This is a genomic window from Pseudomonas sp. NY15356 (assembly GCF_048068175.1).
Classification (GTDB): domain Bacteria; phylum Pseudomonadota; class Gammaproteobacteria; order Pseudomonadales; family Pseudomonadaceae; genus Aquipseudomonas; species Aquipseudomonas putida_K.
On sequence record NZ_JBLUPW010000001.1, the window covers coordinates 284,663 to 341,335 of the forward strand.

Annotated in this window: 49 protein-coding genes (1 of these 49 running past the window's edge); 27 read left to right on the forward strand and 22 right to left on the reverse strand. The window is 64.6% G+C overall.

What is annotated here, in order from left to right:
- Window positions 1–61 precede the first annotated feature (61 nt).
- The 9 genes from dtd to hutC all read right to left on the reverse strand — a co-directional run bounded on the left by dtd (window position 62) and on the right by hutC (window position 10,085).
- Complete coding sequence (dtd, locus tag ACNFCI_RS01295) at window positions 62–499, reverse strand: D-aminoacyl-tRNA deacylase (RefSeq protein WP_324816475.1); 438 nt, start codon at window positions 497–499, stop codon at window positions 62–64.
- Complete coding sequence (pip, locus tag ACNFCI_RS01300) at window positions 496–1,467, reverse strand: prolyl aminopeptidase (protein WP_084853967.1); 972 nt, start codon at window positions 1,465–1,467, stop codon at window positions 496–498. The genes dtd and pip overlap by 4 nt, the downstream gene beginning before the upstream one ends.
- A gap of 212 nt (window positions 1,468–1,679) precedes the next feature.
- Window positions 1,680–2,483: an N-formylglutamate deformylase gene (gene hutG / locus ACNFCI_RS01305; RefSeq protein ID WP_324816478.1), complete on the reverse strand. Its 804-nt coding sequence runs from the start codon at window positions 2,481–2,483 to the stop codon at window positions 1,680–1,682.
- A gap of 10 nt (window positions 2,484–2,493) precedes the next feature.
- Window positions 2,494–3,699, reverse strand: a complete 1,206-nt coding sequence (gene hutI, locus ACNFCI_RS01310) for an imidazolonepropionase (RefSeq protein ID WP_368828852.1) — start codon at window positions 3,697–3,699, stop codon at window positions 2,494–2,496.
- Window positions 3,700–3,714: 15 nt separating this feature from the next.
- Window positions 3,715–5,118: an amino acid permease gene (locus ACNFCI_RS01315; RefSeq protein WP_084853962.1), complete on the reverse strand. Its 1,404-nt coding sequence runs from the start codon at window positions 5,116–5,118 to the stop codon at window positions 3,715–3,717.
- 141 nt (window positions 5,119–5,259) lie between these two features.
- Window positions 5,260–6,792, reverse strand: a complete 1,533-nt coding sequence (gene hutH, locus ACNFCI_RS01320; protein WP_368828851.1) for a histidine ammonia-lyase — start codon at window positions 6,790–6,792, stop codon at window positions 5,260–5,262.
- Window positions 6,793–6,879: 87 nt separating this feature from the next.
- The gene (gene hutU / locus ACNFCI_RS01325; protein WP_084853959.1) at window positions 6,880–8,553 is read right to left on the reverse strand and encodes a urocanate hydratase; all 1,674 of its coding nucleotides are present in this window, start codon (window positions 8,551–8,553) and stop codon (window positions 6,880–6,882) included.
- Between the two features lie 252 nt (window positions 8,554–8,805).
- Window positions 8,806–9,378, reverse strand: coding sequence for a HutD family protein (locus ACNFCI_RS01330; RefSeq protein ID WP_084853957.1), 573 nt, complete (start codon window positions 9,376–9,378; stop codon window positions 8,806–8,808).
- Complete coding sequence (gene hutC / locus ACNFCI_RS01335) at window positions 9,375–10,085, reverse strand: histidine utilization repressor (RefSeq protein ID WP_368828864.1); 711 nt, start codon at window positions 10,083–10,085, stop codon at window positions 9,375–9,377. Before hutC ends, ACNFCI_RS01330 begins: the two co-directional genes overlap by 4 nt.
- 145 nt (window positions 10,086–10,230) lie before the next feature.
- Between hutC and ACNFCI_RS01340 the strand changes: the two genes are divergently transcribed.
- The gene (locus ACNFCI_RS01340) at window positions 10,231–11,595 is read left to right on the forward strand and encodes a formimidoylglutamate deiminase (protein ID WP_368828850.1); all 1,365 of its coding nucleotides are present in this window, start codon (window positions 10,231–10,233) and stop codon (window positions 11,593–11,595) included.
- 109 nt (window positions 11,596–11,704) lie between these two features.
- On the opposite strand, the gene ACNFCI_RS01345 is transcribed toward ACNFCI_RS01340, so the two are convergent.
- The 5 genes from ACNFCI_RS01345 to ACNFCI_RS01365 all read right to left on the reverse strand — a co-directional run bounded on the left by ACNFCI_RS01345 (window position 11,705) and on the right by ACNFCI_RS01365 (window position 17,057).
- Window positions 11,705–12,277 carry a lipocalin family protein gene (locus ACNFCI_RS01345; protein WP_084853952.1) on the reverse strand — a complete coding sequence of 191 codons (573 nt, stop codon included), beginning with the start codon at window positions 12,275–12,277 and terminating at the stop codon, window positions 11,705–11,707.
- The gene (bamE, locus tag ACNFCI_RS01350; RefSeq protein ID WP_084853950.1) at window positions 12,274–12,528 is read right to left on the reverse strand and encodes an outer membrane protein assembly factor BamE domain-containing protein; all 255 of its coding nucleotides are present in this window, start codon (window positions 12,526–12,528) and stop codon (window positions 12,274–12,276) included. The genes ACNFCI_RS01345 and bamE overlap by 4 nt, the downstream gene beginning before the upstream one ends.
- Window positions 12,529–12,751: 223 nt before the next feature.
- Window positions 12,752–13,348, reverse strand: a complete 597-nt coding sequence (locus ACNFCI_RS01355) for a DUF924 family protein (protein WP_368828849.1) — start codon at window positions 13,346–13,348, stop codon at window positions 12,752–12,754.
- Between the two features lie 3 nt (window positions 13,349–13,351).
- Complete coding sequence (locus tag ACNFCI_RS01360) at window positions 13,352–14,362, reverse strand: class 1 fructose-bisphosphatase (RefSeq protein ID WP_051099541.1); 1,011 nt, start codon at window positions 14,360–14,362, stop codon at window positions 13,352–13,354.
- Window positions 14,363–14,606: 244 nt separating this feature from the next.
- On the reverse strand, window positions 14,607–17,057 hold the full coding sequence (locus tag ACNFCI_RS01365; RefSeq protein ID WP_368828848.1) for a glycogen/starch/alpha-glucan phosphorylase: 2,451 nt from the start codon (window positions 17,055–17,057) through the stop codon (window positions 14,607–14,609).
- A gap of 181 nt (window positions 17,058–17,238) precedes the next feature.
- On the opposite strand from ACNFCI_RS01365, the gene ACNFCI_RS01370 reads away from it, so the two are divergent.
- Window positions 17,239–17,643: a YkgJ family cysteine cluster protein gene (locus tag ACNFCI_RS01370; protein ID WP_084853946.1), complete on the forward strand. Its 405-nt coding sequence runs from the start codon at window positions 17,239–17,241 to the stop codon at window positions 17,641–17,643.
- Window positions 17,644–17,849: 206 nt separating this feature from the next.
- Here ACNFCI_RS01370 and typA read toward each other — a convergent pair whose 3' ends face one another.
- The gene (gene typA, locus ACNFCI_RS01375) at window positions 17,850–19,670 is read right to left on the reverse strand and encodes a translational GTPase TypA (RefSeq protein WP_368828847.1); all 1,821 of its coding nucleotides are present in this window, start codon (window positions 19,668–19,670) and stop codon (window positions 17,850–17,852) included.
- Window positions 19,671–19,796: 126 nt separating this feature from the next.
- Window positions 19,797–21,251, reverse strand: a complete 1,455-nt coding sequence (gene thiI, locus ACNFCI_RS01380; RefSeq protein WP_324817549.1) for a tRNA uracil 4-sulfurtransferase ThiI — start codon at window positions 21,249–21,251, stop codon at window positions 19,797–19,799.
- Window positions 21,252–21,700: 449 nt separating this feature from the next.
- Between thiI and glnA the strand changes: the two genes are divergently transcribed.
- The 4 genes from glnA (at window position 21,701) to ntrC (ending at window position 26,692) form a co-directional block, all read left to right on the forward strand.
- Entirely contained in the window at window positions 21,701–23,107 is a 1,407-nt protein-coding gene (glnA, locus tag ACNFCI_RS01385) for a glutamate--ammonia ligase (protein WP_084853940.1), read from the forward strand.
- Between the two features lie 257 nt (window positions 23,108–23,364).
- Window positions 23,365–23,910 carry a chorismate mutase gene (locus tag ACNFCI_RS01390; protein ID WP_416767252.1) on the forward strand — a complete coding sequence of 182 codons (546 nt, stop codon included), beginning with the start codon at window positions 23,365–23,367 and terminating at the stop codon, window positions 23,908–23,910.
- 263 nt (window positions 23,911–24,173) lie between these two features.
- On the forward strand, window positions 24,174–25,259 hold the full coding sequence (gene glnL / locus ACNFCI_RS01395; protein WP_416767254.1) for a nitrogen regulation protein NR(II): 1,086 nt from the start codon (window positions 24,174–24,176) through the stop codon (window positions 25,257–25,259).
- The gene (gene ntrC, locus ACNFCI_RS01400; RefSeq protein ID WP_416767256.1) at window positions 25,256–26,692 is read left to right on the forward strand and encodes a nitrogen regulation protein NR(I); all 1,437 of its coding nucleotides are present in this window, start codon (window positions 25,256–25,258) and stop codon (window positions 26,690–26,692) included. The genes glnL and ntrC overlap by 4 nt, the downstream gene beginning before the upstream one ends.
- Before the next feature lie 298 nt (window positions 26,693–26,990).
- Here the strand turns inward: ntrC and ACNFCI_RS01405 are convergent, their stop codons facing one another.
- Window positions 26,991–27,428, reverse strand: coding sequence for a hypothetical protein (locus ACNFCI_RS01405; RefSeq protein ID WP_416767257.1), 438 nt, complete (start codon window positions 27,426–27,428; stop codon window positions 26,991–26,993).
- Between ACNFCI_RS01405 and trmL the strand changes: the two genes are divergently transcribed.
- The gene (trmL, locus tag ACNFCI_RS01410) at window positions 27,427–27,882 is read left to right on the forward strand and encodes a tRNA (uridine(34)/cytosine(34)/5-carboxymethylaminomethyluridine(34)-2'-O)-methyltransferase TrmL (protein ID WP_084853930.1); all 456 of its coding nucleotides are present in this window, start codon (window positions 27,427–27,429) and stop codon (window positions 27,880–27,882) included. The two genes, ACNFCI_RS01405 and trmL, sit on opposite strands and share 2 nt — an antisense overlap.
- A 104-nt stretch (window positions 27,883–27,986) precedes the next feature.
- Here the strand turns inward: trmL and secB are convergent, their stop codons facing one another.
- From secB to ACNFCI_RS01425, 3 genes are read right to left on the reverse strand one after another with little or no spacing between them, the layout of a single operon-like run.
- Window positions 27,987–28,469 (reverse strand): protein-export chaperone SecB, encoded by a 483-nt coding sequence (secB, locus tag ACNFCI_RS01415; RefSeq protein WP_084853928.1) that lies wholly within the window; start codon window positions 28,467–28,469, stop codon window positions 27,987–27,989.
- A gap of 39 nt (window positions 28,470–28,508) precedes the next feature.
- Window positions 28,509–28,763: a glutaredoxin 3 gene (gene grxC, locus ACNFCI_RS01420; RefSeq protein WP_043212544.1), complete on the reverse strand. Its 255-nt coding sequence runs from the start codon at window positions 28,761–28,763 to the stop codon at window positions 28,509–28,511.
- Window positions 28,764–28,765: 2 nt separating this feature from the next.
- Window positions 28,766–29,179 carry a rhodanese-like domain-containing protein gene (locus tag ACNFCI_RS01425; protein ID WP_224457204.1) on the reverse strand — a complete coding sequence of 138 codons (414 nt, stop codon included), beginning with the start codon at window positions 29,177–29,179 and terminating at the stop codon, window positions 28,766–28,768.
- A gap of 203 nt (window positions 29,180–29,382) precedes the next feature.
- Here ACNFCI_RS01425 and gpmI point away from each other — a divergent pair, with 203 nt between their 5' ends.
- The 4 genes from gpmI to ACNFCI_RS01445 all read left to right on the forward strand — a co-directional run bounded on the left by gpmI (window position 29,383) and on the right by ACNFCI_RS01445 (window position 34,536).
- Window positions 29,383–30,918: a 2,3-bisphosphoglycerate-independent phosphoglycerate mutase gene (gene gpmI / locus ACNFCI_RS01430; protein ID WP_084853924.1), complete on the forward strand. Its 1,536-nt coding sequence runs from the start codon at window positions 29,383–29,385 to the stop codon at window positions 30,916–30,918.
- A gap of 138 nt (window positions 30,919–31,056) precedes the next feature.
- A complete protein-coding gene (locus tag ACNFCI_RS01435; RefSeq protein ID WP_084853922.1) occupies window positions 31,057–32,343 on the forward strand; it encodes a murein hydrolase activator EnvC family protein in 1,287 nt (428 codons plus the stop codon).
- Window positions 32,344–32,431: 88 nt separating this feature from the next.
- The gene (locus tag ACNFCI_RS01440) at window positions 32,432–33,763 is read left to right on the forward strand and encodes a S41 family peptidase (protein WP_084853921.1); all 1,332 of its coding nucleotides are present in this window, start codon (window positions 32,432–32,434) and stop codon (window positions 33,761–33,763) included.
- Between the two features lie 8 nt (window positions 33,764–33,771).
- Window positions 33,772–34,536 (forward strand): divergent polysaccharide deacetylase family protein, encoded by a 765-nt coding sequence (locus ACNFCI_RS01445; RefSeq protein WP_416767260.1) that lies wholly within the window; start codon window positions 33,772–33,774, stop codon window positions 34,534–34,536.
- Between the two features lie 125 nt (window positions 34,537–34,661).
- Here the strand turns inward: ACNFCI_RS01445 and ACNFCI_RS01450 are convergent, their stop codons facing one another.
- Window positions 34,662–36,665 (reverse strand): BCCT family transporter, encoded by a 2,004-nt coding sequence (locus tag ACNFCI_RS01450; RefSeq protein ID WP_084853917.1) that lies wholly within the window; start codon window positions 36,663–36,665, stop codon window positions 34,662–34,664.
- A 419-nt stretch (window positions 36,666–37,084) separates the two neighbouring features.
- Here ACNFCI_RS01450 and betI point away from each other — a divergent pair, with 419 nt between their 5' ends.
- From betI to trxC, 7 genes are all read left to right on the forward strand, one after another.
- Complete coding sequence (betI, locus tag ACNFCI_RS01455) at window positions 37,085–37,741, forward strand: transcriptional regulator BetI (RefSeq protein WP_084853915.1); 657 nt, start codon at window positions 37,085–37,087, stop codon at window positions 37,739–37,741.
- Between the two features lie 38 nt (window positions 37,742–37,779).
- Entirely contained in the window at window positions 37,780–39,252 is a 1,473-nt protein-coding gene (betB, locus tag ACNFCI_RS01460) for a betaine-aldehyde dehydrogenase (RefSeq protein ID WP_416767262.1), read from the forward strand.
- 77 nt (window positions 39,253–39,329) lie between these two features.
- Window positions 39,330–41,027: a choline dehydrogenase gene (gene betA, locus ACNFCI_RS01465; protein WP_224457208.1), complete on the forward strand. Its 1,698-nt coding sequence runs from the start codon at window positions 39,330–39,332 to the stop codon at window positions 41,025–41,027.
- Window positions 41,028–41,262: 235 nt separating this feature from the next.
- Window positions 41,263–43,005 carry a potassium/proton antiporter gene (locus tag ACNFCI_RS01470; RefSeq protein WP_084853909.1) on the forward strand — a complete coding sequence of 581 codons (1,743 nt, stop codon included), beginning with the start codon at window positions 41,263–41,265 and terminating at the stop codon, window positions 43,003–43,005.
- Between the two features lie 35 nt (window positions 43,006–43,040).
- Entirely contained in the window at window positions 43,041–46,349 is a 3,309-nt protein-coding gene (gene mscK / locus ACNFCI_RS01475) for a mechanosensitive channel MscK (protein WP_324816972.1), read from the forward strand.
- Between the two features lie 165 nt (window positions 46,350–46,514).
- Window positions 46,515–47,975 carry a protein adenylyltransferase SelO gene (gene selO, locus ACNFCI_RS01480; RefSeq protein WP_084853907.1) on the forward strand — a complete coding sequence of 487 codons (1,461 nt, stop codon included), beginning with the start codon at window positions 46,515–46,517 and terminating at the stop codon, window positions 47,973–47,975.
- 160 nt (window positions 47,976–48,135) lie between these two features.
- Complete coding sequence (trxC, locus tag ACNFCI_RS01485; RefSeq protein WP_416767264.1) at window positions 48,136–48,570, forward strand: thioredoxin TrxC; 435 nt, start codon at window positions 48,136–48,138, stop codon at window positions 48,568–48,570.
- On the opposite strand, the gene ACNFCI_RS01490 is transcribed toward trxC, so the two are convergent.
- A complete protein-coding gene (locus ACNFCI_RS01490; RefSeq protein WP_084853905.1) occupies window positions 48,567–49,340 on the reverse strand; it encodes a ParA family protein in 774 nt (257 codons plus the stop codon). The two genes, trxC and ACNFCI_RS01490, sit on opposite strands and share 4 nt — an antisense overlap.
- A gap of 316 nt (window positions 49,341–49,656) precedes the next feature.
- On the opposite strand from ACNFCI_RS01490, the gene ACNFCI_RS01495 reads away from it, so the two are divergent.
- The 9 genes in view from ACNFCI_RS01495 to ACNFCI_RS01535 are tightly spaced (at most 9 nt apart) and all read left to right on the forward strand, a layout consistent with a single transcriptional unit that may run on beyond the window.
- Complete coding sequence (locus tag ACNFCI_RS01495; RefSeq protein ID WP_084853903.1) at window positions 49,657–50,373, forward strand: beta-ketoacyl synthase chain length factor; 717 nt, start codon at window positions 49,657–49,659, stop codon at window positions 50,371–50,373.
- Window positions 50,349–51,164: a lysophospholipid acyltransferase family protein gene (locus tag ACNFCI_RS01500; protein WP_084853901.1), complete on the forward strand. Its 816-nt coding sequence runs from the start codon at window positions 50,349–50,351 to the stop codon at window positions 51,162–51,164. The genes ACNFCI_RS01495 and ACNFCI_RS01500 overlap by 25 nt, the downstream gene beginning before the upstream one ends.
- On the forward strand, window positions 51,136–51,405 hold the full coding sequence (locus ACNFCI_RS01505) for a phosphopantetheine-binding protein (protein WP_084853900.1): 270 nt from the start codon (window positions 51,136–51,138) through the stop codon (window positions 51,403–51,405). Before ACNFCI_RS01500 ends, ACNFCI_RS01505 begins: the two co-directional genes overlap by 29 nt.
- 9 nt (window positions 51,406–51,414) lie before the next feature.
- Window positions 51,415–51,669 carry an acyl carrier protein gene (locus ACNFCI_RS01510; protein ID WP_084853898.1) on the forward strand — a complete coding sequence of 85 codons (255 nt, stop codon included), beginning with the start codon at window positions 51,415–51,417 and terminating at the stop codon, window positions 51,667–51,669.
- Entirely contained in the window at window positions 51,666–52,211 is a 546-nt protein-coding gene (locus ACNFCI_RS01515) for a hypothetical protein (RefSeq protein WP_084853896.1), read from the forward strand. The genes ACNFCI_RS01510 and ACNFCI_RS01515 overlap by 4 nt, the downstream gene beginning before the upstream one ends.
- Window positions 52,208–53,887 carry an AMP-binding protein gene (locus ACNFCI_RS01520; protein WP_416767267.1) on the forward strand — a complete coding sequence of 560 codons (1,680 nt, stop codon included), beginning with the start codon at window positions 52,208–52,210 and terminating at the stop codon, window positions 53,885–53,887. Before ACNFCI_RS01515 ends, ACNFCI_RS01520 begins: the two co-directional genes overlap by 4 nt.
- Window positions 53,880–54,614, forward strand: a complete 735-nt coding sequence (locus tag ACNFCI_RS01525) for a glycosyltransferase family 2 protein (protein ID WP_084853893.1) — start codon at window positions 53,880–53,882, stop codon at window positions 54,612–54,614. The genes ACNFCI_RS01520 and ACNFCI_RS01525 overlap by 8 nt, the downstream gene beginning before the upstream one ends.
- Window positions 54,611–55,549 carry a glycosyl transferase gene (locus ACNFCI_RS01530; RefSeq protein WP_416767269.1) on the forward strand — a complete coding sequence of 313 codons (939 nt, stop codon included), beginning with the start codon at window positions 54,611–54,613 and terminating at the stop codon, window positions 55,547–55,549. The genes ACNFCI_RS01525 and ACNFCI_RS01530 overlap by 4 nt, the downstream gene beginning before the upstream one ends.
- Window positions 55,530–56,673, forward strand: the 5' portion of a protein-coding gene (locus ACNFCI_RS01535; protein ID WP_416767270.1) for an HAL/PAL/TAL family ammonia-lyase. It continues 401 nt past the right edge of the window; 1,144 of the gene's 1,545 nt are visible here — the first part of the coding sequence; its start codon is at window positions 55,530–55,532; its stop codon lies off the right edge, out of view. The genes ACNFCI_RS01530 and ACNFCI_RS01535 overlap by 20 nt, the downstream gene beginning before the upstream one ends.

Here is a 56,673-nt window from a genome sequence, read left to right on the forward strand (position 1 = left end):
TGGAACAACTATTTATCGTACAAACCCTCTTGTTTTTCACGCAAACATAGGGTTTTTAAGCTCAAATTTGTAACATAAATGTCACAGGGCCATCATTGACTAAATGCACCTGCATATCGGCACCGAAACGGCCGCTGGCGACAGCGTCGTGCGCGGCGCGGGCTCGCTCGAGCAGGTAGTCGAACAATTCGGCGCCGAGGGCCGGCGGCGCCGCGGTGGAGAAGCTTGGGCGCATGCCGTTGCGAGTGTCGGCAGCCAAGGTGAACTGGGACACCAGCAGCAAGCCGCCGCCGATGTCCTTGAGCGACAGGTTCATCTTGCCCTGGGGGTCGCTGAACACACGGTAGTTGAGCAGCTTGTGCAAAAGCTTGTCGGCGTGCTCGCGGGTGTCCCCCGGCTCCACCGCCACCAGCACCAGCAGGCCTTGGTCGATAGCGCCGACGATTTCCCCCTCCACCTCTACCCGCGCGCCCCGCACGCGCTGCAGCAGGCCCTTCATGCTTCTTCCAGGGGCAGGTCGAGCAGGCGGCGGGCCATCTGGTCGGCGGCGCGCACCAGGGCATCGGTGATACCCGGCTCGGAGGCAGCATGGCCGGCGTCGCGGATCACCTTCAGCTCGCTGTTCGGCCAGGCCTGGTGCAGCGCCCAGGCGTTTTCCAGCGGGCAGATCACATCGTAGCGGCCGTGCACGATTACCGCGGGCAGATGGGCGATCTTCGGCAGGTCGCGGATCAGCTGGTCCGGCTCGAGGAAGGCATTGTTCATGAAGTAGTGGCATTCGATACGGGCGATCGACAGGGCGCGCTGCGGCTCGGAGAAGCGGTCGACCACCAGCGGGTTGGGACGCAGCGTCGCGGTGCGGCCCTCCCAGGTGGACCAGGCCTTGGCGGCGTGCATCTGGGCGATCTGGTCGTTGCCGGTCAGGCGCTTGTGGAAGGCCTTGACCAGGTCACCGCGCTCTTCCGGCGGAATCGGTGCGATGTAGTCCTGCCAGTAGTCTGGGAACAGACGGCTGGCCCCTTCCTGGTAGAACCATTGGATCTCCTGGGGGCGGCACAGGAAGATGCCACGCAGGATCAGGCCATGGACGCGTTCGGGGTGGGTCTGGGCATAGGCCAGGGCCAGAGTGGAACCCCAGGAGCCACCGAACAGCACCCATTTGTCGATCCCCAGGTGCTCGCGGATGCGCTCCAGGTCCTCGACCAGATGCCAGGTGGTGTTGTTCTCCAGGCTGGCATGGGGCGTGGAGCGCCCGCAACCGCGCTGGTCGAAGGTGATGATGCGGTACAGGTTGGGGTCGAAGTAGCAGCGGCTCTGGGCATCGCAGCCAGCGCCCGGGCCACCGTGGATGAACACCACCGGCAGACCTTCTGGCGATCCGCTTTCGTCTACATAGAGTACATGCGGTGCTTCCACGGCCAGATCGTGCCGGGCGTAGGGTTTGATCTGCGGGTACAGGGTCTGCATTGCGCACTCCGTGTGAGGATTTAATCTGCCGCCTGGCATCATAAACCTGAATTGCGCTTTGAGCATGTGTCGCGGTGAAACAGGTGGATGTCGATCGGGATACTGGGGCCGCTTTGCGGCCCTTTCGCGGCACAAGGCCGCTCCTACAAGAACCTCGCGCCCCCTGTAGGAACGGCCTTGTGCCGCGAAAGGGCTGCAAGGCAGCCCAAGTATCAACGCCCGTAGCGCGCCTTGCCCCAGGCCAAGACGGTTTCCAGCAACTGCTTCAACACCACCTGGGTCGGCTGGGCGAGGTCTTCGCGGTAGGCGAACGGCTCGACCTCTTCCATGTAGGTGCTCTGCGCCAGCTCCAGTTGCACAGCGTGAATATCGTTCGCCGGGTCGCCGTAATGACGGGTGATGTGCCCGCCCTTGAAGCGCCCATTGAGCACAGAGGTGTAGCCCTGGGCCTGGGCGCAGACACCCAACAGGCGCTCGGCCAGGACCGGGTCGCAGCTGGCGCCGTTGAAGGTGCCCAGGTTGAAGTCCGGCAGCTTGCCGTCGAACAGGTGCGGGATGACCGAGCGGATCGAGTGGGCATCCCACAACAGGGCATAGCCGTGAATCTCGCGCAGGCGCGCGAGTTCCTGTCGGATCGTATCGTGGTATGGCCGCCAGATCTGCTCCAGATAGCCCTTGCGCTCGTCCGCCGAGGGTTCCTGTCCCGCCTTGAACAACGGCTCGCCCTCGAACAGCGTCGCCGGGTACAGGCCCGTAGTGGCGCCGGCATACAACGGCTTGTCGTCATCCGGGCGGTTCAGGTCGATGACGAACCGCGAATACTCCGCGGCCACCACGCTGGCACCCAGGTCCCGGGCGAAATCGTACAGCCGTGGGATATGCCAGTCGGTGTCCGGCAGGCTGCGCGCCGGCTCGACCAAACCGTCACGCACGGTCTCGGTCAGGCCCAGGCCTGCATGAGGCATGCTGATCAGCAGCGGCAGCTGGCCCTGGTGAAAACTCAATACCTTGTCCATGTGCCCTCGCTCAGTTGGATATCTCATGGCCCAGGCGTACCACCCGCTTAGGCAGGTCGCCACCGAGCCAGTAGCTCAGATCCGCCGGGCGCTCGATTTGCCAGGCGACGAAGTCCGCCACCTTGCCCACCTCCAGCGAGCCGTGGCTTTCGCCCAGGCCCAACGCCGTGGCAGCGTGCTGGGTGACGCCGGCAAGCGCCTCCTCGGGGGTCATGCGGAACAGGGTACAGCCCATGTTCAGCATCAGGCGTAGCGACAACGCAGGCGAAGTGCCTGGGTTCAAGTCGCTGGCCAGGGCGATCTTCACGCCGTGGCGGCGCAGGGCCTCCATTGGCGGCAGCTGGGTTTCGCGCAGGAAGTAGAACGCCCCCGGCAGCAGCACGGCAACGGTGCCGGCCTCGGCCATGGCGATGGCGTCTTCCTCGGTCATGAACTCCAGGTGGTCGGCCGACAGTGCGTGGTAGCGCGCCGCCAGGCTCGAGCCGTGCAGCGATGACAGCTGCTCGGCGTGGAGCTTGACCGGCAGGCCCAGCTCACGCGCCTTGATGAACACCTTCTCGACCTGGGCTGGCGAGAATGCCAGGTGTTCGCAGAACGCATCCACCGCGTCCACCAGACCTTCCTCGGCCAGGGCGGGTAGCATCTGGTCGCAGATATGTGCGATGTAGTCGTCCGCCCGGCCGGCGTATTCCGGCGGCAAGGCATGGGCGGCAAGGCAGGTGCTACGCACGGTCAGCGGCAGCTCCTCGCCCAGGCGCCGGGCGACCCGCAGCATCTTGCGCTCGTTGGCCAGGTCCAGGCCGTAGCCGGACTTGATCTCCAGCGTGGTCATGCCATCGCGCATCAATGCCTGGACCCGCTGGCGTGCACTGGCGAACAGCTCGTCTTCGCTGGCCGCGCGGGTCGCCCGCACGGTGCTGGCGATACCGCCGCCCTGGGCGGCGATCTCGGCGTAGCTGACGCCCTGCAGGCGCTGCTCGAACTCGCCGCTGCGGTTACCACCGAACACCGCATGGGAGTGGCAATCGATCAGCCCCGGGGTGACCCAGGCGCCGCCCAGGTCCACCGTACGCTCGGCGTCGACCGCCGGCTGTTCGCCACGTGGGCCGATCCATTCGATCCGCCCCGCGTTGGTGACGATCGCTGCATCCTCGATGATCGAGTAGCGGCCTTGGGCCATGGTCGCCACGTGACAGTGCTGCCAGAGGGTTCTCATAAGCGGTCTCCGTTTCTAGCGGTGCAGTTCGGCCGGCTCCCGGACTGGCTGGCCCTGCCCTGCCCGCGGCTTGCACCACAACAGGTAGGAGGCCACCAGGAACACCACCCAGATGACGCCGACGATCAACGCAGCCTGGGTATCCGGGAAGTAACCAAGTACACCAAAGATGAACAACATGAAAGCGATGGCCATGGCCGGCCCGTAGGGCCAGAACGGCACGGGGAACTTCAGCTCGGCGACCTGCTCGGCGCTCAGGCGGCGACGCATGGCCACCTGGCTGACCAGGATCATCGTCCACACCCACACGGTAGCGAAGGTGGCGATCGAGGCGATCAGCAGGAACACGTTCTCCGGGATCAGGTAGTTCAGCAGCACGCCGACCAGCAGCGCAGCGCCCATCACCAGCACGGTCATCCATGGTACGCCGTGGCGGGACAGCTTGCCGAAGCTGCGCGGTGCATGGCCCTGCTGGGCCAGGCCATACATCATGCGGCCGGCGCCGAAGATGTCGCTGTTGATGGCCGAAACCGCGGCCGAGATCACCACCACGTTCAGCACGGCGGCGGCCGAACCGATGCCCAGGTTGCTGAAGATCTGCACGAACGGGCTGCCCTGGCTGCCGATCTGCGGCCATGGGTACAGGCACATCAGCACGAACAGGGTGAGCACGTAGAACAGCAGGATGCGCAGCGGCACGGCGTTGATCGCCTTGGGGATAACGCGTTGCGGGTCCTTGGCTTCACCGGCGGTGACACCGATGATCTCGATGCCACCGAAGGCGAACATCACCACGGCGAAGCAGGCGATCAGGCCGCCGATACCGTTGGGCATGAAGCCGCCATTGCTGACCAGGTTGCTCACACCGACGGTGGTTTCGGTGGTGGCGTGGCCCAGGCCGAAGATCATGATGCCGAAGCCGGCCAGGATCATGGCGACGATCGCCCCGACCTTGAGCAGCGACAGCCAGAACTCCATTTCGCCGAAGACCTTGACGTTGCACAGGTTCAGGCCGCCGATGATGAAGACGATGCCCAGCACCCAGATCCAGCGGGCCACCTCCGGGAACCAGAAGCCCATGTAGATCCCGAATGCGGTGACGTCGGCAATGGCGACGATGACCATCTCGAAAGCGTAGGTCCAGCCGAGGATGAAGCCCGCCATGGGGCCGAGGTAGGTACTGGCATAGTGACCGAAGGAGCCGGCCACCGGGTTGTGCACGGCCATCTCACCGAGGGCGCGCATGACCATGAACACCGCCGCGCCACCGATCAGGTAGGCCAGCAGGACGGCCGGGCCGGCCATCTGGATGGCTGAGGCGGAGCCGTAGAACAGCCCGGTGCCGATGGCGGAACCGAGGGCCATGAAACGAATGTGCCGGGCCGATAGCCCGCGCTTGAGACCTTGGGTTTGTTGCATGTCACGTCCTTCTTGAATTGTTCTTGTGGTGTTTATTTATAAGGGGGCTGCGGCGCCGCCAAGCGCGGGCACGGCGGCTCCCACGGGTTGGGTGGGGGCGCGGGCTTGCCGGCGATTGGCCGCAGGGCGGCCCCAAGGGCGTTACAGGCTTGGCAGGACGCCAGCCGGCAGCAGGCTGGTCAAGGTCCCTTTGGCCAGCAGCTCGGCGGCGATTTCGATGTCCGGCGCGAAGAAGCGGTCACGGTCGTAGTGCGGCACTTCGCGGCGCAATGCCTGGCGCGCCTGTTCCAGTTTGGCGGAGGTCTTCAGGCCCTTGCGCAGGTCCAGGCCCTGGCAGGCGCCCAGCCATTCGATGGCCAGCACACCACGGGTGTTCTCGGCCATTTCCCACAGGCGCTTGCCGGCGGCAGGGGCCATCGACACGTGGTCTTCCTGGTTGGCGGAGGTCGGCAGGCTGTCGACGCTGTGCGGATGCGACAGGGCCTTGTTCTCGCTGGCCAGGGCGGCAGCGGTGACCTGGGCGATCATGAAGCCGGAGTTCACCCCACCGTTCTCCACCAGGAACGGCGGCAGCTGGGACATGTGCTTGTCCATCATCAGCGAGATACGGCGCTCGCTCAGCGCCCCCATCTCGGCGATGGCCAGGGCGATGTTGTCGGCGGCCATGGCCACAGGCTCGGCGTGGAAGTTACCACCGGAGATCACGTCGCCTTCGGCCGCGAATACCAGCGGGTTGTCCGACACGGCGTTGGCTTCGATGCCCAGCACTTCGGCAGCCTGGCGGATCTGGGTCAGGCAGGCGCCCATGACTTGCGGCTGGCAACGCAGGGAGTACGGGTCCTGGACCTTGTCGCAGTTCTTGTGCGACAGCGAGACTTCGCTGGAGTCGCCCAGCAGGTCGCGGAAGCAGGCGGCGGTGTCGATCTGGCCACGTTGGCCACGCACTTCATGAATGCGCGCATCGAACGGCGAGCGCGAACCCAGCGCGGCTTCCACGCTCAGGCCGCCACAGGCGATGGCCGCGGCGTACAGGTCTTCGGCGGCGAACAGCCCGCGCAGGGCGTAGGCCGTGGATGCCTGGGTGCCGTTGAGCAGGGCCAGGCCCTCTTTCGCGGCCAGGGTCAGCGGCTCCAGGCCGGCGACGGCCAGGGCTTCGGTGGCCGGCAGCCACTGGCCCTTGTGGCGGGCCTTGCCTTCACCCAGCAGCACCAGCGACATGTGGGCCAGCGGTGCCAGGTCGCCCGAGGCGCCTACCGAGCCCTTGAGCGGGATGTGCGGGTAGACTTCGGCATTGACCAGGGCGATCAACGCGTCGATGACCTTGCGGCGGATGCCGGAGAAGCCACGGCTGAGGCTGTTGATCTTCAGCACCATGATCAGGCGCACCAGGGCGTCGTCCAGTGGTGCGCCGATACCGGCAGCGTGGGACAGCACCAGCGAGCGCTGCAGGTTTTCCAGGTCATGGCTGGCGATGCGGGTCGAGGCCAGCAGGCCGAAACCGGTGTTGATGCCGTAGGCGGTGCGGTCTTCGGCGATGATCTGCTCGACGCAGGCGACGCTGGCGTCGATCGCCGGGATTGCGCCGGCGTCCAGCTGCAGGCGTACAGGCGCTGCGTGGACAGCACGCAGTTGGGCCAGGGTCAGGGTGCCGGGCTTGAGAGTCAGGTCGGTCACTTCGCTACTCCAATTCGCATGGGGCCCGTAGGCCCCTTCTTGTTGTTCAGTATCAACGTTGTTCGGCGATAGCCAAAGGAACGTCGATCAGCCCGTGATCATCGGCAGGTCCAGGCCCTGCTCCTTGGCGCAGTCGATGGCGATCTGGTAGCCGGCATCGGCGTGGCGCATGACGCCGGTCCCTGGGTCGTTGGTCAGTACGCGAGCGATACGTGCCGCGGCTTCGTCGGTACCGTCGCAGACGATGACCATGCCCGAGTGCTGGGAGAAGCCCATGCCTACGCCACCACCGTGGTGCAGCGAAACCCAGGTGGCGCCGCCTGCGGTGTTGAGCAGGGCGTTGAGCAGCGGCCAGTCGGAGACAGCATCGGAGCCGTCACGCATGGCTTCGGTCTCGCGGTTCGGGCTGGACACAGAGCCGGAGTCCAGATGGTCGCGGCCGATGACGATCGGCGCGGACAGCTCGCCGCTACGGACCATTTCGTTGAACGCCAGGCCCAGCTTGGCGCGCAGGCCCAGGCCAACCCAGCAGATACGTGCCGGCAGGCCCTGGAAGCTGATGCGCTCGCGGGCCATGTCCAGCCAACGGTGCAGGTGGGCGTCGTCCGGGATCAGCTCCTTGACCTTGGCGTCGGTCTTGTAGATGTCCTCGGCATCGCCCGACAGCGCAGCCCAGCGGAACGGGCCGACACCGCGGCAGAACAGCGGGCGGATATAGGCCGGTACGAAGCCAGGGAAGTCGAAGGCATTGGCCACGCCCTCTTCCTTGGCCATCTGACGGATGTTGTTGCCGTAGTCGAAGGTCGGTACGCCCATTTTCTGAAAGTCGAGCATGGCCTGCACGTGCACGGCCATCGATTGCTTGGCAGCCTTGACCACGGCAGCGGCGTCGGTCTGGGCGCGGTCGCGGTACTCTTCCCAGGTCCAGCCGGCCGGCAGGTAGCCGTTGAGCGGGTCGTGGGCGCTGGTCTGGTCGGTGACCATGTCCGGGCGCACGCCACGCTTGACCAGCTCAGGCAGGATTTCGGCAGCGTTGCCGTGCAGGGCGATGGAGATGGCCTTGCCTTCGGCGGTGTACTTGGCGATGCGCGCCAGGGCGTCGTCCAGGTCCTTGGCCTGCTCGTCGACGTAGCGGGTCTGCAGGCGGAAATCGATGCGGCTCTGCTGGCATTCAATGTTCAGCGAGCAGGCACCGGCCAGGGTAGCGGCCAGTGGCTGGGCGCCGCCCATGCCCCCGAGGCCTGCGGTCAGGACCCACTTGCCGGTCAGGTTGCCGTTGTAGTGCTGGCGGCCGGCCTCGACGAAGGTTTCGTAGGTGCCCTGGACGATGCCCTGGCTGCCGATGTAGATCCAGCTGCCGGCGGTCATCTGGCCGTACATGGCCAGGCCTCTGGCGTCCAGTTCGTTGAAGTGCTCCCAGTTGGCCCAGTGCGGCACCAGGTTGGAGTTGGCGATCAGCACGCGCGGGGCGTTGGCGTGGGTCTTGAAGACACCGACCGGCTTGCCGGACTGCACCAGCAGGGTCTCGTCGTCCTCCAGGCGGGTCAGGGTCTCGACGATCTTGTCGTAGCACTCCCAGTTACGCGCGGCACGGCCGATACCGCCGTAGACCACCAGTTCCTTCGGGTTCTCGGCAACCTGTGGGTCGAGGTTGTTCATCAGCATGCGCAGCGGCGCTTCGGTCAGCCAGCTCTTGGCGGTCAGCTTGTTGCCACGCGGGGCGCGGATTTCTACGTCACGGTATTTGTTGTTGTCAGTCACGGGAGATGTCCTCTGCGGTCGGTGTCGACGGCGGTGTGTCGATGGCGATATACAAACACATCTTTACTTGTATGTACAAGCATGGACAACCATTTTTTTATACCGCTCCTCGGGAAGCCAGAAAGACAAAGGGGCCGCTGCGCGACCCGATCGCGGCACAAGGCCGCTCCTACAAGGATTTGCGATCAACTTGTAGGAGCGGCCTTGTGCTGCGATCGGGCTGCACAGCAGCCCCTTTTTCACGATGCCCGTTTAGCGCGGTATCAATTCGATCAGGCAGAACCGCCCTTGCACATCCAGCCCCAGCAGCTCTTCGTTGCCCTCCAGGCGCAGGCAGTCATACAAGCCCAGCCGCTGCACCCCATGCCCCGACACGCTCGCCTCGACATGCCCGCTGGCCGCGAACAACAGCACGGTCGAGGCCGAGCTGTACAACCGGTGCGTACCATCGAGCCACTGCAGCCGCGCCCGGTAGCGCTGCGGCGCGTAGATCAGGTTGAAGTCGCGGATCGGCCCGCCCAGCAGCTTGCAGCTGACCTGGCTTTCGCCCTTGAAGGCAAAGGCATCGAACGGCAGCAATGGCCGGCTGGCCTGGCCGTCGACCAGCAGGCGCATGCCGTCGCCCTGGAGCACGGTGATGATCCGCTGGTAGCCGGCAAAGGTGGAAAACCCGCCGGACTCCTCGATATCGGCGATCGACAGGCGCCAACCGAACCCCTCCAGGCCCTCGCCGGCGTCGCGGGTGATCTCTTCGGTGAAGCCTCCACCGTTCTTCCAGGGCATGCGCGGGTAGTCTTGGGCGCGCAACAGCTGCAATTGACTCATTTGCTGAATCGTCCTTCCAGGCGATGACGGGAACCAGGGTGGATCAGGCGTGCGGCGGTCACCGGCTGGCGGCCGGACCAGGTGCGCCGGCGGATCAGCAGGCACGGCTCGCCTCGCTCGATCTGCAGCAGGCGGCACTCCTCGGGCTCGGCCAGGATCGCCTCGACCACGTGCTCGCCCTCGGTCAATGGGGCGACCTGCGACAGATAGGCGTAGGGCGTCTGCCGGGTGAAATCCTGCTTGAGGTAGTCCGGGGCGATCTGTGCGTTGACGTAGCGGTCCTCGATCTGCACAGGCACGCCGTTTTCGTAGTGCACGATGAGCGAATGGAACACCCGCTGCCCTTCGCGCATGTCCAAGGCCAAGGCACGCTCGGAGCCGGCCGCTTCCTCGGCGAGACGGATCACCTGGCAGCTATGCTGGTGGCCACGGCCGGCGATCTCGTCGGCGATGTTGTTGACCTCGAACAGCGCCGAACGGGTCTTGGGTTCGGCCACGAAGGTGCCGACGCCCTGCATGCGCACCAGGAGCCCTTCGGCAGTGAGTTCGCGCAGCGCACGGTTGACGGTCATGCGGCTGAAGCCCAGCTGGCTGACCAGCTCGCTTTCCGAGGGGACCCGGTGGTGCGGCGGCCAGCTGCCGTTTTCGATCTGCTGGACGATCATCTGCTTGACCCGGGCATACAGCGGCGCCGGACCTTCGCCCATCTGGGCAACCAGCGCGGAGACGGGAGGTGTCGGCACGGCGTTGAATCCTTGTGCAATTGATTGAGCGGTAGCTTGCCGCAGTTTACCCGGCACGCAAACGCCTGTATATGTATATACAAGTTAAACAATAACAGGATTTTACCCAATGCCTGCCTTTTTCGCCGAACGCGCCCTGCTGCCCACCGGCTGGGCCAGCAATGTCCGCCTGGAAGTCGCCGAAGACGGTCGTCTGAGTCATGTCGAGGCCAATGCCTCGGCCGAGGGCGCCGAGCGCTTGGCCGGCCCGCTGCTGCCGGGCATGCCCAACCTGCATTCCCATGCCTTCCAGCGCGCCATGGCAGGCCTTGCGGAGGTGGCCGGCAACCCCAACGACAGCTTCTGGACCTGGCGCGACCTGATGTACCGCCTGGTTGGCCGGATCACGCCACAGCAACTGCAGATCATCGCCCGCCAGCTGTACATCGAAATGCTCAAGGCCGGCTATACCTCGGTGGCCGAGTTCCACTACGTGCACCACGACCACAATGGTCACGCCTATGCCGACGCCGCCGAGCTGTCGCTGCGCATCAGTGCCGCCGCCGCGGATACCGGCATCGGCCTGACCCTGCTGCCGGTGCTCTACAGCCATGCAGGCTTCGGCGGCCAGGCGCCGAGCGAAGGCCAGCGCCGTTTCATCAACTCCAGCGAACAGTACCTGCGCCTGCAACAACAGCTCGCCCCGCACCTGGCGGCGCAACCTGCCCAGCGCCTGGGCCTGTGCTTCCACTCCCTGCGCGCGGTCACCCCTGGGCAGATCGCCGAGGTGCTGGCTGCCAGCGACCCGCATTGCCCGGTGCACATTCATATCGCCGAGCAGCAGAAGGAAGTCGACGACTGCCTGGCCTGGAGCGGCCTGCGCCCCCTGCAATGGCTCTATGAAAACGTCGAGGTGGACGCGCGCTGGTGCCTGGTCCATGCGACCCACGCCGAGCCCGATGAGGTCAGCGCCATGGCCCGCAGCCGCGCCGTGGCCGGCCTGTGCCTGACCACCGAGGCCAACCTGGGCGACGGTATCTTCCCGGCCGTGGACTTCATGGCCCAGGGCGGTCGCATGGGCATCGGCTCGGACAGCCACGTATCGCTGAGCGTGGTGGAAGAGCTGCGCTGGCTGGAATATGGCCAACGCCTGCGCGACCAGCGACGCAACCGGCTGTATCGCGGCGACCAGCCGATGGTTGGCCGGACCTTGTACGACGCAGCCTTGGTCGGCGGCACCCAAGCGATGGGACAACCCATCGGCGAGCTGGCCGTAGGCAAGCGTGCCGACTGGCTGGTGCTCGATGGACGGGACCCTTACCTGGCGACCGCGAACGGGGATGCCATTCTCAACCGCTGGCTGTTCGCCGGCGGCGATCGCCAGGTGCGCGACGTGATGGTCAACGGGCAATGGGTGGTGCGCCAGGGGCGGCACGAACAGGAAGAGGCGAGTGCGCAGGCGTTCGTCGAGGTACTGCGCCAGCTGCTCGACTGACGACGGCAAGGGCTTCGCCCTTGATCGCGGGGCAAGCCCGCTCCCACAGTGATCACCGTCACCCTTGTGGGAGCGGGCTTGTCCCGCGATTGCGGTCTACCAGCAGAACTCAGTGCGAAGCGACGATCTGCTTGTCCGACGCACGCCAGATCAGCCGGGTGGTGTCATACCCCTGCTGGCGGGCCTTGGCCAGCAGGCTCTCGCGCTCCACCGCCGGCAGGCTCTGGGTCCGCGACAGGATCCACAGGTACTTGCGGTCCGGGCTGCCGACGATCGCCGTGCGGTAGCGCTCGTCCACGTACAGCACCCAGTACTCACCCTTGGCCACACCCGGCACCAGGTGTGTGAACCAGTTGTTGAACTCCACCCACAGCCGGTCGTTGTGCCCCTGCTCCTGTGGCCAGGCCGAACCCTCGGCGCGCAACCACTCGCCGTCGAACATGCGGCAGCGGTTCAGCACACCCATCGAGCCATCGGGCTTGAGGTTGTAGTGGGCCTCGGACTGGGCGCAATCGCGCTGGAAGGGCATCGGCAACCGCGCCAGCTCGAACCATTTGCCCTCATAGCGCTTCAGGTCGAGACCGCCTGCGGTCTTCGGCGCCAGCGGGTCGCTCGGGGACGTGGCGCAACCGCCCAGCAGCAACGCTGCACAAACCGCCAGCAGCAGGTGGATACGCTTCATTTGAGACCCTGCCCGGAATACATCAAGACCTTGTCGGCAGCGTACTGAACGCTGATGAAGCTCTTCTCGTCGCCCCACGTGCAGCTGCTCATGCCCAGCGCCCCCGAACATTCTGCCGGGGTGCCGAGCAGTTGCTCGACCTCGGCCTTGCTCATGCCGGCCTTGAGCTTGGAATAGTTTTCCTGGTTGATCTTGCTGCAGGCAGTCAGGACGACGCACAAGGACAACAGGGCGAGGGAACGCAACGACATGAAGGGACACTCCTGGAGATGAAGGCACAGGCATGGTGGCCTGCAGACAGCTTAGAAGGCAAAAAGCCGCCTCGGTTCCCTACTCCCCTGGGTTTGTGCCTACACCGTTGGTCGGCTGGCGTGAACCTTGCGAACCTGTTCACACCGCCAAAACGATTGCGGGGCAAACCCGCCCCCACGCATCACGCATGAGAGCGGCTTTGCCCCGCAAAGGCCTGCCGGCTTAGAAACGCGAGCCTGGCTCGAGCAGGAAGTCCATTTCTTCATCGGTGCTCGGCCGGCCCAGCACCAGGTTGCGGTGCGGGAAGCGGCCGAAGCGGGCGATCACCCGTTGGTGCTGCTCGGCGTAATCGAGGAACCCTTCGAACAGGCGGCGGTTGGCCTCGGGCTGTTCCTCCAGCAGGGCCTGGTAGCGCTCCACGCACAGGTTCTGCCAGTCGAGCACTTCGGCGTGCTCCAGCACCAGCAGCACGAACACCCGCTGGATCGGCAACAGCTGGTAGTCCCAGCCCTTCTGCAAACCTTGCATGGCCACCACCTGGGCACGCCGGTCGCCCTCGAAGGCGCGCGGCGTGTCCCGGTAGATCATGCGCGGCAGCTGATCGAGCAGCAGGAGCAGGCCAAGCCAACCCTGGGGGCTCTGCTGCCATTCGTCCAGGCCGCCGGCCAGGGCATGCTCGACCAGCTCGCCAAAGTACTCGCGGGCTTCATCGTCATGGTGCTTGCCGAACCACAGCGTGCTCTTCTCGTCAGCCACGGCCTGGGGGCTGGTGCCCCAACCGAACCACCATTCCAGTAAAGGCTGCCAAGGTGCGAGCATGACTTACTCCTTGTGATAGGCGGTGACGCGCTCGACCTCTTCCTTCGAGCCCAGGATCACCGACACACGCTGGTGCAGGCTCTCGGGCTGAATGTCGAGGATACGATCGTAACCGTTGGTGGATGCGCCGCCGGCCTGCTCGATGATGAACGACATCGGGTTGGCTTCGTACATCAGGCGCAGCTTGCCCGGCTTGCTGGGTTCGCGGGCGTCACGTGGGTACATGAACAGGCCGCCACGGGTGAGGATGCGGTGCACATCGGCCACCATCGAGGCAATCCAGCGCATGTTGTAGTTCTTCTTCAGCGGGCCGGTCTCGCCAGCCAGCAGTTCGCCCACGTAGCGCTGCACCGGGGCTTCCCAGTGACGCTGGTTGGACATGTTGATGGCGAATTCGGCGGTGCTTTCCGGCACGCGGATGTTCTCGTGGGTCAGGACGAAGCTGCCCAGCTCGCGGTCCAGGGTGAAGCCCTTGACGCCGTTGCCCAGGGTCAGGATCAGCATGGTCTGCGGGCCGTAGATGGCGTAGCCGGCGGCGACCTGCTGGGTGCCCGGCTGGAGGAACGCCTTCTCGTTCAGGGTTTCGTTCTGGCTCAGGTATTCGTTGGGGCAGCGCAGTACCGAGAAGATGGTACCGACCGAGACGTTGACATCGATGTTCGACGAGCCGTCCAGCGGGTCGAAGACCAGCAGGTAGGCGCCCTTGGGGTACTTGCCCGGGATCTGGTAGGCGTTGTCCATTTCCTCGGACGCCATGCCGGCCAGGTGGCCACCCCACTCGTTGGCCTCGAGCAGGATGTCGTTGGAAATCACATCGAGCTTCTTCTGCACTTCGCCCTGCACGTTTTCGGTGCCCATGCTGCCCAGTACGCCGCCCAGGGCCCCTTTGGACACGTGGTGGCTGATTTCCTTGCACGCACGCGCCACCACTTCGATCAGGAAGCGCAGATCGGCAGGGGTATTGTTGCTGCGGGTCTGCTCAATCAGATAGCGACTCAGGGTAACGCGGGACATGTATGGCTCCGAAATGGAAAGGGGGAGAAAAACCCCCGCAGTTTACAGGGAGAGTTGCAGGCTAGCGAGCGATGAGACTCGACTGGTCGTTCAGACGGCACAATAGGTCGGTAGTTCAGCGCCCGCCAGGCCGGCGGTCGGAGCACGCGGCCATTCGCGGGTAAACCCGCTCCCACAGGTTTATCGCAGGCTTCGGGAGCTGAGCGGGCCTGTGGGAGCGGGTTTACCCGCGAATGGCTTCACCTCAGTCCAGCGCCTTCCAGATCTCGCTGGCATACTCGCGAATGGTCCGGTCCGACGAGAACCAGCCCATCCGCGCAGTGTTGAGCACCGCCATGCGCCACCAGCTCTGGGGCTGGTGCCACAGCGCCTCGACCCGTCGCTGGGCCTCCCAGTAGGCATCGAAATCAGCACACACCAGGAACCGGTCATGGGCCACCAGCGCATCCACAAGGCCCGTGTAGCGCGCCGGGTCGTCGGGTGAAAAGACGCCGCTGCGGATCGCCTCGAGCACATCGCCCAGGCGGTTCGACGCTGCGATCGCAGCGCCGGCACCGAAGTCCCCAGCACGTTTGCGTGCCTCCACTTGCTGGGCCGTGAGGCCGAAGATGAACATGTTCTCGGTACCGACCTGCTCGCTCATCTCGACGTTGGCGCCATCGAGGGTGCCGATGGTCAGTGCGCCGTTGAGGCCGAACTTCATGTTGCTGGTGCCAGAGGCTTCGTAGCCGGCGGTGGAGATCTGCTCGGACAGGTCCGCCGCCGGGATGATGCTCTCGGCCAGGCTGACGTTGTAGTTGGGCAGGAACACCACCTTGAGCAGGCCGCGCACGGTCGGGTCGTTGTTGACCACCCGGGCGATGTCGTTGGCCAGCTTGATGATCAGCTTGGCCTGGTGATAGCTGGCCGCGGCCTTGCCGGCAAAGATCTTCACCCGTGGCACCCAGTCGATGCCCGGCTCGGCGCGCATGGCCTGGTACAGGGCCACGGTATGCAGCAGGTTGAGCAGTTGGCGCTTGTATTCGTGGATCCGCTTGACCTGCACGTCGAACAGCGCCTCGGGGTTGACCGTCACCCCGACCCGGTCCTGGATGATGCTGGCCAGGGCGCGCTTGCTGTGCAGGCGCTGTGCGGCGAACTGCTTGCGGAAGGTGGTCTTGTCGGCGAACGGTACCAGCGCCTTCAGCTGCCCCTCGGGGTCGTCCAGCACCTGCTCGCCCAATGCCTCCACCAGCATGGCGGTGAGCTGCGGGTTAGCCTGGTACAGCCAGCGGCGGAAGGTGATGCCGTTGGTCTTGTTGTTGATCCGTTGCGGGTAGAGCTTGTGCAGCTCGGCGAAGACCGTGCTGCGCATCAGCTTGCTGTGCAGGGCCGACACCCCGTTGACGCTGTGCGAACCGAGGAACGCCAGGTTGCCCATGCGTACCCGCCGGCCGTTGTCCTCCTCGATCAGCGACACCGCGCGCAGCACGTCGAAGTCATGTAGGCCTTTGGCCCGCAACGCATCGATGTGGTGGGCGTTGATCAGGTAGATGATCTGCATGTGACGCGGCAGCATGCGCTCCATCAGCGCCACCGGCCAGGTTTCCAGGGCCTCGGGCAGCAGGGTGTGGTTGGTGTAGGCCAAGGTCCCGACCGTCAGTTCCCAGGCGGTGTCCCAGGGGATTTCATGCTGGTCGACCAACAGCCGCATCAATTCGGCCACGGCGATCGAGGGGTGGGTGTCGTTGAGCTGGATGGCCGCCGCATCCGGCAGGTTGAGCAGGTTGTCATGCATGTTCAGGTGTCGGCGCAGCAGGTCCTGCAACGATGCCGAGACGAAGAAGTATTCCTGGCGCAGGCGCAGCTCCTGGCCGGCCTCGGTGCTGTCGGCCGGGTAGAGTACCCGCGAAATGCTCTCGGCCCGTGCCACCTCGGCGACCGCGCCGAGGTGATCGCCAGCGTTGAAGCGCTCCAGGTGCAGCTCTTCCATGGCCCGGGCACGCCACAGGCGCAGGGTGTTGACGCTCGCCCCGCGCCAGCCGACCACCGGGGTGTCATAGGCCACCGCCCGCACCGTCTCGCCCGGCCACCAGACCTGGCGCGGATGGCCATGGGTGTCGTACACGGTCTCGACGCTGCCGCCAAAGCTGATCGGGTAGATCACCTCGGCGCGCTCGAACTCCCACGGGTTACCGAAGTCCAGCCAGTTCTCGGTCTGCTCCTGTTGCCAGCCATCGACCATGGCCTGGCGGAACAGGCCGTGTTCGTAGCGGATGCCATAGCCATGGGCGGCGATGCCCAGGGTCGACATGCTCTCCATGAAGCACGCCGCCAGGCGACCGAGGCCGCCGTTGCCCAGCGCGGCGTCCGGCTCCAGCAGGCGGATGCGTTCCAGGTCCACGTCCAGCCCCACCAAGGCTTCGCGGGCGATCTCCAGCAGGCCCAGATTGCTGAGGCTGTCGTAGAGCAGGCGGCCGATGAGAAATTCCAGGGAGAGGTAGTAGACCCGCTTCTGGCTGCGCCGGTAGGCCTGACGGGTGTGGTCCATCCAATGGTCGACCATGTGATCGCGGGCAGCCAGGGCGATGGCTTCGAACCAGTCGTGGTCGAAGGCATGCTCCGGATCCTTGCCGACCGCGTAGGTCAGCTTGGCCAGTACAGCGGCGCGGAACTCGGCCACCTCTGCGTCACGAGCTTTGGGTTCCTGGGACATGCGGCATCCTCGGGCAAGTTGACGAAAGCACAGGTTGTTCAGCCTAGACGCTTCGACACAGAGCGTCAGCGAGGGTTCGAGGTTTTCATGTCCGCTCGGCGATTCGGGCAAAAGGTTGTTCACAAATTGAACAACTCCGGTATCATCGCGCGCCCCGCAAACCGTGATATACCCCAAGAAAATGAAACCGACCCTGATCGCCGCCGCCGAAGTCGACCGCCTGGAAACCTGGCAACGCTATGCCAGCCACATGTGCGGAGGCTGCCACTCGACCTGTTGCACACTGCCGGTGGAAGTGAAGATCAAGGACCTGATCCGCATCGGCGTGGTGGACGAGTTCGAAAAAGACGAGCCACCGAAGCACATCGCCAAGCGCCTGCAGAAAGACGGCATCATCGAGCGCTTCAACCAGAAGTCGGGGATCTTCACCCTGACGCGCATGAGCAACGACGATTGCCTGTATCTGGATCGCAAGAGCCGCTTGTGCACCATCTATGACAAGCGGCCCGACACCTGCCGCAACCACCCCAAGGTCGGGCCGCGACCGGGGTATTGTGCGTACAAGCCCAAGGTGGTCGGGCGCTGAGCCTGTTTCAGTCGAGAATTCGGGGCCGCTTCGCGCCCCTTTCGCGGCACAAGGCCGCTCCTACAGGAGATCATGCCCCCGTGTAGGAGCGGCCTTGCGCCGCGAAAGGGCCGCAAAGCGGCCCCCCCAACTTTCTTGAAGACAAACGAAAACGCCCCCGGCCTTTCGACCGGGGGCGTTTTTCGTTTCAGCTCAGGCTAAATGAATCAAGCCTTGGCTTTCTTGGCAGCGCGGGTACGCTCGCCTTCGTCGAGGATCTTCTTGCGCAGACGGATCGACTTCGGCGTGACTTCGCACAGCTCGTCGTCCTGGATGAATTCCAGGGCCTGTTCGAGGGTGTGGCGAACCGGCGGAACCAGGGCGATGACTTCGTCCTTGCCCGAAGCACGCATGTTGTCGAGCTTCTTGCCTTTGGTCGGGTTCACGCCCAGGTCGTTGTCACGGCTGTTCAGGCCGATGATCTGACCGTTGTAGATGTCCTGGCCATGCTCGATGAACAGCTTGCCGCGAGCCTGCAGGGTTTCCAGCGAGTAGGTCAGGGCCTTGCCGGTCTCGATCGACACCAGCACACCGTTCAGACGGCCCGACATGGTGCCTGGCTTCATGGTGTCGTAGCGATCGAAGATCGAGGTCAGGATGCCCGCACCGTTGGTCAGGGTCAGGAACTGGTTACGGAAACCGATCAGGCCACGGGCCGGAACGTTGTACTCCAGACGCACGCGGCCCTTGCCATCCGGCGCCATGTTGGTCAGGTCGCCCTTACGCAGGCCCATCTCTTCCATGACCTTGCCCTGGGATTCTTCAGGGATGTCGATGGTGACGTTCTCGAACGGCTCCTGCTTGACGCCGTCGACTTCGCGAATGATCACTTCAGGACGGCCTACGGCCATTTCGAAGCCTTCGCGACGCATGGTTTCGATCAGCACCGACAAGTGCAGCTCACCGCGGCCAGACACCTTGAACTTGTCAGCCGAGTCGCCTTCTTCGACGCGCAGGGCAACGTTGTACAGCAGCTCTTTGTCCAGACGCTCCTTGATGTTGCGGCTGGTGACGAACTTGCCTTCCTTGCCGCAGAACGGCGAGTCGTTGACCTGGAAGGTCATCGAAACGGTCGGCTCGTCGACGGTCAGCGGCTTCATCGCTTCGACGTGGTTCATATCGCACAGGGTGTCGGAAATGAACAGCTCGTCGAAGCCGCTGATGCAGACGATGTCGCCCGCGGTGGCTTCTTCGACGTCGACGCGGTGCAGGCCGTGGTGGCCCATCAGCTTGAGAATACGGCCGTTGCGCTTCTTGCCTTCGGTGTCGATGGCGACGACCGGAGTGTTCGGCTTGACGCGGCCACGGGCGATACGGCCAACACCGATGACGCCCAGGAAGCTGTTGTAGTCCAGCGCAGAGATCTGCATCTGGAACGGGCCGTCGACGTCAACGGTCGGAGCGGGCACGTGGTCGACGATGGCCTGGTACAGCGGGGTCATGTCTTCGGCCATGTTGGTGTGGTCCAGGCCGGCGATGCCGTTCAGGGCCGAGGCGTAGACGACCTGGAAGTCCAGTTGGTCGTCGGTGGCGCCGAGGTTGTCGAACAGGTCGAAGATCTGGTCCAGAACCCAGTCAGGACGTGCGCCCGGGCGGTCAACCTTGTTGATCACGACGATCGGCTTGAGGCCGGCTTCGAAGGCCTTCTTGGTCACGAAGCGGGTTTGCGGCATCGGGCCGTCCTGGGCGTCGACCAGCAGCAGCACGGAGTCGACCATGGACATCACGCGCTCTACTTCACCACCGAAGTCGGCGTGACCGGGGGTGTCGACGATGTTGATGCGGTAGTCGTTCCAGCGGATGGCGGTGTTCTTCGCCAGGATGGTAATGCCACGCTCCTTTTCCTGGTCGTTGGAGTCCATCACGCGCTCGTCGTTGAGCTCGTTACGCTCCAGGGTGCCGGACTGGCGCAAAAGTTTGTCGACCAGGGTGGTTTTGCCATGGTCAACGTGGGCGATGATGGCGATGTTACGCAGATTTTCGATCACAACTGTATCTCGATCAGAGGATTCGGTTGCCGCCAGTGTAGGCGGCGAATATGTAAGTTTGCGGCTCAGCGGGCCCGGTGGTCGGGAGGGCGATGGCGGATGCTGCCGCCATACAGCCCTGGGGTCTTATGTCGGACGATAAACACGCACATTGGCATGTCCCTCACTGAGCAGGTGGTGTGCGTGCAGGCGGCTCATCACACCCTTGTCGCAATACAGCAGGTACTGGCGGTTGGCATCCAGGTGCTTGAACTTGCTGTTAATGGCATAGAACGGCATGGCCTGGACTTCGACGCCTTCGATCACCAGGGGTTCGTCTTCCTGGGCATCGGGGTGACGGATGTCGAGAACGATCTGGCCCGGCAACGCCTCGGCCACTTCCTCGACCTCGACGTCCTTGCCCAGCTCGTCGATCACGTGGTCGATGGAGATGAACTTGGCGCGCTCCATGGCGCGCTCGAGGACCGCCATGTCGAACTGCTTCTCTTCGTGCTCCATGCGGTGGCGCTTGGCATGGGTGGTCGGGTTCACCGAAATCACGCCGCAGTATTCAGGCATGTGCTTGGCGAACTCGGCGGTACCGATCTGGTAGGCGGTGTCGATGATGTCCTGCTTGTGGCTGGCCAGCAGCGGGCGCAGCACCAGCTTGTCGGTGGCCGAGTCGATGATCGACAGGTTCGGCAGGGTCTGGCTGGACACCTGGGAAATCGCCTCGCCGGTGACCAGGGCCTCGATCTCCAGGCGATCGGCCATGCGCGCCGCGGCGCGCAGCATCATGCGCTTGAGGGTCACGCCCATGTAGCTGTTGTCGACCTTGTTGAGGATCTCACCCACCACTTCCTCGAAAGGCACGCTGATGAACAGCACGCGCTGGCTGCTGCCGAACTTCTTCCACAGGTAGTGGGCCACTTCCATCACGCCCAGTTCGTGGGCACGGCCACCGAGGTTGAAGAAGCAGAAGTGGGTCATCAGGCCGCGACGCATCATCTGGTAGGCAGCGACGGTGGAATCGAAGCCGCCGGACATCAACACCAGGGTCTGCTCCAGGGCGCCCAGCGGGTAACCGCCGATGCCCTGGTGCTGGTTGTGGATCACGTACAGGCGCTGGTCGCGGATCTCGATGCGCACCAGGACTTCCGGGGCCTTGAGGTCGATGCCGGTGGCGCCGCACTGCTGGCGCAGCTGGCTGCCGACGTAGCGATCGACATCCATCGAGGTGAAGTCATGGTGCCCGCCCCGCTTGCAACGCACAGCGAAGCGCTTGCCGGCCAGCAGGTGGCCAAAATGGTGCTTGCACTTCTCGACGATATCGTCGAAGTCACCCAGCGGGTATTCCTCGACCTGCAGGAAGTGGGTGATACCCGGGGTGCAGGTCAGGCGCTCGATCATTTCGCGCTGGATCTTCTCGTCCTCGACGCGGGTAACCACCTCGAGATTGTCCCAGACACCATCGACCACGAGCTCCGGATCCAGGTCCTTGAGCACGACGCGGATGTTCTTGCCGAGCTGGCGGATGAAACGCTTGCGCACCGGCCGGCTCTTGATGGTGATCTCTGGGAAGACTTTGACGATAAGTTTCATTGGTTTAACAGCGCGCGCAGGGCCTGCCGAAAATGAGGGGCGCGAATTATAGCGGAAATAGCTCAAGGTTTGAGCAACTTTTGATCAGGACATGGATTTATGTTGCCTGTGCGGGCCTCATCGCGGGACAAGCCCGCTCCCACCGAGAGCCCGTTGTGCGCAACTCCCTGTAGGAGCGGGCTTGTCCCGCGATGGGGCGCACATGATCACCATCGCACCACAATGGTGCGCTGCTTCAAAAAAACGCATCTTATGGGTGCATTTTCAAAGGTACCCTTTAGGCAAAATGCCCGCCAACGCCCCCTTTTATCCCATCCTCGCCATTTTCGAGCACTGGCATGCAAATTGCTCTCTTGTGAGGCAGGTAAGCTTGGCCGACTATCCGCGCCCGGCGACACCCTTTTTCCAGGGCAGCGGCCCACCGCGCCCTAGACCATCCGGAGGACAACATGTCGAAGTCGGTTCAACTCATCAAAGATCATGACGTCAAGTGGATTGATCTGCGTTTCACGGACACCAAAGGCAAACAGCACCACGTCACCATGCCCGCTCGCGATGCGCTGGAAGACGACTTCTTCGAAGCCGGCAAGATGTTCGACGGCTCGTCGATCGAAGGCTGGAAAGGTATCGAAGCCTCCGACATGATCCTGATGCCGGACGACGCGTCCGCCGTCCTGGACCCGTTCACCGAAGAACCGACCCTGATCCTGGTCTGCGACGTGGTCGAGCCGTCCACCATGCAAGGCTACGACCGTGACCCACGCGCCATCGCCAAGCGCGCCGAGGAATACCTCAAGACCACCGGCATCGGCGACACCGTGTTCGTCGGCCCGGAGCCTGAGTTCTTCATCTTCGACCAGGTCAAGTTCAAGTCCGACATCTCGGGCTCCATGTTCAAGATCTACTCCGAACAGGGCTCTTGGATGACCGACCAGGACGTCGAAGGCGGCAACAAGGGCCACCGCCCTGCTGTCAAAGGCGGCTACTTCCCGGTTCCGCCGTGCGACCACGACCACGAAATCCGTACTGCCATGTGCAACGCCATGGAAGAAATGGGCCTGGTCATCGAAGTTCACCACCACGAAGTGGCCACCGCCGGCCAGAACGAAATCGGTGTGAAGTTCAACACCCTGGTCACCAAGGCTGACGAAGTCCAGACCCTGAAATACTGCGTGCACAACGTGGCTGACGCCTACGGCAAGACCGCCACCTTCATGCCCAAGCCGCTGTACGGCGACAACGGCTCGGGCATGCACGTCCACATGTCGATCTCCAAGGACGGCAAGAACACCTTCTCCGGCGAAGGCTATGCCGGCCTGTCCGATACCGCCCTGTACTTCATCGGCGGCATCATCAAGCACGGCAAGGCCCTGAACGGCTTCACCAACCCGGCCACCAACTCCTACAAGCGTCTGGTGCCTGGCTTCGAAGCCCCGGTCATGCTGGCCTACTCGGCCCGTAACCGTTCGGCCTCGATCCGTATCCCGTACGTTTCCAGCCCGAAAGCCCGCCGTATCGAAGCGCGCTTCCCGGACCCGGCTGCCAACCCGTACCTGTGCTTCGCCGCCCTGCTGATGGCCGGCCTGGACGGTATCCAGAACAAGATCCACCCAGGCGATGCCGCCGACAAGAACCTGTACGACCTGCCGCCTGAAGAGGCCAAGGAAATCCCGCAGGTCTGCGGCAGCCTGAAGGAAGCCCTGGAAGAACTGGACAAGGGCCGTGCGTTCCTGACCAAGGGCGGCGTGTTCTCCGACGACTTCATCGATGCCTACATCGAGCTGAAGTCCGAAGAAGAGATCAAGGTCCGCACCTTCGTCCACCCGCTGGAATACGACCTGTACTACAGCGTCTGATTCCAGACCTGTACGATCCGGTGTAACGAAAGGCCTCCTCTGGAGGCCTTTTTCATTCCAGACAATGCCTACAGCATTCTCCGTCCAGCCATCGCAGGCTCAGAGCTTCGTCTTCCAGATGGAGCCTCTTCATGCCACGCACTGCCCGCCTTGCCCTCGCCGCCTCGATACTCCAGGGATTCCCGAGGCCACGCCTGCGCCGCTCTGTCCTGAGCAGATTTGAGCGTTTTCTTCGCGCCAACCTTGGAGAGGAACCGATGCCCATACGCATGCTCACCTTCCTGGTGCTCGCCACGACCCTGCTTGGCTGCGCCACACCCGACAACCGCAACATCGCGCTGGTTCGCCTCTTGGACAGCATGGAACAGCGCCTGGAGCTGGCCGAAGCCGTTGCCCTCCACAAGTGGGACCAGCGCCAGCCGGTACAGGCTCCGCAGCGCGAACGAGAGGTTCTGGCCAACGTGCGCCAGGCGGCACCTGACTATCGCCTGAGCCCAACGCGCGCCGAAGCGTTCTTCGCCGACCAGATCGAAGCCAACAAGCTGCTGCAATACCACTACCTCAACACATGGCACCAACAACGCCATGCGCCCGAGACCCCGCGCCGCGACCTTGCCAGCGAAATTCGCCCACAGCTCGACAACCTGCAGAACCAGCTGCTCCTGGACCTGGCGCGTTTCGACCAACAACGCACGCCATTGTGTGCCGGGCAACTGGCCGATGCCCTGGCCCAGCGCCCGACGAACAGTCCCCGCCACCTCGCCTTGGTCCGCGCCACCGCGCAGCTGTGCGAGCGCAGCTGAACGCCCTATGCTCTATATTGGTGCATCGCGATGCCCTGCGCCCCGCGATGCATCCCAATAAAGGTCACAAGAAACGATAAACCAGGGCTTTTTGTCCTGCTTTCGCACAATTCCAGGCCTTTATCCGGAAAATCCGCTTCTTTTCGGAGCCTTGGTTTGTTTCTTGCATTTTCCTTTGCACCGAGAGGATCACCCGCGCGCGCCCTAGCCCAGCCGGGCCCACCCACGAGCCAACCACGCGCCCAAACGAGGTCCAAGACGCCATGACCATCAGCGATGCACAGCACCGGCTGCTCCTGGACAACCTGACCACGGCCACGCTTCTGCTCAATGCCGAGTTGCGCCTGGAGTACATGAATCCGGCGGCGGAAATGCTGCTGGCGGTCAGCGGGCAGCGCAGCCATGGGCAATTCATCAGCGAGCTGTTCACCGAATCGACCGAGGCGCTCAACTCCCTGCGTCAAGCCGTGGAACAGGCGCACCCGTTCACCAAGCGCGAAGCCCAGCTCACTTCCCTGACCGGGCAGACCATCACCGTCGACTATGCCGTCACCCCCATCCTGCACCAGGGCCAGACCTTGCTGCTGCTGGAGGTCCACCCCCGCGACCGACTGCTGCGCATCACCAAGGAAGAAGCCCAGCTGAGCAAGCAGGAGACCACCAAGCTGTTGGTACGTGGCCTGGCCCACGAGATCAAGAATCCTCTGGGGGGGATCCGTGGCGCGGCGCAATTGCTGTCACGCGAGCTGCCCCATGACGACCTGCGCGACTACACCAACGTGATCATCGAGGAGGCCGACCGCCTGCGAAACCTGGTCGACCGCATGCTCGGCTCGAACAAGCTGCCGTCGCTGGGCATGACCAACGTGCATGAGGTGTTGGAGCGGGTCTGTAGCCTGGTGGAGGCCGAGAGCCAAGGCGGCATCACATTGGTGCGCGACTACGACCCGAGCCTGCCGGACGTGCTGATCGACCGCGAACAGATGATCCAGGCCGTGCTCAATATCGTGCGCAACGCCATGCAGGCGATCGCCGGGCAGAACGAACTGCGCCTGGGCCGCATTACCCTGCGCAGCCGCGCCGTGCGCCAGTTCACCATCGGCCACATTCGTCATCGCCTGGTCGCACGGATCGAAATCATCGACAACGGCCCGGGTATTCCCGCCGAACTGCAGGACACCCTCTTCTACCCGATGGTCAGCGGGCGCCCGGACGGCACCGGCCTGGGCCTGGCCATCACCCAGAACATCATCAGCCAGCACCAGGGCCTGATCGAATGTGACAGCCACCCTGGCCATACCACTTTCTCGATCTTCCTGCCCCTGGAACAAGGAGCCACCGCCTCATGAGCCGAAGTGAAACCGTCTGGATCGTCGACGATGACCGCTCCATCCGCTGGGTCCTGGAAAAAGCCCTGCAACAGGAAGGCATGACCACCCAGAGCTTCGACAGCGCCGACGGAGTCATGGGCCGCCTGGCCCGGCAGCAACCGGACGTGATCATTTCCGATATACGTATGCCCGGCACCAGCGGCCTGGACCTGCTCGCACAGATCCGCGAACAGCACCCGCGCCTGCCGGTCATCATCATGACTGCCCATTCCGACCTGGACAGCGCCGTGGCGTCCTACCAGGGCGGCGCCTTCGAATACCTGCCCAAGCCCTTCGATGTGGACGAAGCCGTCGCACTGGTCAAGCGCGCCAACCAGCATGCCCAGGAGCAACAGGCGCTCGACGTGCCGACAAGCCTGGCCCGCACGCCGGAGATCATCGGCGAGGCCCCGGCGATGCAGGAGGTGTTCCGCGCCATCGGCCGGCTCAGCCATTCCAATATCACCGTGCTGATCAATGGTGAGTCCGGCACCGGCAAGGAGCTGGTGGCCCATGCGCTGCACCGTCACAGCCCGCGCGCGGCCTCGCCGTTCATCGCGCTGAACATGGCGGCGATCCCCAAGGACCTGATGGAGTCCGAACTGTTCGGCCACGAGAAAGGCGCCTTCACCGGCGCGGCCAATCTGCGCCGCGGCCGCTTCGAACAGGCCGACGGGGGCACGCTGTTCCTCGACGAGATCGGCGACATGCCTGCCGACACCCAGACCCGCCTGCTGCGGGTGCTGGCCGATGGCGAGTTCTACCGGGTTGGCGGGCATGTGCCGGTCAAGGTGGACGTGCGCATCATCGCCGCGACACACCAGAATCTCGAATCGCTGGTGCAGGCCGGCAAGTTCCGCGAGGATCTGTTCCACCGCCTGAACGTGATCCGCATCCATATCCCGCGCCTGGCAGACCGGCGCGAGGACATTCCCGCCCTGGCGCGTCACTTCCTTGGCCGGGCGGCCAAGGAGCTGGCAGTGGAACCCAAGCTGCTCAAGCCGGAAACCGAGGAATTCATGCGCAACCTGCCCTGGCCGGGCAACGTGCGCCAGTTGGAGAACACCTGCCGCTGGATCACCGTCATGGCCTCCAGCCGCGAGGTGTTGATCGGCGACCTGCCACCGGAGCTGCTCAACCTACCGCACGATGCGGCGCCGGTGACCAACTGGGAACAAGCCCTGCGCCAATGGGCCGACCAGGCCCTGACACGCGGCCAGTCGAACCTGCTCGACAGCGCCGTGCCCAGCTTCGAACGCATCATGATCGAGACCGCCCTCAAGCACACCGCCGGGCGCCGGCGCGATGCGGCGCTGCTGCTAGGGTGGGGGCGCAATACCTTGACGCGCAAGATCAAGGAACTGGGCATGCGGGTCGATGGCGGGGATGAAGAAGACGGCGACGACCACTGACGCAATCGCGGGGCAAGCCCGCTCTCACAGGAGGCCGCCGCCCTCGACACCGCGCCCCCCTTGTAGGAGCGGGCTTGCCCCGCGATTGCGTCTGCAAGGGCAACACCTCAAGCCGCCTCTTGCACCGATCCGGTGCCCACCGCACTGCCCAAAGGCACAAAAACTACCGGAGGTCCCGCCAGAACCGTGCTAAACCCAGCATTCACGGGCTTTTGCAGAACTGGCACGGCACCTGCAATACACCAGGTACCTCCAGTTTTGGGGACCTCGGTACAGGCAGGCCGGGATATCCCCTCTTTTATTCGTGCAGTTTCACCTGCACCCGCCAGCGCCCAGCGTCCTCTGCACCGGCCCATTCGCCCTGTAGAGGACGCGCGGCAACCACGGTCAATAGCAGCCCCTCTTCGCTCTGGCGCAACCGCCAAGCCGCAGGCTTGCCCTGGACTTGCATCTGGCCGCGCTGCTCCCGCCCCTGGGCCTGGAAGACCAGCGCTACCGTGCCCTCCACGTTCTCACCATGCAGCCTGGGCTCGTCATCGAACCACAGCGCCAAGCCGTCCGGCACCACATCCACCTGTTCCAGTACCCGCTCCTCAGGCGCGGTCAAGCGACCAATCATCAGGCCCACCATCAAGCCGACGATGGCCAACGACAACAGTACACGTGGCCAGGCCTTCGAACGCAGGTCGGGTTCGAGGGTAGAATGCTCGTCATCATTACGCCTGGAGCCGTGCATGTTTCACGTCATCCTCTTTCAACCAGAGATTCCGCCGAATACCGGCAACATCATCCGCCTGTGCGCCAACAGCGGCTGCGACCTGCACCTGATCGAGCCGCTGGGCTTCGAGCTGGACGACAAGCGCCTGCGCCGGGCAGGGTTGGATTACCACGAGTATGCCACGCTCAAGCGCCACCAGAGCTTGGCCGATTGCCTGGAAAGCCTCGGCCAGCCGCGGTTGTTCGCCTTCACCACCAAGGGCTCGCACCCCTTCCATGAAGTGGCGTACCAACCGGGCGACGCCTTCCTGTTCGGCCCTGAGAGTCGCGGGCTGCCCGCCGAGGTGCTGGACAGCCTGCCCGCGCAGCAGCGCCTGCGCCTGCCGATGCGACCAGGGTGCCGTAGCCTGAACCTGTCCAATACCGTGGCGGTGACGGTGTACGAGGCATGGCGCCAGCAGGGGTTTGCCTGACAGGCGCTGAATCTTTCACGACGAACACCTGGCAGCCCTGACACATCCTCAAAACGCCCCCATAAAAAAGCGCCCCGAGGGGCGCTTTCTTCACACCGGCGGAATCACTGCACGGTCGGCGCTTCGCCAGCTTCCTGCATACGCTGCATCTCTTGCGCGTACAGGGCGTCGAAGTTGACCGGCGACAGCATCAGGGCCGGGAACGAACCACGGGTCACCAGACTGTCGAGGGTCTCGCGGGCGTACGGGAACAGGATGTTCGGGCAGAACGCGCCGAGGGTGTGGCTCATGGAAGCAGCGTCGAGGTTCTTGATCAGGAAGATACCAGCCTGCTGCACTTCGGCGATGAACGCCACTTCCTCACCGTTCTTGACGGTCACCGACAGGGTCAGCACCACTTCGTGGAAATCGCTTTCCAGGGCCTTCTGGCGGGTGTTCAGGTCCAGCGAGACGCTCGGCTCCCACTGCTGGCGGAAGATCTGTGGGCTCTTCGGCGCTTCGAACGACAGGTCGCGCACGTAGATACGCTGCAGGGAGAATTGCGGGGAGTTGTCTTCGGCGGCGCCGTTGTTCTGCTGGTCTGTCATGGCAGATCCTTTTCCTAATGGTTATGTAAGGGGAAGTGCTCAGGCCTCGAGCAGGGCGTCGAGCTTGCCTGCGCGCTCCAGGGCGTAGAGGTCATCGCAACCGCCAACGTGGGTGGTGCCGATCCAGATCTGCGGCACCGAAGTGCGGCCGGCCTTCTGGCTCATCTCGGCGCGCACCTGGGGCTTGCCGTCGACCTTGATTTCCTCGAAGGCCACCCCCTTGCTCTCGAGCAGGTACTTGGCGCGCATGCAATAGGGGCAATAGTCGCTGGAGTAGACGATGACAGGCTTCATGATCACTTCACCAGGGGCAGGTTATCGGCTTTCCAGCTGGAAACGCCACCGCTGAGCTTGGCGGCAGTGTAACCAGCCTTGAGCAGCTCGCGGCAGATGGTGCCGGACTGCTGGCCCATGCTGTCCACCACGATCAGGGTCTTGCCCTTGTGCTTGTCCAGCTCGGCCATACGGTTGACCAGTTTGTCCTGCGGGATGTTCAAGGCGCCTACGATGTGGCCCGCCCCGTATTCCTTGGCCGGACGGATGTCGATCACCACGCCCTTGTCGGCGTTGACCAGGGCGGTCAGCTGGCCATTGCTCAGGCTCTGGCCGCCACGGCGGATCTCGTTGATGAGCAGCAAGACCAGGAGTACAACGAAGATCGCGACCAGGATGTAGTGGTTTGTCGCAAATTGGATCAGGTTAGCAACCATCTGAGGGTGTTCCACGCGATTGAAAATGCCGGCCAGTATACACAGCCCCCAAAGCCGGCCAAAGCCCGCCGGGCCCGCTGGGAAAACACCTACATCGGCAGCCTGTCGGAGCGATGGCCGGCCATCCGGAGGAAATTGGCCGCGCTTGGCCGAATTGCCCTAGAATGCGTGTCTTTATCATCTTGCAACCGTGAGTAGGATTGATGACAAGCACGCCAAAACCCTTGGTCCTGATTATCCTGGATGGTTTCGGGCACAGCGAAAGCCCCGAGTACAACGCCATCTTCGCCGCCAACACCCCGGTCTACGATCGCCTGCGGGCCAGCCAGCCCCATGGCCTGATCTCCGGTTCCGGCATGGATGTCGGGCTGCCCGACGGCCAGATGGGCAACTCCGAAGTCGGCCACATGAACCTCGGCGCAGGGCGTGTGGTGTATCAGGACTTCACCCGGGTGACCAAGGCCATCCGTGATGGCGAGTTCTTCCACAACCCAGTCCTGACCGGCGCGGTGGACAAGGCCGTAGGTGCCGGCAAGGCCGTGCATATCCTCGGTCTGCTCTCCGATGGCGGCGTGCACAGCCACCAGGACCACCTCATCGCCATGGCCGAGCTGGCCGCACAACGTGGCGCCGAAAAAATCTACCTGCACGCCTTCCTCGACGGCCGTGACACCCCGCCACGCAGCGCGCAGTCATCCATCGAGTTGCTCGATGCCACCTTCGCCAAGCTGGGCAAAGGCCGTATCGCCAGCCTCATCGGCCGCTACTACGCGATGGACCGGGACAACCGCTGGGACCGCGTCGCCGCCGCCTACAACCTGATCGTCGACAGCGTCGCCGACTACACCGCCGACTCGGCCGTGGCAGGCCTGGAAGCCGCCTACGCCCGCGATGAAAGCGACGAGTTCGTGAAAGCCACGCGCATCGGCGAAGCGGTGAAGGTCGAGGACGGCGATGCCGTGGTCTTCATGAACTTCCGCGCCGACCGCGCCCGCGAACTGTCCCGCGTGTTCGTCGAGCCCGACTTCAACGAGTTCCCCCGCGCCCGCCTGCCGAAACTGGCCGCCTACATCGGCCTGACCCAGTATTCGGCCAAGATCCCGGCCCCGGCCGCATTCGCCCCGGCCAGCCTGGACAACGTGCTCGGCGAATACTTGGCCAAGCACGGCAAGACCCAGCTGCGCATCGCCGAGACCGAGAAATACGCCCACGTCACATTCTTCTTCTCCGGCGGGCGCGAAGAGCCGTTCGAAGGCGAAGAGCGCATCCTGATCCCGTCGCCGAAGGTGGCCACCTACGACCTGCAGCCTGAGATGAGCGCACCGGAGGTCACCGACCGCATCGTCGAGGCCATCGAGCAGCAGCGCTACGACGTGATCGTGGTCAACTACGCCAACGGCGACATGGTCGGCCACACCGGCGTGTTCGAGGCGGCGGTCAAGGCCGTCGAGGCCCTGGATGGCTGCGTCGGCCGCATCGTCGAGGCGCTGGACAAGGTCGGCGGCGAAGCGTTGATCACTGCCGACCACGGTAACGTCGAGCAGATGGAAGACGCGTGCACCGGCCAGGCGCACACCGCCCACACCACAGAGCCTGTGCCGTTCATCTATGTCGGCAAGCGCGACCTCAAGGTTCGCGAAGGCGGCGTGCTGGCCGATGTGGCGCCGACCATGCTCAAGCTGCTGGGGCTGGAAAAACCCGCGGAAATGACCGGCACCTCGATTCTGGTCGACGCCTGAGCCATTGCCAGGGGCTGCAAGGCAGCCCCGCTGCACGGTTTCCAGACAAACGCCTCGCCACAAATACCGCGAGGCGTTTTTTTTGCGGGCACGGGCGGGCATACTAGGCCAGTCTCCATCCCTGGTACGCCCAACCCCATGCTCCGCGCCCTGATCCTCATCGCCCTGTCCTGCCTGCTCAGCCCGGCCTTCGCCGACGAGCGTGCGCAGACCCAGCAACAACTGGAAGCCACCCGCCAGGACATCGCCGAGCTGAAAAAAATGCTGGGCAAGCTCCAGGAGGAGAAGTCCGGTGTGCAGAAAGACCTCAAGACCACCGAGACCGAAATCGGCGATCTCGAAAAACAGGTGGAGGCGCTGCAAGAAGAACTAAAAAAGACCGAGGGCGAGCTGGAGCGCCTTGATACCGAGAAAAAAAAACTCCAGAGCGCCCGCGTTGAACAACAGCGACTGATCGCCATCCAGGCCCGCTCCGCCTACCAGAGCGGCCGCGAGGAATACCTCAAGCTGCTGCTCAACCAGCAGAACCCCGAGAAGTTCGCCCGCACCCTCACCTACTACGACTACCTGAGCAAGGCGCGCCTGGAACAACTGCGCGCCTTCAACGAAACCCTGCGCCAGCTGGCCAACGTCGAGCAGGACATCAGCCGCCAGCAGGCGCAGTTGCTGGCCCAGCGCGGCAACCTCGACAGCCGCCGGCAGGCCCTCGAGGCCGTCCGCAACGAGCGCCGGCAGGTGCTGGCCAAGCTCAACGGCGACATGAAGGCTCGCGACCAGAAGCTGCAGGCTCGCCAGCAGGACCAGGCCGACCTCACCAAGGTGCTCAAGACCATCGAGGAAACCCTGGCCCGCCAGGCCCGCGAAGCCGAGGAAGCTCGCCAGAAGGCGCTGCTGGCCCAGCGCGAGGCGGAAAAACGCCGCCAGCAGGAAGCCCTCGCCGCCCGCTCGGCCACCGAAACGCCCACGAAAAAGGCCCGAACCACGCTGGGCCCGCTGGTTTCCAGCGACGGCGCGAACTATGGCGGCGCATTTTCTGCCGCGCGCGGAAAACTTCCATGGCCGGTCAATGGTCGATTGCTGGCACGCTTCGGCGATGCACGCGGTGGCGATGCCCGGGCCAAGTGGGACGGCGTGATGATCGGCGCCAGCCCCGGCACCCAGGTGCGCGCCGTGCATGGCGGGCGCGTGGTGTTCGCCGACTGGTTGCGCGGTGCTGGACTTCTGGTCATTCTCGACCATGGCAATGGTTACCTGAGCCTGTACGGCCACAACCAGAGCCTGCTCAAGAGCGCCGGCGATATCGTCAAGGCCGGCGAAGCCATCTCCACCGTCGGCGACAGCGGTGGGCAGGACAGTTCGGGCCTGTACTTCGCCATTCGCCAGCAGGGCCGGCCGACCGACCCTGCCCAATGGTGCCGGGGCTAGCCCCCCTCAAACGTCTACGGCGTAGCGCAACCCACCGCTGCGCCGATGCTCCCGCGGGAGCGCCAACAGGATCAGGAGTTCGTTCGACATGCTGCACTCGCCTCGCCTCACCCAGCTGGCCCTGACCATCGCATTGGTGGTCGGCGCGCCCTTGGCCTGCGCCGCCGAGCCGGCACCGGCAACGCCGGCCAGCCGCGCTGCGGTCCCGGCCACCGAGGTGACGGCCAACGCACCGCTGCCGCTGGATGAGCTGCGCACCTTCGCCGAAGTCATGGACCGCATCAAGGCGGCCTATGTCGAGCCGGTGGACGACAAGACCCTGCTGGAAAACGCCATCAAGGGCATGCTCAGCAACCTCGACCCGCACTCGGCCTACCTGGGCCCCGAAGACTTCCAGGAGCTGCAGGAAAGCACCAGCGGCGAATTCGGCGGTCTGGGCATCGAAGTGGGCATGGAGGACGGCTTCGTCAAGGTGGTGTCGCCGATCGACGACACCCCGGCCTCGCGCGCCGGCATCGAGGCGGGCGACCTGATCGTCAAGATCAACGGCGCCCCGACCCGTGGCCAGACCATGACCGAGGCCGTCGACAAGATGCGCGGCAAGGTCGGCGAGAAGATCACCCTGACCCTGGTGCGCGACGGCGGTACGCCGTTCGACGTGACCCTCGCCCGTGCGGTGATCCAGGTCAAGAGCGTGAAGAGCCAGCTGCTGGAAAATGACTATGGCTATATCCGCATCACCCAGTTCCAGGTCAAGACCGGCGATGAAGTGGGCAAGGCCCTGGCCAAGCTGCGCAAGGACAACGGCAAGAAGCTGCGCGGCGTGGTCCTGGACCTGCGCAACAACCCAGGCGGCGTCTTGCAGTCGGCGGTGGAAGTGGCCGACCACTTCCTGACCAAAGGGCTGATCGTCTACACCAAGGGCCGCATCGCCAACTCCGAGCTGCGCTTCTCGGCCGACCCGGCCGATGCCAGCGAAGGCGTGCCGCTGGTGGTACTGATCAACGGCGGCAGCGCCTCGGCCTCGGAGATCGTCGCCGGCGCCCTGCAAGACCAGAAACGCGCCGTGCTGATGGGCACCGACAGCTTCGGCAAGGGCTCGGTACAGACCGTGCTGCCGCTGAACAACGACCGCGCCCTGAAGCTGACCACTGCCCTGTACTTCACCCCCAACGGCCGCTCGATCCAGGCCCAGGGCATCGTCCCGGATATCGAAGTACGCCCGGCCAAGCTCACCGCCGAAGCGGACACCGACAACTTCAAGGAAGCCGACCTGCAAGGCCACCTGGGCAACGGTAATGGTGGCGCCGATCGTCCGACCGGCAGCGCCAAGCGCAAGGACCGCCCGCAGGATGGCGACTTCCAGCTCAGCCAGGCCCTGAGCCTGCTCAAGGGCCTGAACATCACCAAGGGTGACTGACCCTGCCCATGCGCTACCTGCTGTTCTCGCTGCTCTGCCTGCTGGCCGGCCCCGCCCACGCGGCGCCGGCCAAGGCCTACATGAGCATCATCATCGATGACCTGGGCCAGAACAGCGAGCGCGACAGTCGCACCCTCGCCCTGCCAGGCCCGGTCACCTTGGCGATCATGCCCGACACACCCCACGCCACCGATTTCGCCCGCCAGGCCCACAAGGCCGGGCGCACGGTGATCCTGCACATGCCCATGGACCCGGCTACTGGCCCCTATGCCTGGACGCCGGGCACGCCGGTCGAGGAGCTGGCCCGCCGCCTGGACGCCGCCTTGGCCAAGGTGCCTTTCGCCGCCGGCATCAACAACCACATGGGCAGCCGCATGACCGCCCAGCCTGGACCCATGGCCTGGCTGATGGGCGAACTGCAACGGCGCCACCTGTTCTTCGTCGACAGCCGCACCAGTGCCGCCACCGTGGCCGCGGCCAAGGCCCAGGAGCAGGGTCTGGCGCATGTTTCGCGGGATGTGTTCCTGGACGACGTGCGCACCACCGAAGCCATCACGGCCCAGTTGCAACAAGGCATCGCCCTGGCCCGCAAGCAAGGTTCGGCGGTGCTCATCGGGCATCCCTATCCGCAGACCCTGGACGTCCTGGCGCGGGAGATACCTCGGCTCAGAGGCCAGGGCATCGAGCTGATCGACATCCACCAGATGATCGCCCAGCGCGGCAACCAGGCGATGCCGGGCCATGGCCATAACGGGCGCTACAGCAACCGCTGAGAAGCAAATAGGCGGAGCGGCGCTCGATTCCCGCCCCACCACAACACTCAAGCCGAGCCCTCATCCACAAATGAAAAGAGCCCGACTCTCACGAACCGGGCTCTTCTTCATTGCATCAAGCTGTATCAGCTATACACACGCCCCAGCAGCTGGCGATGGCTCTCGAACTGATCCAGCACATCGCGCACGATCTGCTCAGGCGTGAAGCCCATCAGGTCGTATTCCTGGCTGCCATCGTGCAGGTACACCTCAGCACGGTAGAAGCGCTGGGGTACTTCCGGCGCCCCTTCGACCTGCGCCTCGCTCGGCGCGGCCTGGTAGCCGTCCAGGCTGACTTCATAAACGAACGGGTTGCCCTCTTCCATCATCACCCGCAGGCCCATCAGGTTACGCGAGTGACCGGCACGGGCCTCGACCTCAAAGCCTTGCAGACGCATCTGCGCGGCGGCGTCCTTGAGCGCCGGGCTTACGTACTTGTCCATGAAACGCTGGACCACGGCCTGGGTCGGCTGCAGGTCCATCTGGCTCAAGCGCTCGCTGAAGCCACGGCGGCCACGGGCAGCCAGCTCGGCGCGCTCCTGCTCGACGGCCACGTCCTGCTTCATGGCCTTGTACAGGCCGAACATGAACAGCACCAGCACCACCGAGAACGGCAGGCCAGCCAGCACCACCATGGTCTGCATGGCCTCGAAGTTACCGGCGAACAGCAGCCCGATGGTGACCAGCGTGATGATCACCGACCAGAACACCACCATCCAGTGCGGCGCATCTTCGTCCACCTTGCCGCCTTTGCACGACAGGTTGGCCATCATCACCGCGCCCGAGTCGGCCGGCGTGAGGAACAGCACGAAGCCGACGAATACCGCTACACCGATGACGATCTTGGCGGCCGGGAAGTATTCCAGCAGCTGGTAGATCGACATCGAAGGCTGCTCGAGCGCCGTCTTGCCCAGCTCCACGGCGCCCTGGTTGATCACCAGGTCCAGCGCGGTGTTGCCGAAGATCGACAGCCAGGCCAGCGTGAAGCCCAGTGGAATCAGCAGCACGCCGGTCACCAGCTGGCGCACGGTACGGCCCTTGGAGATACGGGCGATGAACATGCCGACGAACGGGCCCCAGGAAATCCACCAAGCCCAGTAGAACACGGTCCACAGGCCCAGCCAGCGCTCGGACTTGCCCGCCTCGCCTTCATAGACATAGAGGTCGAAGGTCTTGAGCACCAGGCCGTTGAGGTAGTCGCCGATGTTCTGCACGAAGGCGTTGAGCAGGTGCAGGGTCTGGCCGCCGAGCAACACGAAGATCAGCAGGCCGCTGAACAGGATGATGTTCAGGTTGGACAGGCGGCGGATGCCGTTCTCCACGCCCGATACCGCTGCTACGGTGGCAACACCGGCCATGACCAGGATGACCGCCAGCAGGTTGGTCTTGCTGTGGTCGATGCCGAACAGGTATTCCAGGCCCGAGGCCACCTGCATCGAGCCTATCCCTAAGTTGGTGACCAGGCCCAGCAGGGTGACGAACATGCCGAAGATGTCCACGGCATTGCCCGCGGCACCCTTGACCCAACGCTCGCCGACCAGCGGGTACAGCGCCGAGCGCAGTGCCAGCGGCTGGTTGTGGCGGTAGGCGAAGTACCCCACGGCCAGGCCGACCAGGGCGTAGATCGCCCAGCCGTGCAGGCCCCAGTGCAGGAAGGTCAGCTGCAGGCCCTGGCGCGCGGCCTCGAGGCTGGCCGAGGTACCCTCTGGCGGGTTGAAGTAGTGGTCCAGCGGCTCGGATGCGCCAAAGTACAGCAACGAGATACCGATACCGGAGGAGAACAGCATGCCGGCCCAGGCGCCGTAGCTGAAGTCAGGCTGGTCGTCCTTGCCGCCCAGCTTGAGCTTGCCGTAGTCGGAGAAGGCCAGGTAGACGACGAACAGCAGGTAACCGCAGATCACCAGCATGTAGTACCAGCCGAAGGTGCGGGTCAGCCATTTCTGGGCAATGCCCAGCACATGGCCAGCTGTTTCAGGAACCGCGATGAGCAAGGCAGTCAAGGCGAGGACCAGCAGGGCGGAGGTGTAGAACACCACGCGGTTGACCCGCACGCGTTCGGCGGGAGGCTTGGTTAGGGAGGCAGAACTCATTGCACGAATGCTCCGGGCAAGTGCGGGGTGAAGGCTAATCAGATGTTTCCCAAGCAAATGGTGGAATAGCCCCACTGCGTCAGGTGTTATAAATGCACCTAGGAAACCGTGATCCCGAATCGAATCGTTGCAAAAAAACAGTTCCAGCCCGCTCCAAAGGGCTTCCCGTTCGGCCTGTGACCGCCCGGCGGAATCTGTCATTCGCATCGCTCATGCCCGTCAACGCCTTGTATTCCGGGGGTTACGCGATTTCCTGGGGTGTCAATCCGTGCCTTCTCGACCGCCTGAAAAACTGTCAATGGCACAAATTGTCGCAGAGCTTATTCTTTATTGATTGAACGTTCAATCAAAACAAAATAGACTGGCCTTCGCCGAGGCAGCCGCTCGTCGTCTGATCGCAGGCCTGAGGAGATAGCAAGATGCCCAAGGTCGGTATGCAACCCATCCGCCGCCAGCAGTTGATCGAAGCCACGCTACAGGCTGTCGATCAGGTCGGCCTGGGAGATGCCAGCATTGCGCTGATTGCCCGTTTGGCCGGTGTGTCGAACGGCATCATCAGTCACTACTTTCGGGACAAGAATGGCCTGATCGCAGCGACGATGGGCTACGTCATGAGCATGCTCAACGAAGGGGTGGCGGCGCGTCGCCAGGCACTGACGGACGACAGCCCGCGTGCCCACCTGAAAGTGATCATCGAAGGCAACTTCGATGCGAGCCAGGTGAATGGCCCGGCAATGAAAACCTGGTTGGCCTTCTGGGCCTCCAGCATGCACCAGCCAGACCTGCACAGGTTGCAGCGGATCAACGACCACCGCTTGTATTCCAACCTGTGCTGCCAGTTCCGCCGCGTCCTGCCGCTCTACCATGCGCGCAAGGCTGCCCGCGGCCTGGCGGCCCTGATCGATGGCCTGTGGCTGCGTGGTGCGCTGTCGGGTGACGAATTCGACACCGACCAGGCGATACGGATTGCTTACGAATACATGGATCTACAACTGGCTAAACAACAGACCCTGGGCATTACCGACCAGGCCTCTGAACCTTCGCGCGCAGCGCTTGCCGAGCAGGCAGGAGCGTGACGCGGTAGCCAACCACACACTGCACTTGCGAGGACACTATGGCCCGTTTCGGAACGCAAAAACTCTATATTGATGGTGGTTATGTCGACGCTAGCTCCGACGCTACCTTCGAAGCCATCAACCCGGCCACCGGCGAAGTCCTCGCCCACGTGCAGCGCGCCACCCAGGCGGACGTCGAGAAGGCCGTCGAAAGCGCCGAGCGTGGTCAGAAAGTCTGGGCTGCCATGACCGCCATGCAGCGTTCGCGCATCCTGCGCCGCGCCGTCGATATCCTGCGCGAGCGCAACGACGAGCTGGCCATGCTGGAAACCCTGGATACCGGCAAGTCGTACTCTGAAACTCGCTACGTCGACATCGTCACCGGCGCCGACGTGCTGGAATACTACGCAGGCCTGGTACCGGCCATCGAAGGCGAGCAGATCCCGCTGCGCGAAAGCTCCTTCGTCTACACCCGCCGCGAGCCGCTGGGCGTGACCGCCGGTATCGGCGCCTGGAACTACCCGATCCAGATCGCCCTGTGGAAATCCGCCCCGGCCCTGGCCGCCGGCAATGCCATGATCTTCAAGCCTTCGGAAGTCACCTCGCTGACCACCCTGAAACTGGCCGAGATCTACACCGAAGCCGGCCTGCCTGACGGCGTGTTCAACGTCCTGACCGGCAGCGGCCGTGAAGTCGGCACCTGGCTGACCGAACACCCACGCATCGAGAAAGTCTCCTTCACCGGCGGCACCACCACCGGCAAGAAGGTCATGGCCAGCGCTTCGAGCTCCACGCTCAAGGAAGTCACCATGGAACTGGGCGGCAAGTCGCCGCTGATCATCTGCGACGACGCCGACCTGGACAAGGCCGCCGACATCGCCATGATGGCCAACTTCTACAGCTCCGGCCAGGTCTGCACCAACGGCACCCGCGTGTTCGTACCGGCGTCGATGAAGGCCGCCTTCGAAGCCAAGATCGCCGAGCGCGTTGCTCGCATCCGCATTGGCAACCCGGAAGACGAGAACACCAACTTCGGCCCGCTGGTCAGCTTCCCGCACATGGAAAGCGTCCTGGGCTACATCGCCAAGGGCAAGGAAGAAGGTGCACGCGTACTGTGCGGTGGCGAGCGTCTGATGGACGGTGATTTCGCCAAGGGTGCCTTCGTTGCGCCGACCGTCTTCACCGACTGCACCGACGACATGACCATCGTCAAGGAAGAAATCTTCGGCCCGGTCATGAGCATCCTGACCTACGAAACCGAAGAAGAAGCCATCCGTCGCGCCAACGACACCGAATACGGCCTGGCCGCAGGCGTGTGCACCAACGACATCAGCCGTGCCCACCGCATCATCCACAAGCTCGAAGCCGGTATCTGCTGGATCAACGCCTGGGGCGAGTCCCCGGCCGAAATGCCGGTCGGTGGCTACAAGCAGTCGGGCGTCGGCCGCGAAAACGGCGTCAGCTCGCTGGCCCAGTACACCCGCATCAAGTCGGTCCAGGTCGAGCTGGGCGGCTACAACTCGGTTTTCTAAACCCTGTCTAGCCACGCCCGTGCCGCCGTGCACGGGCGTTTCCGCTCCCTGATCACCGCTAACACGAGGGTACTTCAATGTCCCAAGAATTCGACTACATCATCGTCGGCGCCGGTTCCGCCGGTAACACCCTGGCGACCCGCCTGACCGAAGACGCTGGCGTCACCGTCCTGCTGCTCGAAGCCGGCGGCCCGGACTACCGCTTCGACTTCCGCACCCAGATGCCGGCCGCCCTGGCCTTCCCGCTGCAGGGCCGCCGCTACAACTGGGCCTACGAGACCGACCCGGAGCCGCACATGGGCGGCCGTCGCATGGAATGCGGCCGTGGCAAGGGTCTGGGTGGTTCTTCGCTGATCAACGGCATGTGCTACATCCGCGGTAACGCCATGGACTTCGACGGCTGGGCGAAACTGCCAGGCCTGGAAGACTGGACCTACCTGGACTGCCTGCCGTACTTCCGCAAGGCCGAAACCCGTGACATCGGCCCGAACGACTACCACGGCGGCGACGGCCCGGTCAGCGTGACCACGCCCAAGGCCGGCAACAACCCGCTGTTCCACGCCATGGTCGAAGCTGGCGTGCAGGCCGGTTACCCGCGCACCGAAGACCTCAACGGCTATCAGCAGGAAGGCTTCGGCCCGATGGACCGCACCGTGACGCCGAAAGGCCGTCGCGCCAGCACCGCCCGCGGCTACCTGGACCAGGCCAAGAAGCGCCCGAACCTGACCATCGTCACCCACGCCCTGACCGACCGCGTCCTGTTCGACGGCAAGCGCGCCATCGGCGTGACCTACCTGGTCGGCGACAGCGAAGAGCGCATGGAAGCCCGCGCCCGCAAGGAAGTCATCGTCAGCTCCGGCGCCATCGCCTCGCCACAGCTGCTGCAACGCTCCGGCGTCGGCCCGCGCGAACTGTTGGAAAGCCTGGATATCCCGGTCGTACACGACCTGCCGGGTGTCGGCGAGAACCTGCAGGACCACCTGGAGCTGTACATGCAGTACGCCTGCACCCAGCCGGTCTCGCTGTACCCCTCGCTGCTGTGGTGGAACCAGCCGGCCATCGGTGCCGAGTGGCTGTTCAACGGTACCGGTATCGGCGCCAGCAACCAGTTCGAGGCCGGTGGCTTCATCCGCACCCGCCCTGAGTTCGAGTGGCCGAACATCCAGTACCACTTCCTGCCGGTCGCCATCAACTACAACGGCTCCAACGGCGTGAAGGAGCACGGCTTCCAGGCTCACATGGGTTCCATGCGCTCGCCAAGCCGTGGCCGCATCAAGCTCAAGTCCAAGGACCCGCGCCAGCACCCAAGCATCCTGTTCAACTACATGGCCACCGAACAGGACTGGCAAGAGTTCCGCGACGGCATCCGCCTGACCCGCGAAATCATGGCCCAGCCGGCGCTGGACCCCTACCGCGGTCGCGAGATCAGCCCGGGCGCCCACGTGCAGACCGACGAGGAACTGGACAAGTTCATCCGCGAGCACGCCGAAACCGCCTTCCACCCGTCCTGCTCGTGCAAGATGGGCACCGATGACATGGCGGTGGTCGATGGCGAAGGCCGCGTGCACGGCATGCAGGGCCTGCGTGTGGTCGATGCCTCGATCATGCCGATCATCATCACCGGCAACCTCAACGCCACCACGATCATGATCGCCGAGAAGATCTCGGACAAGATCCGTGGCCGTAAGCCGCTGCCGCGCAGCACCGCCAAGTACTACGTGGCCAACGGCGCGCCGGTCAAAGGCAAGCCGATGCGTGAGGTCAAGCAGGGCTGAGGCCCTTTCGCGGGGCAAGCCTGCTCCTACAGGCGATCACCGTTCCTTGTGGGAGCGGGCTTGCCCCGCGATAGCGTCGACACTGCAACACAGAGAAAAGCACCTTGATCGGTGCTTTTTTCATTTGCAGAAACGCTTTACAGGCGGCCAATTCATCAGGTTAGAATCGATTGGCACGCGACCTGCTAGTCAACGCTGCCCTGCCCTTTCCCCGCGATGTACCGGAGTACTGCCTTTGGATGCGAGCACCATCAACAGCCTGTTCCTGATCGGCGCACTGCTGGTCGGGGCAAGTATCCTGGTCAGCTCGCTGTCATCCCGCCTGGGCATTCCTATCCTGGTCATCATCCTCGCCGTCGGCATGGCTGCCGGGGTCGATGGTGGCGGCATCATCTTCAACAACTACCCGACCGCCTACCTGGTGGGCAACCTGGCCCTGGCCGTGATCCTGCTCGACGGCGGCCTGCGCACCCGGGTGGCGAGCTTTCGCGTGGCCCTGTGGCCGGCCTTGTCGCTGGCCACGGTGGGCGTGTTGATCACCACCGGCCTGACCGGCATGGTCGCCGCCTGGCTGTTCGACCTGAGCCTGATCCAGGGCCTGCTGATCGGCGCCATCGTCGGCTCCACGGACGCAGCAGCGGTGTTCTCGCTGCTCGGCGGCAAGGGCCTGAACGAGCGGGTCTCGGCCACCCTGGAAATCGAGTCGGGCAGCAACGACCCGATGGCGGTATTCCTCACCGTCACCCTCATCGACATGATCGCCAGCGGTCAGACCGGCCTGCACTGGAGCCTGCTCACCCACCTGTTGCGCGAGTTCGGCATCGGCAGCTTGCTGGGCCTGGGTGGCGGCTGGCTGATGTTGCAGCTGGTCAACCGCATCAGCCTCGCCGGTGGCCTGTACCCGATCCTGGTGATCGCCGGCGGCCTGGCGGTGTTCTCCCTGACCAACGCCCTGCACGGCAGCGGCTTCCTGGCTGTGTACCTGTGCGGCCTGGTGCTGGGCAACCGGCCGATCCGCAGCCGCCACGGCATCCTGCACATGCTCGATGGCATGGCCTGGTTGGCACAGATTGGCATGTTCCTGGTGCTGGGCCTGCTGGTCACGCCCCACGACCTGTTGCCCATCGCCCTGCCGGCCCTGGGCCTGGCGCTGTGGATGATCCTGTTCGCCCGGCCGCTGTCGGTGGTCGCCAGCCTGTTGCCGTTCAAGGCCTTCCATGGCCGCGAGAAGGCGTTCATTTCCTGGGTCGGCCTGCGCGGCGCGGTCCCCATCATCCTTGCCGTGTTCCCGCTGATGGCCGGGCTGCCGGATGCCCAGCTGTTCTTCAACCTGGCGTTCTTCATCGTCCTGGTATCGCTGCTGGTGCAAGGCACCAGCCTGCCATGGATGGCCAAGCTGCTGAAGGTCACGGTGCCGCCGGACCCGGCCCCGATCTCCCGCTCCGCCCTGGAAGTGCACATCACCAGCGAATGGGAGCTGTTCGTCTACCGCCTGGGTGCTGAAAAATGGTGCATCGGCGCCGCGCTGCGCGAGCTGAAGATGCCCGAGGGCACGCGTATCGCCGCACTGTTTCGCGGCGAACAACTGCTGCACCCCTCGGGCAGCACGGTACTGGAGGTCGGCGATATGCTCTGTGTGATCGGCCATGAACATAACCTGCCAGCCCTGGGTAAACTGTTCAGCCAGGCACCGCAACGCGGCCTGGACCTGCGCTTCTTCGGAGACTTCGTGCTCGAAGGCGATGCCGAGCTCGGCGCGGTGGCTGCGCTCTATGGTCTGAAACTCGAAGGCCTGGACGCGAAAATGCCGCTGGCGCAGTTCATCCGACAAAAGGTCGGAGGCGCTCCAGTAGTAGGCGACCAGGTCGAATGGAACAGCACGATCTGGACCGTGGCGACCATGGAAGGGAACAAGATCCAGAAAGTGGGCGTCAGATTTCCCGAAGGTACCCGCCCCGGCCCCGGGTTGTTCCTCTAAACTCCGATTTGCCTCGTTCCACAAGAATTCTGCCTATGTCCCTGCGTTCAACACTCAGCGCAGCCCTGCTCGGGCTGTGCCTGTCACTTTCGTTCCTGGCCTCTGCGGCTGAGGCGCCCACCGCCGCCGGCATCCAGGGCAGCCTGGACAAGATCGCCGACCGCAAACTGCCCGAGGCCGAGCAGAAGGCCCTGCAGCAGGTGCTCGAACAGACCCTGAGCCTGCTCGCAAGCCAAGAGGACAACACACGCAAGCTGGCCGACCTCAAGCAGCAGATCGCCGGCGCGCCCAACGAAATCCGCGAAAGCCAGCGCGAGCTTGCCAAGCTCAAGGACAGCAAGACCGTGCCGGTGGCCCAGCGTTATGCAAGCCTGGCCGTGCCCCAACTCGAGCAGATGCTCGGCGAGCGCAGTGCCCAGCAGGGCGACCTGCAAAAGGCGCTGTCGGAGGCCAACAGCCTGATCATCAATTCCCAGACCCGCCCGGAGCGGGCCCAGGCCGAGATCAGCAGCAGCCAGACGCGCATCCAGCAGATCAACAACAGCCTCAAGAGCGGCAAGGACAACGGCAAGCCGCTGACCGCCGACCTGCGCAACCAGCTCACCGCCGAGCTTGCCGCCCTCGACAGCCGGATCCTGCTGCGCCGCCAGGAGATGGCCAGCAACAGCCTGCTGCAGGACCTGGGCAACGCCCGTCACGACCTTTTGATCGAACGCGCCACGCGCCTGGAGCAGGAGATCCAGGACCTGCAGACGCTGATCAACGACAAGCGCCTGGCCCAGTCCCAGCAGACCGTCACCCAGCAGTCGATCGAGGCGCAGAAGGCTGGCGGCAGCACCTTGCTGGCCAACGAAAGCACGGCCAACCTCAAGCTCTCCGACTACCTGCTCAGAAGCACCGACCGCCTCAACGAGGTCACCCAGCAGAACCTGCGCACCAAGCAGCAGCTCGACAGCCTGACCCAGGCCGACCAAGCCCTGGACGAGCAGATCGACGTGCTCAAGGGCAGCCTGTTGCTGTCGAAGATCCTGTACAAGCAGAAGCAATCCCTGCCGCACCTGAAGGTCGACCGCGACCTGGCCGACCAGATCGCCGACATCCGCCTGTACCAGTTCGAGGTCAACCAGCAGCGCGAGCAGATCAGCAGCCCGTCCACCTATGTCGACAAGCTGCTGGCCAACCAGCCCGGTGAAGACGCCACGCCCCAGCTGCGCAAGGCCTTGCTCGAAGTGGTGATCACCCGCAGCGACCTGCTCGAGCGCCTGAACCGTGAACTGTCGGCCTTGCTCAACGAGTCCATCACCCTGCAGCTGAACCAGAAGCAGTTGCTCGGTACCGCCCAGAACCTGCGCACCACCCTGGAAGAGCAGATGTTCTGGATCCCCAGCAACAAGCCCCTGGACTGGGAATGGCTGAGCTATGTACCGCAGCGTCTCGCTGACCAGGTGGCCAACCTGCCGTGGGGTTCGGGCATCAAGGAGCTGGCCGATGGCCTGGTCCAGCGGCCGCTGCTGTTCCTGCCGTTGTTGCTGGTGATCGGCGCGCTGCTGTGGCGGCGCAAGTACCTGTACCAGCGCCTGGGCAAGGTACACCAGGACATCGGCCATTTCCGCCGCGACAGCCAGTGGCACACGCCCCAGGCGATCTTGATCAACATTCTCCTGGCCCTGCCGGTCGCCCTCGGCCTGGCCCTGGCCGGCTACGCCCTGCAGATCGACGCCCGGGGGCAGAACGCCAACCTGGGCGCCGCCCTGTGGCAGATCGCCCAGGCCTGGCTGGTGTTCTACACCGCCTACCGTATCCTCGCCCCAGGCGGTGTGGCCGAGATCCACTTCCGCTGGTACAAGCCTCAGGTCGAATTCCTGCGCGGCTGGGTACGCCGCCTGGGTACCGTGGTGCTGGCCCTGGTCGGCGTGGTAGCGGTGGCCGAGCACCAGCCTTCGGCCCTGGCCGACGACGTGCTGGGCATCGGGGTGGTCCTGACCTGCTATGCCCTGATGGCCTGGCTGCTCAGCCGCCTGCTGCTCAGCAGCCCGGCGCACCGCGACACCTCGCTGTTCCGCAAGGCAGTCGGGGTGGCCTTCACCGCGCTGCCCATCGCCCTGTTCGTGGCGGTGTGCTTCGGCTACTACTACACCGCCCTGAAGCTCACCGACCGGCTGATCTACACCTTGTACCTGCTGCTGTTCTGGCTGGTGATCGAGGCGGCGTTCGTGCGCGGCCTGTCGGTGGCCGCGCGGCGCCTGGCCTACCAGCGCGCGCTGAGCAAGCGCCAGGCCGTCAAGGAAGGGCTCGACGGCGAAGTGATCACCGAAGAGCCGACCCTGGACATCGAACAGGTCAACCAGCAGTCCCTGCGCCTGATCCGTCTGGCCCTGCTGGGTGGCTTCATCGGTGGCCTGTACTGGGTCTGGTCGGACCTGATCACCGTGTTCTCCTACCTCAACAACGTGACCCTGTACGAATACAGCAGCGGCACCGGCGCGGCGGCGAGCATGGTGCCGATCAGCCTCGGCGACCTGCTCGGCGCCCTGGTGATCGCCGGCATCACCGTGGCCCTGGCCAGCAACCTGCCCGGCCTGCTCGAAGTGCTGGTGCTGTCGCGCCTGAACCTTGCCCAGGGCAGCGCCTACGCCATCACCACGCTGCTCTCCTATGTGATCGCCGGGGTCGGCATCGTCAGCACCCTGGCCACGCTCGGAGTGAGCTGGGACAAGCTGCAATGGCTGGTGGCAGCCCTGTCCCTGGGGCTTGGCTTCGGCATGCAGGAGATCTTCGCCAACTTCATCTCCGGCATCATGATTCTCTTCGAGCGCCCGGTGCGCATCGGCGATACCATCACCATCGGCAACCTGTCGGGCACGGTGAGCAAGATCCGCATCCGGGCGACCACCATCACCGACTTCGATCGCAAGGACATCATCGTCCCCAACAAGACCTTCATCACCGGCCAGCTGATCAACTGGTCGCTGACCGACACGGTCACCCGGGTCACCCTGAAGCTTGGCATCGACTACGGCTCGGACCTGGACCTGGTGCGCGACCTGCTGCTCAAGGGCGCCCATGAAAACCCCCGGGTGCTCAAGGACCCGGAGCCGATCGTGTACTTCCTCAACTTCGGCGAGAGCTCGCTGGACCATGAACTGCGCATGCACGTGCGCGACCTGGGCGACCGCAACCCGACGCTCGATGAGCTCAACCGCTACATCAGCCGCGAATTCAAGGCCCATGGCATCAAGATCTCGGTGCGCCAGGTGGAGGTGTTCCTGATCGACACCAAAGGTGGCAAGCAACAGCTGGTGCCGGCGGAAAACCTGAAACCGGATGGCACTGCATCGGCCTGAGTACACTCGAATACTTTATTCTGTGCAGAATCCTTGCGAGGGCTGCGCCCTCGTTCGCGGGGCAAGCCCGCTCCTACAGGTTCCGCGCGTCCCTTGTAGGAGCGGGCTTGCCCCGCGACGGGCCGCAACGCGGCCCCTCAGCCCCAAAGCCCAGGAGCAGGCCCCGTGAAAGCCCTCGACCAACTGACCTTCGACAACCGCTTCGCCCGCCTGGGCGACGCCTTCTCCACCGAGGTGCTGCCCGACCCCATCGCCGAGCCACGCCTGGTGGTGGCCAGCGAGGCGGCCATGGCCCTGCTCGACCTGGACCCGGCCCAGGCCGAACTGCCGGTGTTTGCCGAGCTGTTCAGCGGCCACAAGCTGTGGGAAGAGGCCGACCCGCGTGCCATGGTCTATTCCGGCCACCAGTTCGGCTCCTACAACCCGCGCCTGGGCGATGGCCGTGGCCTGCTGCTGGGCGAAGTCCTCAACGACGCCGGCGAGCACTGGGACCTGCACCTCAAGGGCGCCGGCCAGACGCCCTATTCGCGCATGGGCGACGGCCGCGCCGTGCTGCGTTCCTCGATCCGTGAATTCCTCGCCTCCGAGGCCTTGCACGCCCTGGGCATTCCCAGCAGCCGCGCCTTGTGCGTGATCGGCTCGAGCACCACAGTCTGGCGCGAAACCCGTGAAAGCGCTGCCATGCTCCTACGCCTGGCCCAGAGCCACATCCGCTTCGGCCATTTCGAGTACTTCTACTACACCCGCCAGCCCGAGCAGCAGAAGGTGCTCATCGACCATGTGCTGGAACACCACTACCCCGAGTGCCAGGACGCAGAGCAGCCGTACCTGGCGATGTTCCGCACCATCGTCGAGCGCAACGCCGAGCTGATCGCCTACTGGCAGGCCTACGGTTTCTGCCACGGGGTGATGAACACCGACAACATGTCGATCCTGGGCATCACCTTCGACTTCGGCCCATACGCCTTCCTCGACGATTTCGACGCCAACTTCATCTGCAACCACTCCGATGACCGCGGCCGCTACAGCTATTCCAACCAGGTGCCCATCGCCCACTGGAACCTGAGCGCCCTGGCCCAGGCCCTGACCACCGTGATCGAAGTGGAGCCGCTCAAGGAGGCCCTGGGGCTGTTCCTGCCGCTGTACCAGGCCCACTACCTGGACCTCATGCGCCGGCGCCTGGGCCTGACCACCGCCGAGGACGACGATATGGCACTGGTCGAGCGCCTGCTGCAACGCATGCAAAGCGGCGGTGTGGACTACAACCTGTTCTTCCGCAAGCTGGGCGACCGACCGGTGGCCGATGCCCTGAAGGTGGTACGCGACGACTTCATCGACCTGGCCGGTTTCGATGCGTGGAGCCAGGACTACCTGGCCCGCTGTGAACGCGAACCCACCAATGCCGAAGGCCGGCGCGCGCGCATGCATGCGGTCAACCCGCTGTACATCCTGCGCAACTACCTGGCGCAAAAGGCCATCGAAGCGGCCGAAGCCGGGGACTACGGCGAAGTGCGGCGCTTGCACCAGGTGCTGTGCAAACCATTCGAGGAGCAACCGGGGATGCAAGCCTATGCCGAGCGGCCGCCGGAGTGGGGCAAGCATCTGGAAATCAGTTGCTCATCCTGAAGATCACCTACTCCTGTAGGAGCGGCCTTGTGCCGCGATGGGGCGCGCAGCGGCCCTAGGACCAGCGAACGCGGTGCATCAGGATCAGGACCGCTTCGCGCCCCATCGCGGCACAAGGCCGCTCCTACAAGGGGCGCGCAAGACTTGAAGAGGAAACACCATGTCCGACCCAATGCTAATCCCATGCCCCCACTGCAATGGCCTCAACCGCCTGCCGGCCGAGCGACTGGGCGATGCCCCCAAATGCGGCCGCTGCAAACAGGACGTACTGCTGGGTAAGCCCTTCGACCTTACCGAGCGCAGCTACGCCAGCCAGATCAAAGGCGACCTGCCCCTGTTGCTTGATGTCTGGGCCGACTGGTGCGGCCCGTGCAAATCCTTCGCTCCGGTCTTCGAACAGGCCGCCCGCCAACTCACCGGCCGCTGCCGCCTGGCCAAGCTCGACAGCGAGGCCAACCGCAACCTGGCCGCGCAGCTGGGCATCCGCTCGATCCCCAGCCTGATCCTGTTCAGGAACGGCCGCGAAGTCGGTCGCCAGGCAGGGGCGTTTCCCCTCCAGTCGTTGCTGGAGTGGTTGCGTAGCCAGGGGGTCTAGGCGTTTTCTTCGAGCAGCGCATGCAGCTCGACGAACTGCTGGGTCAACTTGTGCCGCGGCTCCAGATGGATCAGCGGCAAGCTGGCGTGGTGCGACTCGCGCATCTTCACCGAACTGCCCAGGTACACCGGCAATACCGGCAGGCCCTCGGCCAGCAGCTCGTCGAGCATCTGCTGCGGCAGGCTGGCCCGTGACTGGAACTGGTTGACGACGATACCTTCGACCACCAGCTCCTCGTTGTGGTCATCCTTGAGCTCCTCGATCTCCGCCAACAGCCCATACAGGGCCTGGCGTGAGAAGCTGTCGCAATCGAAAGGAATCAGTACGCGATCCGCTGCGATCAGCGCGGAAACGGCATAGAAGTTCAACGCAGGCGGGGTGTCGATGTAGATCCGCTCGTAATCCTCGTCGAGCTCGTCGAGCAACTTACGCAGCTTGTTGATCTTGTGCTTGGCCTCGAGCTTGGGCTGCAGGTCGGCCAGCTCCGGCGTGGCGGTGATCACGTGCAGGTTGTCGAACGGCGTTTCGTAGATATCCACCCGGTTCTTCTTGGCGAACGGCCCGCTGGAAAGGGTCTGCTTGAAGAAATCGGCGATGCCCATGGGAATATCCTCGCCGGTGAGCCCGGTGAGGTACTGGGTCGAGTTGGCCTGGGCATCCAGGTCCACCAGCAAGGTCCGGTAGCCTTCATTGGCACTGACCGCCGCCAGGTTGCAGGCAATGCTCGACTTGCCCACGCCCCCTTTCTGATTGAATACCACGCGCCGCATGGGAGACCTCCGTGTATCAACGAATGCCCGAGTATGTGGCCCGCGCATGACAATGACCAGTACCGCCTGCCTCAACCTTCCTACCTGCAGGCCGATATATTGCCTACACCGTTCATCGGAAAATGCCGGCAAACGATAGAACCTTTCATCCCTGGCCGGCGACTTGCCCGTTCGCCATTGTCCAACGGGTATTTGCTACAGATCGCCTGCACCGGGATAATGCGCGCCACTCGACGAGCACCAACCCCTGTCAGGTCATTGTTCCGACGCATTCCTTGGCCAAAGGAAGTCTTTCAGGGCGGGAACCAGACACATCGTGATCACTTTCAACATCAGCCAATGGCGCGCCTGGGCCCCTGGCCTGCAGACGCCTGCTGACTGGCGTGCCTGGGCCGAGGGTAGGTCACTGCCGCAGGGCGACGGCCCTGCGCCGGACGTTTCGTTCCTGCCAGCCCTGCAACGCAGGCGCCTGGGCCTGTTGGCACGCATGGCGTTCGCCGTCGGCTGGCCATTGGCCGAGGGCCACGACGCGCTGCCGCTGGTATATGCCTCGCGCCATGGCGAAACGCCGCGCACCTTCTCCATGCTCGGCGAACTCGCCCAGGGCCAGCCACTTTCGCCGACGCAGTTCAGCCTCTCGGTGCACAACGCGGTGATCGGGCTGTGGTCGATCATCCGTGGCCAGACCTGCGAGATGACCGCCCTGGCCGCCGCAGGCGATGGTTTCGAGCAAGGGCTCCTGGAGGCCGCCGGCCTGCTGCACGACGGTGCACCGGCAGTGCTGCTGATCGTGGCCGAGGAGACGCCGCCCGTGGCCTACAGCCCATGGGTCGGGGATGTGCCTTTCAGCTATGCCCTCGGCCTGTTGCTCACCCCCGGCAGCCAGTGGCGCCTGGACATGGCCCCCGGCAGCAGCGCCACACCCGTCGCCCTGCCCCACGCCCTGAACTGGCTGAAGAACCTGCTCGCCGGCCAAACCCGACTCACCCACCCAGGAGCCCTGCGGTCATGGAACTGGCATCGGCTCGCGTGAACAGGCCAACGGACGCCTACCCCTGGCGCCTGCTGGCGACCGCGCTGAGCTTCGCCGTTTTCGGTATCGGCGGCCTGTGCCTGCGCGTGCTGGTATTCCCGTTGCTGGCCTGTCTGCCCGGTGGCGTGGCGCGTCATCAACGCCGTGCGCGACGCACCATCGGCGGGCTGTTCTGGCGTTTCATCCGCTTCATGCGCGTCACCGGCGTGCTGACCTATGAGGTGGAGGGAGCCGAGCGCCTGGGGCGCCCCGGCCAGCTGATCATCGCCAACCACCCCTCGCTGATCGACGTGGTGTTCCTCATCGGCCTGGCGCGCAACGCCAACTGCGTGGTGAAGCAGAGCCTGTTCGACAACCCGTTCACCCGCGGCCCGGTGCGTGAAGCGGGCTATATCGGCAACGACGGCAGCCTGCAGATGCTGGAAACCGCCGCCGCGACCCTGCGCCAGGGCCAGCCGCTGATCATCTTCCCCGAAGGCACCCGTACCCCGCCCGGCCAGGCCCCGGCCTTTCATCGTGGCGCCGCGGCCATCGCCCTGCGCGGTGCGAAAATCATCACACCGGTGACGATCAGCGTCAGCCCCAGCACACTGACCAAGCATGAGCCCTGGTACCGCATCCCGCACCGCCGCGTGCACTTTCGCCTACGCGTCGGCGCCGACATCGACCCGGCCACCTTCGCCGCGCTGGGCCCGGCACCGGTGGCCTCGCGCCGCCTCAACGACTACCTGCACCAGTACTTCTTCAAGGAGCTCGCCGAAGATGAGCGATCCACACAACCTGCACCGTGATATCAAGCAACTGATCATCGACGCCCTGGGCCTGGAGGACATCGGCGTCCAGGACATCGATGACCAGCAGCCGCTGTTCGGCGAAGGCCTGGGCCTGGATTCGGTGGATGCCCTGGAACTGGGCCTGGCCCTGCAGAAGCGCTTCGGCATCAAGATCGATGCCGACGCCAAGGACACCCGTTCCCATTTCACCAATGTCGCCACCTTGGCGGCATTCATCACTGCCCGACAGGCTGCCTGAGACCGCACCATGCAAAACCGCGAAGCCATCTTCAACCTCCTGCGCGATGCCCTGGTCGAGCTGTTCGAACTCGATCCGGCCAGCATCCGCCCGGAGTCCCACCTCTACCAGGACCTGGAAATCGACAGCATCGACGCTATCGATTTGATCGACCATATCAAGCGCCAGACCGGCAAGAAGATCACCGCCGAGGACTTCAAGTCCGTGCGCACCGTCGAGGATGTGGTCGAGGCGGTGCACCGCCTGGTGAATTCCGCCGCATGAAGCGCCTGGTCGGCCTCGGCCTGGTGCTGGCCGGGGTGCTCTACCCCTTCGCCGTGCACTACGGCCTGGCCCGTTTCGCCCCCTGGCAGTTCGCCCTGGTGCTCGCCGCACTGTGGCTGGCCCGCGCCTTGGGCGCGCCGCGCCGGCCCGGCAACCTGTGGATGACTACCATCGCCCTGGCCTTCTGCGCGCTGCTGGCATTGTCCGACAGCCGCCAGCTGCTGCGCTGGTACCCGGTGCTGGTCAATGGGTTCCTGCTGGCGCTGTTCGCCTCCAGCCTCAGGTACGGGCCACCGTTAGTGGAACGCCTGGCACGCCTGCGCGAGCCGCAGCTGCCTGCCGCCGCCATTGCCTACACACGCCGGGTAACGCAGGTCTGGTGCCTGTTCTTCCTGGCCAACGGGCTGATCGCCGCAGGCCTGACCCTGTGGGCGCCGCTGGCCTGGTGGACCCTCTACAACGGCCTGATCGCCTATCTGGCCATGGGGCTGCTGTTCGCCGTGGAATGGCTGGCCAGGCAACGTATGCGAGCACGCTCATGAACTGGATCGAACCCCAGCATTTGCTGCGGCCACAGGCCGCCCCTCGGGTCGTTACCCGCGCGCCTGCGCTGGACCACGCCACCCTCTGCCAGGCCGCCCTGTGCCTGGCAGGTGGCCTGCGCGAACGTGGCGTGCAGCGCCTGGCGGTGCATCTGGAGGATGCCGGCGAACTGGCCATTGCCTTGCTGGGCGCCTGGCGAGCCGGGGCCCAGGTACTACTGCCCGCCGACCTGCAGGCACAGACCCGTGCGCGCTGGAGCGACCAGGTCGATCTGTGGCTCAGCGACCAGCCGGGCGACCACAGCCTGGCGTCGCTTTCAGGCGTACCGCTGGCACCTGCCGACCTGGACCTGGACGCCTGCCGGATCAGCCTGTGCACCTCAGGCTCCAGCGGCGAGCCCAAGCGCATCGACAAGCAACTGCGCCAGCTGGCCAATGAAGTGCAAGCCCTTGAGCGCCTCTGGGGCTCTGACCTGGGCGATGCCTGGATCATCGGCAGCGTCGCCACCCAACACATCTACGGGTTGTTGTTCCGCGTCCTCTGGCCGCTGTGCGCCGGGCGCGGCTTCCTGCGTCGCCAACTGCCCTTCCCGGAGGACCTGCAGCGTGCCAGCCGCGAACAGCCGGGCTTCGCCTGGGTGGCGAGCCCGGCACTGCTCAAGCGCATGGGCGACAACCTCGATTGGCCGGCCCTGGGCCAAGTGCGCCGGGTGTTCTCCTCCGGCGGCGCCCTGCCCGAGGACGCCGCGCAGCAGTTGCATCGGCGCCTGGGCCAGTGGCCGGTGGAAATCCTCGGAAGCTCCGAGACCGGTGGCATCGCCTGGCGCGAGGGCGATGCCCCATGGCGTCCGTTCGAAGGCATTACCTTGAGCCAGTCGGCGGACGGCGCCCTGTGTGTCGCCTCGCCCTACCTGCCGCAAGGCCATGTCGAACACACCGCCGATGCCGTGCAGTTCACCGACGATGGCCGCTTCCACCTGCTTGGGCGCCTGGACCGTATCGTCAAGCTTGAAGAAAAGCGCATCTCGCTGCCGCTGCTGGAGCAGGCGCTGTGCGCCCATGAATGGGTCAGCGAAGCGCGACTGGGCGTTGTGCAGCAAGGCCGTGCGTTCCTCGGCGTCTTGCTCGTGCCCAGCCCCGCTGGCCTGCATCAGCTGCGTACCCAGGGGCGTCGTGCCCTGCTCGATACGCTGCGCCAGCACCTGGCGCAACATTGCGAGCGCCTGGCCCTGCCACGGCGCTGGCGCCTGCTGCGGCAACTGCCGCTCAACGGCCAGGGCAAGCTTCCCCAGGCGCAGGTCCAAGCACTGCTGCAGGCCCCACGCAACAATGCTCCGGACGTGCTCCAGGCGACACCTGACGACCAGCAACTGAGCCTGCGCCTGGCGGTACCGGCGGACCTGGCCTGCTTCACCGGTCACTTTCCCACCACCCCCATTCTGCCCGGCGTGGTGCAGGTCGACTGGGCCATGACCCTGGCCACGCCCCTGCTGCCGCAAGGGCTGCACTTCGCCGGCATGGAAGTGCTGAAGTTCCAGCAACTGGTTCGCCCAGGCGACGAGCTGGAGCTGACCCTGCGCTACGATGCCCAGCGCGGCAAGCTGTACTTCACCTACGCCAGCAACGGCCAGGCCTGCTCCAGTGGCCGTATTCTCCTGGAGCCCGGCCGTGCATAAGCCTTGCGCCGTGATCCCGGTATACGACCATGAACACGCCGTGCCGGCGGTGGTCACCCAGGTGCTCGGCACCGGGTTGCCTTGCGTGCTGGTGGATGATGCCAGCCACGCGCCTTGCGCCGAGGTGCTGGACCAGTTGGCCAGGCAAGAACAGGTGTTCCTGGTGCGCCTGGCCGTCAACCAGGGCAAGGGCGGCGCGGTGATGGCCGGCCTGCGCGAAGCCGCCCGGCTGGGCTTCACCCATGCCTTGCAGGTGGACGCCGATGGCCAGCACGACCTTGCCGATGTCCACGCATTCCTGGCCGACTCGAGGGCTTGCCCACAGGCCTTGGTGTGCGGTTATCCACAGTACGACGCCAGCGTGCCCAAGGGGCGCCTCTATGGGCGCTACCTGACCCACGTCTGGGTGTGGATCAACACCTTGTCGCTGGCCATCCCGGACTCGATGTGCGGGTTTCGCGTGTACCCGCTCGCCCCCACCCTGGCGTTGCTGGACAGGGTACGCCTCGGGCAGCGCATGGATTTCGACACGGAGGTCCTGGTGCGCCTGGCCTGGCGCGGGCAGCCGATGCGCTGGCGGCCGATCCGGGTGCATTACCCGAGCGATGGCGTCTCGCATTTTCGCCTGCTGCACGACAACGTGCTGATCTCGCGGATGCACGCCCGGCTGTTCTTCGGCATGCTGCTGCGCGCACCGCGAATCCTCTGGCGCAGGTGGCGACGATGAACCGCCCTTCCCGGCACTGGGCCGAACAGGGTGAACGCGGCAGCTTCTGGCTGATGAAGCTGACCGCCGTGCTGGTGCGCCTGCTCGGCCGACGCCTGCTCAGCCCGTTGATCCATGGCATCGTGCTGTATTTCTTCCTGTTCGGTCGCAAGGCCCGGCGTAGCGCCTGGCAGTACCAGCAACGGCTGGCCGCCTGGAGCGGCGGCCAGGTACCGGCACCGACCCATGGGCGAGTGTTTGGCCAGTTCATGGCCTTCGCCGACGCCTTGCTGGACAAGCTGGACGCCTGGAACGGCCGCCTGCGCCTTGAAGATATCGAGATCGACGACCCCAGCCAGCTGCGCCGGCAATTGCGCGGCAGCCGTGGGCAGATGCTGGTCGGCGCACACCTGGGCAACCTGGAAGTCTGCCGGGCCCTGGCGGAGCTGGGCGAGCGGGTGACCATGAACGTGCTGGTGCACACCCGCCATGCCGAACGCTTCAATCGCCTGCTGGGCGAGGCCGGCGCCAGCCACCTGCGGCTGATCCAGGTCAGCGAGCTGGACCCGGCGATCATGCTGCAACTGTCCGAGCGCCTGGAGCGCGGCGAATGGCTGGCCATCGCCGGCGACCGCGTGCCTTTGCACGGCAGCCGCACCGTGGCCGTGGATTTTCTCGGCCACCGGGCGCCCTTCCCCCAAGGCCCCTGGCTGCTGGCGGGCCTGCTGGGCTGCCCGGTCAACCTGCTGTTCTGCCTCAAGCACCAGGGCCGCTACCGGATCACCCTGGAGCCATTCGCCGAGCGCCTGCAGTGGCGCCGCGACCTGCGCGAGCAGGTGATTGCCGAATGGGCCGGGCGCTATGCCGCCCGCCTGGGCCATTATTGTCTGCAGGCCCCTGGCCAGTGGTTCAACTTCTACCCTTTCTGGAACGACGATGACGACGCATCCCCATGAGCCCGTGACCTTTGGCGAGGCCCCGCTCGCCATCGAGGACATCCTGGCCCTGAGCCAACGCCAGGCCCGCCCGCTGTTGCAGGAAGACGCCGCGTACCGCGAGCGCATCGCCCGCGGCGCGCGTTTCGTCGACAGCCTGCTGGACAAGGAAGGGGTGATCTACGGCGTCACCACTGGCTATGGCGACTCCTGCGTGGTGGCCGTGCCGCTGGAGCATGTCGAGGCCTTGCCGCGCCATCTGTACACCTTCCACGGCTGCGGCCTTGGCCGGCTGCTTGACGCGCCAGCCACACGGGCGGTGCTGGCGGCCCGGCTGCGCTCGCTGAGCCACGGCATGTCGGGGGTGCGCGTGGCGTTGCTGGAGCGCCTGCAGGCATTTCTCGAGCACGACATCCTACCGCTGATTCCCGAGGAAGGCTCGGTCGGCGCCAGCGGCGACCTGACACCGCTGTCCTATGTCGCCGCGGCCCTGTCGGGCGAGCGCGAAGTGATGTACCAGGGGCAGCGCCGCGACAGCGCCGATGTACACCGCGAGCTGGGTTGGCAGCCCTTGGTGCTACGCCCCAAGGAAGCCCTGGCGCTGATGAACGGCACCGCGGTGATGACCGGCCTGGCCTGCCTGGCCTATGCCCGCGCGGATTACCTGCTGCACCTGGCCACGCGCATCACGGCGCTGAACGTCATCGCCCTGCAAGGCAACCCCGAGCACTTCGACGAGCGCCTGTTCGCCGCCAAGCCACACCCCGGCCAGAACCAGGTCGCCGCCTGGTTGCGCCAGGACCTGGCCATCGAGGCCCCGGCGGCGCCCCTGCATCGCTTGCAGGATCGCTACTCGCTGCGTTGCGCGCCCCATGTGCTGGGCGTGCTGGCCGACAGCCTGGGCTGGTTGCGCAGCTTCATCGAGACCGAGCTCAACAGCGCCAACGACAACCCGATCATCGACGGCGACGCCGAACGGGTGCTGCATGGCGGGCATTTCTATGGCGGCCATATCGCGTTCGCCATGGACAGCCTCAAGACCCTGGTAGCCAATGTCGCCGACCTGCTCGACCGCCAGCTGGCGCTGCTGGTGGACGCGCGCTACAACCATGGCCTGCCCAGCAACCTGTCCGGTGCCGAGCCCG

Excerpts from the sequence above, each read along its gene's own strand:
- dtd (WP_324816475.1), bottom strand. The coding sequence starts at position 499 with ATGAAGGGCCTGCTGCAGCGCGTGCGGGGCGCGCGGGTAGAGGTGGAG.
- pip (WP_084853967.1), bottom strand. The coding sequence starts at position 1,467 with ATGCAGACCCTGTACCCGCAGATCAAACCCTACGCCCGGCACGATCTG.
- hutG (WP_324816478.1), bottom strand. The coding sequence starts at position 2,483 with ATGGACAAGGTATTGAGTTTTCACCAGGGCCAGCTGCCGCTGCTGATC.
- hutI (WP_368828852.1), bottom strand. The coding sequence starts at position 3,699 with ATGAGAACCCTCTGGCAGCACTGTCACGTGGCGACCATGGCCCAAGGC.
- ACNFCI_RS01315 (WP_084853962.1), bottom strand. The coding sequence starts at position 5,118 with ATGCAACAAACCCAAGGTCTCAAGCGCGGGCTATCGGCCCGGCACATT.
- ACNFCI_RS01330 (WP_084853957.1), bottom strand. The coding sequence starts at position 9,378 with ATGAGTCAATTGCAGCTGTTGCGCGCCCAAGACTACCCGCGCATGCCC.
- hutC (WP_368828864.1), bottom strand. The coding sequence starts at position 10,085 with ATGGGCGAAGGTCCGGCGCCGCTGTATGCCCGGGTCAAGCAGATGATC.
- ACNFCI_RS01340 (WP_368828850.1), top strand. The coding sequence starts at position 10,231 with ATGCCTGCCTTTTTCGCCGAACGCGCCCTGCTGCCCACCGGCTGGGCC.
- ACNFCI_RS01345 (WP_084853952.1), bottom strand. The coding sequence starts at position 12,277 with ATGAAGCGTATCCACCTGCTGCTGGCGGTTTGTGCAGCGTTGCTGCTG.
- bamE (WP_084853950.1), bottom strand. The coding sequence starts at position 12,528 with ATGTCGTTGCGTTCCCTCGCCCTGTTGTCCTTGTGCGTCGTCCTGACT.
- ACNFCI_RS01355 (WP_368828849.1), bottom strand. The coding sequence starts at position 13,348 with ATGCTCGCACCTTGGCAGCCTTTACTGGAATGGTGGTTCGGTTGGGGC.
- ACNFCI_RS01360 (WP_051099541.1), bottom strand. The coding sequence starts at position 14,362 with ATGTCCCGCGTTACCCTGAGTCGCTATCTGATTGAGCAGACCCGCAGC.
- ACNFCI_RS01365 (WP_368828848.1), bottom strand. The coding sequence starts at position 17,057 with ATGTCCCAGGAACCCAAAGCTCGTGACGCAGAGGTGGCCGAGTTCCGC.
- ACNFCI_RS01370 (WP_084853946.1), top strand. The coding sequence starts at position 17,239 with ATGAAACCGACCCTGATCGCCGCCGCCGAAGTCGACCGCCTGGAAACC.
- thiI (WP_324817549.1), bottom strand. The coding sequence starts at position 21,251 with ATGAAACTTATCGTCAAAGTCTTCCCAGAGATCACCATCAAGAGCCGG.
- glnA (WP_084853940.1), top strand. The coding sequence starts at position 21,701 with ATGTCGAAGTCGGTTCAACTCATCAAAGATCATGACGTCAAGTGGATT.
- ACNFCI_RS01390 (WP_416767252.1), top strand. The coding sequence starts at position 23,365 with ATGCCCATACGCATGCTCACCTTCCTGGTGCTCGCCACGACCCTGCTT.
- glnL (WP_416767254.1), top strand. The coding sequence starts at position 24,174 with ATGACCATCAGCGATGCACAGCACCGGCTGCTCCTGGACAACCTGACC.
- ntrC (WP_416767256.1), top strand. The coding sequence starts at position 25,256 with ATGAGCCGAAGTGAAACCGTCTGGATCGTCGACGATGACCGCTCCATC.
- trmL (WP_084853930.1), top strand. The coding sequence starts at position 27,427 with ATGTTTCACGTCATCCTCTTTCAACCAGAGATTCCGCCGAATACCGGC.
- ACNFCI_RS01405 (WP_416767257.1), bottom strand. The coding sequence starts at position 27,428 with ATGCACGGCTCCAGGCGTAATGATGACGAGCATTCTACCCTCGAACCC.
- secB (WP_084853928.1), bottom strand. The coding sequence starts at position 28,469 with ATGACAGACCAGCAGAACAACGGCGCCGCCGAAGACAACTCCCCGCAA.
- grxC (WP_043212544.1), bottom strand. The coding sequence starts at position 28,763 with ATGAAGCCTGTCATCGTCTACTCCAGCGACTATTGCCCCTATTGCATG.
- ACNFCI_RS01425 (WP_224457204.1), bottom strand. The coding sequence starts at position 29,179 with ATGGTTGCTAACCTGATCCAATTTGCGACAAACCACTACATCCTGGTC.
- gpmI (WP_084853924.1), top strand. The coding sequence starts at position 29,383 with ATGACAAGCACGCCAAAACCCTTGGTCCTGATTATCCTGGATGGTTTC.
- ACNFCI_RS01435 (WP_084853922.1), top strand. The coding sequence starts at position 31,057 with ATGCTCCGCGCCCTGATCCTCATCGCCCTGTCCTGCCTGCTCAGCCCG.
- ACNFCI_RS01440 (WP_084853921.1), top strand. The coding sequence starts at position 32,432 with ATGCTGCACTCGCCTCGCCTCACCCAGCTGGCCCTGACCATCGCATTG.
- ACNFCI_RS01445 (WP_416767260.1), top strand. The coding sequence starts at position 33,772 with ATGCGCTACCTGCTGTTCTCGCTGCTCTGCCTGCTGGCCGGCCCCGCC.
- ACNFCI_RS01450 (WP_084853917.1), bottom strand. The coding sequence starts at position 36,665 with ATGAGTTCTGCCTCCCTAACCAAGCCTCCCGCCGAACGCGTGCGGGTC.
- betI (WP_084853915.1), top strand. The coding sequence starts at position 37,085 with ATGCCCAAGGTCGGTATGCAACCCATCCGCCGCCAGCAGTTGATCGAA.
- betB (WP_416767262.1), top strand. The coding sequence starts at position 37,780 with ATGGCCCGTTTCGGAACGCAAAAACTCTATATTGATGGTGGTTATGTC.
- betA (WP_224457208.1), top strand. The coding sequence starts at position 39,330 with ATGTCCCAAGAATTCGACTACATCATCGTCGGCGCCGGTTCCGCCGGT.
- mscK (WP_324816972.1), top strand. The coding sequence starts at position 43,041 with ATGTCCCTGCGTTCAACACTCAGCGCAGCCCTGCTCGGGCTGTGCCTG.
- trxC (WP_416767264.1), top strand. The coding sequence starts at position 48,136 with ATGTCCGACCCAATGCTAATCCCATGCCCCCACTGCAATGGCCTCAAC.
- ACNFCI_RS01490 (WP_084853905.1), bottom strand. The coding sequence starts at position 49,340 with ATGCGGCGCGTGGTATTCAATCAGAAAGGGGGCGTGGGCAAGTCGAGC.
- ACNFCI_RS01500 (WP_084853901.1), top strand. The coding sequence starts at position 50,349 with ATGGAACTGGCATCGGCTCGCGTGAACAGGCCAACGGACGCCTACCCC.
- ACNFCI_RS01505 (WP_084853900.1), top strand. The coding sequence starts at position 51,136 with ATGAGCGATCCACACAACCTGCACCGTGATATCAAGCAACTGATCATC.
- ACNFCI_RS01510 (WP_084853898.1), top strand. The coding sequence starts at position 51,415 with ATGCAAAACCGCGAAGCCATCTTCAACCTCCTGCGCGATGCCCTGGTC.
- ACNFCI_RS01515 (WP_084853896.1), top strand. The coding sequence starts at position 51,666 with ATGAAGCGCCTGGTCGGCCTCGGCCTGGTGCTGGCCGGGGTGCTCTAC.
- ACNFCI_RS01520 (WP_416767267.1), top strand. The coding sequence starts at position 52,208 with ATGAACTGGATCGAACCCCAGCATTTGCTGCGGCCACAGGCCGCCCCT.
- ACNFCI_RS01530 (WP_416767269.1), top strand. The coding sequence starts at position 54,611 with ATGAACCGCCCTTCCCGGCACTGGGCCGAACAGGGTGAACGCGGCAGC.